34 protein-coding genes, 1 tRNA gene, 3 rRNA genes and 2 pseudogenes (2 of these 40 only partly in view) are annotated in these 45,485 nt (G+C 54.4%); 27 read left to right on the plus strand and 13 right to left on the minus strand.

Annotation, left to right across the window (positions count from 1 at the left end):
- The 3 genes from frdC to V8L73_RS17680 all read left to right on the plus strand — a co-directional run.
- Window positions 1-331: the 3' portion of a fumarate reductase subunit FrdC gene (gene frdC, locus V8L73_RS17670; protein ID WP_036038274.1), read on the plus strand. Its footprint begins 59 nt before the window's first position; 331 of the gene's 390 nt are visible here — the last part of the coding sequence; its start codon lies beyond the left edge, outside the window; the stop codon is at window positions 329-331.
- A gap of 13 nt (window positions 332-344) precedes the next feature.
- Window positions 345-701 carry a fumarate reductase subunit FrdD gene (frdD, locus tag V8L73_RS17675; protein ID WP_166792024.1) on the plus strand — a complete coding sequence of 119 codons (357 nt, stop codon included), beginning with the start codon at window positions 345-347 and terminating at the stop codon, window positions 699-701.
- Between the two features lie 376 nt (window positions 702-1,077).
- On the plus strand, window positions 1,078-1,770 hold the full coding sequence (locus V8L73_RS17680; RefSeq protein ID WP_027275623.1) for an NYN domain-containing protein: 693 nt from the start codon (window positions 1,078-1,080) through the stop codon (window positions 1,768-1,770).
- Window positions 1,771-1,831: 61 nt separating this feature from the next.
- Here the strand turns inward: V8L73_RS17680 and V8L73_RS17685 are convergent, their stop codons facing one another.
- The 3 genes from V8L73_RS17685 to hypF all read right to left on the minus strand — a co-directional run bounded on the left by V8L73_RS17685 (window position 1,832) and on the right by hypF (window position 8,835).
- A complete protein-coding gene (locus tag V8L73_RS17685) occupies window positions 1,832-4,642 on the minus strand; it encodes a S8 family serine peptidase (protein ID WP_347253617.1) in 2,811 nt (936 codons plus the stop codon).
- Window positions 4,643-5,319: 677 nt separating this feature from the next.
- The gene (locus V8L73_RS17690; protein WP_347253618.1) at window positions 5,320-6,483 is read right to left on the minus strand and encodes a hypothetical protein; all 1,164 of its coding nucleotides are present in this window, start codon (window positions 6,481-6,483) and stop codon (window positions 5,320-5,322) included.
- Window positions 6,484-6,555: 72 nt separating this feature from the next.
- Window positions 6,556-8,835 (minus strand): carbamoyltransferase HypF, encoded by a 2,280-nt coding sequence (hypF, locus tag V8L73_RS17695; RefSeq protein ID WP_347253619.1) that lies wholly within the window; start codon window positions 8,833-8,835, stop codon window positions 6,556-6,558.
- Window positions 8,836-9,051: 216 nt separating this feature from the next.
- Between hypF and coaA the strand changes: the two genes are divergently transcribed.
- Both coaA and V8L73_RS17705 read left to right on the plus strand, forming a co-directional pair.
- The gene (gene coaA, locus V8L73_RS17700; protein ID WP_027275619.1) at window positions 9,052-10,005 is read left to right on the plus strand and encodes a type I pantothenate kinase; all 954 of its coding nucleotides are present in this window, start codon (window positions 9,052-9,054) and stop codon (window positions 10,003-10,005) included.
- A 7-nt stretch (window positions 10,006-10,012) separates the two neighbouring features.
- Window positions 10,013-10,615 carry a hypothetical protein gene (locus V8L73_RS17705; protein WP_347253620.1) on the plus strand — a complete coding sequence of 201 codons (603 nt, stop codon included), beginning with the start codon at window positions 10,013-10,015 and terminating at the stop codon, window positions 10,613-10,615.
- A gap of 9 nt (window positions 10,616-10,624) precedes the next feature.
- On the opposite strand, the gene birA is transcribed toward V8L73_RS17705, so the two are convergent.
- The 3 genes from birA to yccX all read right to left on the minus strand — a co-directional run bounded on the left by birA (window position 10,625) and on the right by yccX (window position 12,984).
- Complete coding sequence (birA, locus tag V8L73_RS17710) at window positions 10,625-11,593, minus strand: bifunctional biotin--[acetyl-CoA-carboxylase] ligase/biotin operon repressor BirA (protein WP_347253621.1); 969 nt, start codon at window positions 11,591-11,593, stop codon at window positions 10,625-10,627.
- Window positions 11,590-12,627 carry a UDP-N-acetylmuramate dehydrogenase gene (gene murB, locus V8L73_RS17715; protein WP_027275616.1) on the minus strand — a complete coding sequence of 346 codons (1,038 nt, stop codon included), beginning with the start codon at window positions 12,625-12,627 and terminating at the stop codon, window positions 11,590-11,592. Before murB ends, birA begins: the two co-directional genes overlap by 4 nt.
- 84 nt (window positions 12,628-12,711) lie before the next feature.
- Window positions 12,712-12,984, minus strand: coding sequence for an acylphosphatase (gene yccX, locus V8L73_RS17720; RefSeq protein WP_036024375.1), 273 nt, complete (start codon window positions 12,982-12,984; stop codon window positions 12,712-12,714).
- 117 nt (window positions 12,985-13,101) lie between these two features.
- Between yccX and V8L73_RS17725 the strand changes: the two genes are divergently transcribed.
- The 4 genes and pseudogenes from V8L73_RS17725 to V8L73_RS17740 all read left to right on the plus strand — a co-directional run bounded on the left by V8L73_RS17725 (window position 13,102) and on the right by V8L73_RS17740 (window position 16,370).
- A complete protein-coding gene (locus tag V8L73_RS17725; RefSeq protein WP_261832843.1) occupies window positions 13,102-13,680 on the plus strand; it encodes a hypothetical protein in 579 nt (192 codons plus the stop codon).
- Window positions 13,681-13,750: 70 nt separating this feature from the next.
- Window positions 13,751-14,710, plus strand: a complete 960-nt coding sequence (locus V8L73_RS17730) for an MBL fold metallo-hydrolase (protein ID WP_347253622.1) — start codon at window positions 13,751-13,753, stop codon at window positions 14,708-14,710.
- Between the two features lie 930 nt (window positions 14,711-15,640).
- Window positions 15,641-16,125: pseudogene (locus tag V8L73_RS17735) on the plus strand (hypothetical protein).
- Window positions 16,122-16,370: a helix-turn-helix transcriptional regulator gene (locus V8L73_RS17740; protein ID WP_347253623.1), complete on the plus strand. Its 249-nt coding sequence runs from the start codon at window positions 16,122-16,124 to the stop codon at window positions 16,368-16,370. The pseudogene V8L73_RS17735 and the gene V8L73_RS17740 overlap by 4 nt, the downstream one beginning before the upstream one ends.
- Window positions 16,371-16,951: 581 nt before the next feature.
- Here V8L73_RS17740 and V8L73_RS17745 read toward each other — a convergent pair.
- A complete protein-coding gene (locus V8L73_RS17745; protein ID WP_261832845.1) occupies window positions 16,952-17,503 on the minus strand; it encodes an HD domain-containing protein in 552 nt (183 codons plus the stop codon).
- A gap of 17 nt (window positions 17,504-17,520) precedes the next feature.
- Window positions 17,521-19,266 carry a sigma-54 interaction domain-containing protein gene (locus V8L73_RS17750; protein WP_347253624.1) on the minus strand — a complete coding sequence of 582 codons (1,746 nt, stop codon included), beginning with the start codon at window positions 19,264-19,266 and terminating at the stop codon, window positions 17,521-17,523.
- A 356-nt stretch (window positions 19,267-19,622) separates the two neighbouring features.
- Between V8L73_RS17750 and dpaL the strand changes: the two genes are divergently transcribed.
- The 18 genes from dpaL (at window position 19,623) to fdhF (ending at window position 40,850) form a co-directional block, all read left to right on the plus strand.
- A complete protein-coding gene (gene dpaL, locus V8L73_RS17755; protein WP_261832847.1) occupies window positions 19,623-20,840 on the plus strand; it encodes a diaminopropionate ammonia-lyase in 1,218 nt (405 codons plus the stop codon).
- A 34-nt stretch (window positions 20,841-20,874) separates the two neighbouring features.
- Window positions 20,875-22,059, plus strand: coding sequence for a YgeY family selenium metabolism-linked hydrolase (locus V8L73_RS17760; RefSeq protein ID WP_027275610.1), 1,185 nt, complete (start codon window positions 20,875-20,877; stop codon window positions 22,057-22,059).
- 77 nt (window positions 22,060-22,136) lie between these two features.
- Complete coding sequence (locus tag V8L73_RS17765) at window positions 22,137-23,726, plus strand: D-aminoacylase (RefSeq protein WP_347253625.1); 1,590 nt, start codon at window positions 22,137-22,139, stop codon at window positions 23,724-23,726.
- A gap of 87 nt (window positions 23,727-23,813) precedes the next feature.
- Window positions 23,814-25,109 carry an MFS transporter gene (locus V8L73_RS17770; RefSeq protein ID WP_347253626.1) on the plus strand — a complete coding sequence of 432 codons (1,296 nt, stop codon included), beginning with the start codon at window positions 23,814-23,816 and terminating at the stop codon, window positions 25,107-25,109.
- 879 nt (window positions 25,110-25,988) lie between these two features.
- A complete protein-coding gene (locus V8L73_RS17775) occupies window positions 25,989-26,162 on the plus strand; it encodes a Flp family type IVb pilin (protein ID WP_261832850.1) in 174 nt (57 codons plus the stop codon).
- A gap of 270 nt (window positions 26,163-26,432) precedes the next feature.
- A complete protein-coding gene (locus V8L73_RS17780) occupies window positions 26,433-27,068 on the plus strand; it encodes a 4Fe-4S dicluster domain-containing protein (protein ID WP_347253627.1) in 636 nt (211 codons plus the stop codon).
- Entirely contained in the window at window positions 27,068-29,086 is a 2,019-nt protein-coding gene (hyfB, locus tag V8L73_RS17785; RefSeq protein WP_027275605.1) for a hydrogenase 4 subunit B, read from the plus strand. Before V8L73_RS17780 ends, hyfB begins: the two co-directional genes overlap by 1 nt.
- 10 nt (window positions 29,087-29,096) lie before the next feature.
- Window positions 29,097-30,065 (plus strand): respiratory chain complex I subunit 1 family protein, encoded by a 969-nt coding sequence (locus tag V8L73_RS17790; RefSeq protein ID WP_036024372.1) that lies wholly within the window; start codon window positions 29,097-29,099, stop codon window positions 30,063-30,065.
- 17 nt (window positions 30,066-30,082) lie between these two features.
- A complete protein-coding gene (locus V8L73_RS17795) occupies window positions 30,083-31,522 on the plus strand; it encodes a hydrogenase 4 subunit D (protein ID WP_347254832.1) in 1,440 nt (479 codons plus the stop codon).
- Window positions 31,523-31,533: 11 nt separating this feature from the next.
- On the plus strand, window positions 31,534-32,184 hold the full coding sequence (gene hyfE, locus V8L73_RS17800; protein WP_027275602.1) for a hydrogenase 4 membrane subunit: 651 nt from the start codon (window positions 31,534-31,536) through the stop codon (window positions 32,182-32,184).
- 6 nt (window positions 32,185-32,190) lie between these two features.
- The gene (locus V8L73_RS17805) at window positions 32,191-33,753 is read left to right on the plus strand and encodes a hydrogenase 4 subunit F (RefSeq protein ID WP_347253628.1); all 1,563 of its coding nucleotides are present in this window, start codon (window positions 32,191-32,193) and stop codon (window positions 33,751-33,753) included.
- Window positions 33,754-33,778: 25 nt separating this feature from the next.
- Window positions 33,779-35,491, plus strand: coding sequence for an NADH-quinone oxidoreductase subunit C (locus V8L73_RS17810; protein ID WP_027275601.1), 1,713 nt, complete (start codon window positions 33,779-33,781; stop codon window positions 35,489-35,491).
- Between the two features lie 14 nt (window positions 35,492-35,505).
- A complete protein-coding gene (gene hyfH / locus V8L73_RS17815) occupies window positions 35,506-36,060 on the plus strand; it encodes a hydrogenase 4 subunit H (protein WP_027275600.1) in 555 nt (184 codons plus the stop codon).
- Complete coding sequence (locus V8L73_RS17820; RefSeq protein ID WP_261832854.1) at window positions 36,057-36,839, plus strand: NADH-quinone oxidoreductase subunit B family protein; 783 nt, start codon at window positions 36,057-36,059, stop codon at window positions 36,837-36,839. Before hyfH ends, V8L73_RS17820 begins: the two co-directional genes overlap by 4 nt.
- A gap of 4 nt (window positions 36,840-36,843) precedes the next feature.
- Complete coding sequence (locus tag V8L73_RS17825; protein ID WP_261832855.1) at window positions 36,844-37,257, plus strand: formate hydrogenlyase maturation HycH family protein; 414 nt, start codon at window positions 36,844-36,846, stop codon at window positions 37,255-37,257.
- Window positions 37,254-37,724 carry a hydrogenase maturation peptidase HycI gene (gene hycI / locus V8L73_RS17830; RefSeq protein ID WP_027275597.1) on the plus strand — a complete coding sequence of 157 codons (471 nt, stop codon included), beginning with the start codon at window positions 37,254-37,256 and terminating at the stop codon, window positions 37,722-37,724. The genes V8L73_RS17825 and hycI overlap by 4 nt, the downstream gene beginning before the upstream one ends.
- Before the next feature lie 368 nt (window positions 37,725-38,092).
- Window positions 38,093-38,638, plus strand: coding sequence for a 4Fe-4S dicluster domain-containing protein (locus tag V8L73_RS17835; RefSeq protein ID WP_027275596.1), 546 nt, complete (start codon window positions 38,093-38,095; stop codon window positions 38,636-38,638).
- Window positions 38,639-38,705: 67 nt separating this feature from the next.
- Complete coding sequence (fdhF, locus tag V8L73_RS17840; RefSeq protein WP_081650817.1) at window positions 38,706-40,850, plus strand: formate dehydrogenase subunit alpha; 2,145 nt, start codon at window positions 38,706-38,708, stop codon at window positions 40,848-40,850.
- Window positions 40,851-40,907: 57 nt separating this feature from the next.
- Here fdhF and V8L73_RS17845 read toward each other — a convergent pair.
- From V8L73_RS17845 to V8L73_RS17865, 5 genes and pseudogenes are all read right to left on the minus strand, one after another.
- Window positions 40,908-42,476: pseudogene (locus V8L73_RS17845) on the minus strand (sigma 54-interacting transcriptional regulator); the annotation flags it as partial.
- An 876-nt stretch (window positions 42,477-43,352) separates the two neighbouring features.
- Window positions 43,353-43,468: ribosomal RNA gene (rrf, locus tag V8L73_RS17850) — 5S ribosomal RNA — on the minus strand.
- 30 nt (window positions 43,469-43,498) lie between these two features.
- Window positions 43,499-43,574 (minus strand) — tRNA-Thr (locus V8L73_RS17855).
- A 186-nt stretch (window positions 43,575-43,760) separates the two neighbouring features.
- Window positions 43,761-43,876 (minus strand): 5S ribosomal RNA (gene rrf, locus V8L73_RS17860).
- 110 nt (window positions 43,877-43,986) lie between these two features.
- Window positions 43,987-45,485 (minus strand): 23S ribosomal RNA (locus V8L73_RS17865) (it continues 1,495 nt past the right edge of the window).

A 45,485-nucleotide genomic window follows, 5' to 3' on the forward strand; every position in this document is an offset into this window, starting at 1 on the left:
GGGGTTCTATAAGTTCTATATGTTCCGCGAACTCACTGCCGTGCCGGCGGTGTGGTTCAGCATTGTGGTGCTGATTGGGGTATTCTCCTTAAGAAGCCTGGAAAGCTGGGCCGGTTTTGTCGGCTTTTTACAAAACCCGCTGGTGATGCTGCTAAACATCATCACGCTGGTGATGGGCGTGGTGCACACCAAGACCTGGTTTGACCTGGCGCCGAAGGCGGTGAACATCGTCAAGGGCGATGAGAAGATGAGTCCGAAGCCGATGATTGCCGGCATGTGGGCAGTGACGGCGGTGGTAACCGTGATTATTCTGGCCGTGGCGCTGGTGTAAGGAGGGGAATGAAATGATTGACCAAAACCCTAAGCGTTCTGACGAACCGGTATTCTGGGGCCTGTTTGGCGCGGGCGGCATGTGGAGCGCGATTGTCGCACCCGCGATTATTCTTCTGGTGGCGATTATTCTGCCGCTGGGCTGGGCGCCTGAAGCGCTGAGCTATCCGAGAATACTGGCCTTCTGTCAGAGCTTCATTGGCCGGGTGTTCCTGCTGCTGATGATTATTCTGCCGGTATGGTGCGGGCTGCACCGCATGCACCACATGAGCCACGACCTGAAGCTGCACATCCCTGCGGGCAAGCTGGTGTTTTACGGCATTGCCAGCGTGTTGAGCATTCTGGCGATTGTTGGCGTGTTTATGTTGTAAAAGGCATGCTGTAACAGGCCGTCAGGCTTTATCTGAAGACAAGGCGCTCCGCATTCGGGGCGCTTTTTTATGTTTAAACAACTGGCCCCCAAAATTGTCCCCTTATGAGTGAGAGCTATCCATAACAAAGGGTCATCATCTTATTCCCCGACCAAAGTTAAAAATGCTATCCATCGTCCAATTTTCTTTTGACGAGTTGCCAAAAGAAATGTTTCTGGTATCAATATCGTATAAATAAAGTACTCGCTTTCTTTGACTCCCAAGTCAACTAGCTTTACACTTCATACAAATAGCACCCCATAGAGTACGAGCTCACCAAATAGTGAGCATTCCGAAATATGGGGTTTTTTATTTCAAATAAAATAGGGACATTTTATTGAAGACAGCAATACTGGTAGACGGTAGTTTCTTCATTAAGCGTTATCGAACGCTTTATCCCAATTGGCGAGATAAAAGCGCTAATCAAATCGCCCGTGATTTATACGCTGGCCTATTGGGCGATCTGCGCAAAGCAAACAGGAAACACATTACCCCGGATCTATACCGCATCTTTTTCTATGACTGTCCGCCATTAGAGAAGCGCGCTCAGAATCCAGTGTCAAAACAGGGATTTAATTTCTCTGACACTCCTGAAGCCCATTTTAGGAAAGAATTTCACAATGAACTACGGCAATTTAGAAAGATTGCCCTTCGAATGGGGCGCATAGCAGATGAAGGCCAGTGGGTTATTACACCAGCGAAAACTAAGGAGCTGCTAAATGGCAAGATCCTCATCGAACAGCTCACAGAAAATGACGTCAGGTATGAAACCAGACAAAAGGGCGTCGATATGAAAATAGGCCTAGACATATCATCACTGGCCCATAATAAAAACGTTGAACAAATTATTCTGATTGCAGGAGACAGTGATTTTGTACCAGCAGCCAAACTGGCAAGGCGTGAAGGCATTGACTTCGTGCTCGATCCCATGTGGAACCACATCAATCCAGATCTGCATGAGCATATAGATGGTTTGGTATCTTCATGGCCAAAACCTTCTCTCCAATCCCAAAAACATAAACCCCAGTAGCCCTTTACTTTGACGGCTACTGGGGTAATTGTTGACAGGAAAAATAGCAACAACGCTTCTATCAGAACGTAAACGTAAAGCCCATATTCACAGAGTTCACGTTCTGCGCATCGCTGAAGTACTGTTCATAGAGCAGGTTCAGCATCATTTGGTCGTTTAGCAGCCATTCAAAGCCGCTGCCCACCATCATGGCGTCTCGCGGCAGCTCGGCGCCTTTCAGCGGCATGTACTGATTAACGCCGGTGAAGCTGGCGCTGTAGCGCTCATTGCTCTGAGCCACGGCGCGCTGGTAGTGCGTTTTCGCCGTCAGGTTAACGCGGCCTTTATCCCCCATGTCCCAGCCGTAGCCGGCGCGTATGCCCATACCAGCCTGCAGGCGATCGGTCGTTTGGGACTTGGCCTGTAGGCCAAAGCCGGAGGCGCCGTTCTCTTTAAATCCGTCCTGCTTCAGGTTGATATATTGCGTATCGACAAAGGGCGTTACCTGCCAGTTATCGCCTTTCACCCGATAGCCCACTTCGCTGCCGACGGTAAAGTAATTGCCGCTCTGATCGCTGCTGACGCGCTCAGAGTTCGTACCCAGCAGCAGAGTGCGCTTCTGGCGACCGTCGTAATACCCTGATGCGACGCGCCCGGTCACATAGTAAGCGTCAAACATCTTGCCGCCGTACAGGGAGGCTTCGCCAACGGTGCCGCTATTGTATTCAGAACCGCGGCTCAGGCTGCCGTAGGTATCGCTGCGCGTTAACGATGAGCCGATGAAGGTGTTTTTATCCAGGAAAACGTCATTTCCCATAACCCAACCGTTCATAGAGTAGTTCACGCCGGAGAAACCGCCTCCCGTCATGCTGCTCTGGTAATTGACGTTCTGCGTCCAGCTGCTGCTGACCGGCGCATCCATAAGCTGTGCGATATGGTCGGAAACCTGGCGACTGTTTACGTTTACCGCCTGCAACGTCATAGCGCGGCTAGCGGCAGGCAGCTGCCCGGACAGGCTTTCCAAAGAGGCCTGCGCTATCTGCGGCGTAGGTGACTGCTGCAGGCTGGCGGCTGCCTTCAGGAACTCGCTATCCTTCACGCTGCTTGGTGATGGAGATGCGCTGTTCTGAGCATCCAGAAGGGTAAACGCCTGTTCTACCCTCGCAGCGCCAGAGCTGGCTGCCGCGGTATATTCAATGCCGGAGACGCTGGCGGTGTTTACCCGCTGAACGTTCAGCCATGCCTGATTGCTGTTGTAACCCACCGTCGCATCAAGGAACACGCCGGATGCCTTGGTAAAGGTATTGAAGGTACCCTGGAGGCCGCCCTGAGCGTAGAGCACTTCCTGCTGGGTTTTCGTCACGTAGCCCTGAGGAACGCTCAATACGTGCAGGTTGCCGGCAACGTTCGCCGTTCCCTGTACGTTCAACGTGGAGCCCAACACGATCGCCAGCTGGCCATCAGACGTTTGCGTATAGTTGCTGCTAAACGTGGTTACGCCGTTTCGCAGTACGACGCTGCCCTGATTATAAACATTTCCGCCAACCTGCCGTACGTCCAGCGCGCCAAGTCTCCCAACGTTAACGGCAGAGGCAATGCGCTTTTCAGAAGCCAGCGTACCGCCCAGAACGTTTGTCGTTCCTCTGTAGGTCGCATTTTCCGTCAGAACCAGCGTACCAGAACCGTCTTTAGTCAGACCGCCGTTACCGCTTATCGGGTTACTCCAGGTTGAGGTGTAGCCGTTAAAGCTTACGGAGACGTCGCCCCAGTCAAACTTGGCCGGGCCTTTTACCGCCGCTGCCGCATTCAACAGACCGTAGCCGAAAGTGCTGTCAACGCCGGCGGAACCAATGTCGGTCGCCGTTCCCAACAGCGTCTGGCGAACCAGATCGTTGCTAAAGTAGGGAAATGCCTGCCAAACCAGCGCCGCTGCGCCAGATACCTGAGGCGCGGCAAAAGACGTACCGGAGACGGTGGTCATGTCGCCGTTGGCGGTCGTCACGGATACCGTACCGGGCGCCACCAGACAGTAGTTCATACTGATGCCGCAGGCGTTGGCGTAGGCAGCGAGCTTACCTGGGTTATTGGTGTCTACGGCGCTGACCACCAGCCACCCCTTTTCCAACTGAGCCGAAGGCGCCAGCGTCGGCAGCGTCGCTATTTGAGTAGGATTAGCCTCGCCGTCGTTTCCACTGGCGAATACCACCAGGCCGCCTCGGGTTTTCACAAAATTCTGATAGGCGTTAACGTAATTGTTGGTCGTAGCGGTATCGGAAGCGCTCCACTCAGGCATGCTCCACGAGTTATTGAGAATTTTCGCCCCAGCGTCGGCTACGTCATAGTTGACGCGGGTCAGCGAATATCCCTGAGTCCCGGCTGACGTCGGCGTATCAGAAATGATTCGCGCACTAACGATGGACGCGCCAGGCGCAGTGCCGCCAGAAAAGTCGCCGACGCGCTGACCGGCGATTACCTGAGCTACCATGGTGCCATGGCCGCGAACGTCTCCAACGCTGGTATTGTTCGTTGCAGGATCGACGTAGGTCAACGATTTGATTACGACGCTTTGAAGCGCTACGTTACTGGTTGATACGCCGCTGTCGATGAGGCCAACAATGACGCCCGCGCCGGTAAACCCAGCCTCTCTGGCCGCAGCAGCCTGAGTAATGAAAAGATTTCGGTTATAGGCATTTGGTGTAATCGGCGCTGTGGGCGAAATAATACCGTCCCGGTTTGACACTGACTGGTTTCCCGAACCGACATTACTGGAGTTGTTATTCCCGCCGCCGCCACCACCACCGCCGCCGCCGCCACAGGCGGAAAGCGCCATAATGAGAAGGGAAGAGCCGGTAACATAGAACGTTTGCTTTAATAGTGGTCTTTTTGAGGACATAATAAGCCCTTAGCGACCAACGGAGGGTCGTCTATAAGCAATTAAACAGTCCTTGAATTCCGCAAATAATAGTTGTTATTTCGGCTTTCAAATATAAGTCATCCCTCCCCCAGAAGACCTTCCCGCCGGTTTTTTGGAGGTAATACTTATTGAATAACGATGTTAAGTTGCTTATTGACTAACCCTATCAAACTCCTGGCAACGACACTTTTATTAATTATCCTTAATTAAAGATTAGATGTCTCTTATTGTAACGTCAAATTTCCAAGTGAAAAAAGTAACAAAAAAATAACATTTCTTTCTATTCAAACAGTTACATTTTGAAATAAAAATGCACCAATTTAACATATTGATAAATAAATATTTTTTCAAAAATTCATTCGCACAAGAAGGATATTAAGGTATCTTTTATTTGTAATGAAAACATAAAATTTAACAAAAAATCAAACTCACAAATTATAGAAGACCAAAAAAGCGCTCATTATTTCTATGGTTTTATATTTTTGAACACAAATTACTTTATGGACTTAAACGGCTAAACTCAGGATATAAGAAAAGTTTTATAGAAATAGTTTATTGTCGATCAAAAAACAACCAACAATAATAGTGGCAAAAGAAAATACTTTTCAGATTGTGATGCGTTTCATCCGAACTGAAAATAGTTACAAAAAGGGTAGTTAATCAGAGAATGAAAACCGTCCAGGATGCCGTTTAATTTCTCGATAGGGGATCGTCGCCCACTCGGGATATTCGCAGGAGCGCGCTACACGAGGGAATGAAGGACTAAAGAGAATTCCTTCCGACGTAAAATGCCAATTCACAAATGCCCAATACTCTTGCGTATGATAATCACATTCTTCATTTTTCAACATGGATTTTGGATGTAACTCCGACATCTTCTTGACTAACCAAGGAGCGAGAATGTGAGAACGGTAATCGGAAAAATCGCTGAAAGTAGAATTTGAGCTTCCCTGAGCGTCATAATAAACGGGTTCCCCCTTTCCCAGCCACAGCACGTCTTCTAAAGAGAGCTCGCGGGCCTGCTTCACGTCAAGATTAATCGGAAAATCGCCAAAGTCAGGGTGCGCTCCGCCGCAGTAAAAGTGGGTGAACACCTTGGCGCTGAGCACATTTTCCGAAAAATAGGTTGGGGTTACGGTTTGAGTGAAATCAGCCTGGCCGACGCTGGTTTGCAGTCCGCCGTATAGGCAGCTGTGGTAGTTAACGACCTCTTTCCACAGGCGATCGCGCAAGTGCGCATTGATCTTTTTAAGCGACGCCTGTGGATATCCTGATAAAACGCTAAACAGGCGAATGCCAGACACCGGCTCTCGCCACCACTGCAGCCGATATCCCATAAACGTCTGCTCCCGCTCTTTCATCAAAGATGAAGCAGCGATGCGCTGGTAGTCATAGGGATTTTCACGGCGCAGCGCCTGAAGATAAAGCGTATCGTCTTTATGATCTTCGAGCTGCGGCTGCAGCGTTAAGTTTACCACTAAGCGTTTACCGCCAACGCCGCGCCATTCTCCCTTCAGAGAGCCGTCAGAACCAGGGGATAGCGTCATAGCAGAAGGATTCTTTTCTACCTGTCGATTTTCATACAGCGTGAAGCTGCCGTCCGCGCTTCGAACGCCCGACAGGGCAATATCGTTACGATAACGCTGATAAAAATAGCGGCCGGTGACGTTAGGCTCATCGTCAACGGACAGTTCCACCACCACGGACTGAGCGCCAATGGTGCCGAGGTACACGTCACGGTGCTCACCGTCAGCATAAGCCGGGAAGAAAGAAGATAGCCAAAGGCATGCGGCGAATAACGCCAACGCTAAATTTTTCATAATACATTGTTATTTATAGTTAAAATAAATGTTAGCTCTGCCGTAATCAAACGGTCAGATAAGTATAGACGCTTAACGGCGAGACGCTGCAACAATAGCCTGCCCTAACGCCAAGCCACCGTCGCCCATCGGCAGCCGTTCGGGATAAATAACCCGTAATCCCTCAAGACGCTCAACCAATAGCGTCCGCAGCAGGCGGTTGTGAACAACGCCGCCCGCCAGCGCAACGGTTGAAACGCCGTGCCGCTGCGCGAAGGCTCTGGCCATGTCCGCCATGCCGTTCGCCAGCGCCTGGTGAAAGGCGAATGCGCGGTCGGCCATCGGTGCGCGATAAGCTAACCATTGCCGCCAGAACGTCGCCAGATCCAGCGTTTCCCCACTAAACGACATCGTTACCGGATGGTCCCGGTTACAGCAGCACTGGCGGGCTATTGCCTCCAACCGGCAGGCCGCTTCCCCTTCCCAGCTAATACCGTTCGGCGAGACAGACATCGCGGCCGCGACGGCGTCGAACAGTCGACCGCACGAGGACGCTTGCGGGGAGTTCAGCCCCCGCTCGATAGCTACGGCCAACGGCTGCCAGGGTTGCGCCAATACGACCGATGCCTCCGGATAGCTTTGCCAGTCGGGCACGAAACGCAGCCACTGGGCGAGAAGGTTGCGCCACGGCTCCTGTGACGCCCTGTCGCCGCCCGGCATCGCGACGGCGGGCAAGCCGCCGAGGCGCTGACACTGCCGGTAGTCCACCAGCAGGCACTCGCCGCCCCATAGTTGCCCGCTTTCGCCGTATCCCAGCCCGTCCAGCGCCAGGCCGATCGCTGGCCCATCCTCTTTGCGCCAGCCGTGCTCCGCCATCGTTGCGGCGATGTGGGCGTGATGGTGTAAAACCTCTATCAGCGGCAGGCTTTCTTTTTCTGCTAGCTCACGCCCCAGCCGATGGCTAACGTAGCCCGGGTGGGCGTCAACGGCAATAGCCGAAGGCGTAAAGCGGTAGATATCCTCAAACAGCGTTAAGGCAGAGCGATACTGTTGCTCAATATCGACGTCGTCCAAATCGCCAAGGTGCTGACTCAGCACCGCCGCGTTGCCTCGCAAAAGGCAAAACGCATTTTTTAAGTCCGCCCCCATGGCCAACAGCGGAGGAAGATCGTCAAATCCTGCCGGCAGCTCAATTGCATCAGGCACGTAGCCGCGCGAGCGGCGCAGCATCTCCGCGCGACCATGCTGCCAGCGAACTACCGAGTCGTCAGCGCGCTGCGCGATGTCCCGATTGTGCATTAAAAACAGGTCGGCGATATTTCCCAGATCCGCCAGCGCCTGTTCATTGGACAGCGCCGGGGGCTTGCCGGATGCATTGCCGGACGTCATCACCAGCGGTCTTCCCACTTTTGCCATCAGCAGGTGCTGTAGAGGATTTGCAGGCAACATCAGGCCGACCTCATCCAACCCGGGGCAAACGGCGCGACTTAAGGGCGAACCTAGCGACGTTTCTACCAGCACGATGGGCGCCGGGCCGCTTTGCAATAGCTGACGCAGAGCGGGCTCGTTTTCCCGACTGCAAAAGCTCAGCCAATCCGCCGAAGGCAGCATCACCGCCAGCGGCTTGGTGGGACGGCGCTTGCGCTTGCGTAAAAGGTTAACGGCATCATCGCTGGTCGCGTCGCAGGCCAGATGAAAACCGCCCAGCCCCTTAATCGCCAAAACGCCGCCGTTAAGCAGCAGCTCCGCCGCCTTTTCAATGGCGAGATCGCCGACGATGCCGGTCGGCTGAACGTCGCTTGCTTTGCTCAACCAAACGTACGGCCCGCAGACCGAACAGGCGTTAGGCTGCGCGTGAAAGCGCCTGTCTGCCGGAGACTCATATTCCATACGGCACTGGGGGCAAAGGGGAAAAGAGGCCATCGCGGTAAACGGGCGGTCATAGGGCATTTTGCGAATGATAGTGAAACGCGGCCCGCAGTGGGTGCAGTTGGTAAAAGGATAGCGGAAGCGCCGGTTGTCGCCGTCAAACAGCTCCTTCAGGCAGGCCGGACAGGTGGCCGCATCGGGGATAACCTGCGTATCCATCGGCCCTTCCCCACTGCTGCGGATCGAGAAGTCCGTCGGAGGAACGGGCCAGTCAAACGGCGTTGGCGTCACGCTTTCAATGCGCGCCAGCGGCGGGCAGCGAGCATAGAGCTGCTCCACAAAGCCGGCAGGAACGGCATCGGCCAGCAGGCGAACCAATACGCCTTCAGCGTCGTTGCAGACATCGCCCAGAAAGCACATTTCATGGGCCAATTGCCAAACATAGGGACGAAAGCCAACGCCCTGCACTTTGCCTTTAATCCTCAGTTGAATTCCACCAGGCACTTTGTCGCCCCCCCCTAAAAAACTGCGCGCAATGCGAACTATTTTGCACCCCGAAAGGCGTCGCCACCACTAAAAGATCCAAAGAAATTATGAACAAGGTGCGAAAAAAGCTGCCCTCATCGTCAAGATGTCTATAATAACTCCTTACGTCGGCTGATTTCCCAGTTCGACTCGTCGTGATATACGAGCAATATGGCCCTCAGGATGTAACGGTTTATGAACGACAAACAACAACTATTTGGCTTAAGCCCCTACATGGAATTCAGTCGTGAGCAGTGGGCGACGCTTCGAGACTCTGAACCGCTTACTCTGACCGAAGAGGAAATCATCAGCCTCAAGGGCATCAACGAAGACCTCTCACTGGACGAAGTCTCTGAGATTTATCTGCCTCTTTCTCGCCTGCTGAATTTTTATATCGACAGCAACCTGCAAAACCACGTTGTGTTGGAAAAGTTTCTCGGCGTCCAAAAACAGCGCGTTCCCTATATCATCAGCGTCGCCGGCAGCGTCGCCGTGGGCAAAAGCACCAGTGCGCGCGTGCTTCAGGCGCTGTTAAGCCGTTGGGCGAAAGGGCGGCGCGTAGAGCTGGTGACCACCGACGGCTTTTTGCTGCCAAACCAGACGCTGCGTGACCGTGACTTGATGAAGAAAAAGGGCTTTCCACAGTCCTACGACATAATGAACCTAGTGCGCTTCGTTTCAGAAATCAAATCGGGAAAAGCGCAGGTTGAGGCGCCGGTTTATTCTCACCTTATTTACGACATCATTCCCGGCGAAAAGCAGGTTATCGAACAGCCGGACATTTTGATTATTGAAGGACTAAACGTGCTGCAAAGCGGCATGGACTATCCGCAGTCGCCCCACCGGGTTTTCGTTTCGGACTTCGTCGACTTCTCGATTTACGTCGACGCTGAAGAAGAGCTACTGCGCCAGTGGTACATTAACCGCTTCCTTAAATTCCGTCAGGGCGCATTCTCCAACCCGGACTCCTACTTTCACAGCTACGCCAAGCTGTCGGAAGAACAGGCCATCAGCATTGCCGACGGCATCTGGCGAGAAATCAACGGGCTTAATCTACTGCAAAACATTCTGCCGACCCGTGAACGAGCAAGCCTCATTCTGACCAAGGGCGCGAACCACGCGGTTGAGCAGGTGAGGCTAAGGAAGTAAACTCGCCATGAAAAGCAGGGAAGCCATTGAGCGCTTTGTAGGTAAAAGAGGCTATATAAACCATCCTGAATACCGCGGCTTAATGATTGAGATGAGGTTTGAAGACTTTTCAGCCGATGACGTCGCGTATTTTGACAACCTCTATTTCTCAACAAAAGACATCTTCAGCCGTAAGCAAATTCTGAACGCCTTCGTCCTACGGTGTTTACAATATGATCTAAAAGATTTCTTTCTGTCTGCTTTTAAGAAAGAGCGCTATCTGGATATGCGGCTTACTGCGCTACGAGGCTATGCGGCCTACGCTATAGAGAAAGAGATCGCGCCATTAATGAAGCGTTTTCACGAAATCCTGATAAAAATCCCCGAACACACGCCCTACAACTACCAAGAATACGAAATGCTGCGCTCGCCCTTTGGGTTACCCTATCTGGTTGAACGCTACGGATACAGCTGCTTTAAAGAAACGATGGCGCAGTTGGATAAGCAATACGACGATATGCCTGATGCATGTAAAGGCTTTTTCACCCTGGACGAAAACGGGATGCATATTTCTTTACTTACGCCAGGGGAATGCAGCAAACGACTCGACAAACTTTTCGGCAGAAAATAGCTGTCAGTTCTATCTCCTGTCGTCGGGCCTTAGGGATATCTCACCGCCGATAAATGGCGTAACTTCACCGTTCTGCTCCAGCAGGAGCGCCCCCTGCTTGTCGATACCGCGCGCGATGCCGAAAATCTGGCGCTCTCCCATCAGAAGCTTTACCGGACGATCGATAAAGTTGTCCAGCGCGCGCCAGCGGGAAACAAACGGCGCAAGCCCCTGCTGTTCAAACTGGCCCAATGTATTTCTCAACGCCGTAAGCAGTCGGGCAACTAACAGATTGCGATCGATATTCAGGCCACCTTCCATCAGGTTGGCCCAGCGCTGATTTACCACGCTGCTGTCCGGATCGCGCATGGCAAGGTTGATGCCCGCGCCTATCACTACGTTGGCCGCATCGCCGGTTTTACCGGTCAGCTCAACCAGTATTCCCGCCAGCTTGCGGTCATTTATGTACAGATCGTTTGGCCATTTGACCTTCACTTCTTTAGCACCCAGTTCGCGCAGCACTTCGGCCATAACGATGCCCACCGCCAGGCTAAGCCCCACGGCAGCCGCCGGCCCCTGCTCCAGGCGCCAATACATCGAAAGATAAAGGTTAGAACCAAAGGGTGAGAACCACTGTCTGCCGCGTCGTCCCCGCCCGGCCTGCTGGAACTCGGCCACGCATGCCTCGCCGGAGCGAAGGGAGCCGATTCTGTCCATTAAATACTGGTTGGTAGAATCCACCACTGGCAGCACCGTGACGCCCCCTTCCGGCAGATTTTTGGCAATGGCTTCCGTATCCAAAAGTTGAAGCGGCGCGGCCAGGCTGTAGCCTTTGCCCGTTACGGTGAACACGTCCAGCCCCCAGTCGCGCAGGGTTTGCATATATTTATTAATTGCCGCGCGGCTCATGCCCAGCGCCTGACCAATCTGTTCGCCGGAATGAAATTCGCCGTCGGCAAGAATTTTCACCAGTTGAAGAGGTACTGCGATATTCTTCATGACAGCACCTCCACCGCGTTACGCTCGCCTTCGCGACCGATAAAGCGCACCTCTGGCTCCAGCCAGACGTTAAAGGTCTCGCCAACGCGGTTTCGAACGTAAGCCGCTAATTGCACCACGTCCTGCGGCGCAGCGTCTTGCTGGTTCACTAATACCAGCGCCTGCTGTGAGTGAACCGCCGCGCCGCCAATGGCATATCCTTTTAAATGACAGCGGTCGATAAGCCAACCGGCCGCCAGCTTTTCCTGACCGTCAGCCTGCGGATAGTGCGGCGCATTAGGATAGCGCGCCAAAATAGCGGCGAAGTCCGACGCACTGACCACCGGATTTTTGAAAAAGCTGCCCGCATTCCCTGTTATCGCCGGATCGGGCAGCTTGCTGGTGCGCATGGCGCAAACCGAATCAAACACCTGTGAAGGCGTTACCGTCGCTGGGTCTAGCGCACGCAGGTCGCCGTAGCTCAACACCGGCTGCCAGCGTTTCGGTAGCCGCAGTCCTACGGCGGTGATGGCATATCCATCGCGATAGCGGTGTTTGAACACGCTCTCACGGTAGCCAAACTCACATTCGTTCGCCGCCAGCCGATGCGTTTCACCGCTTTCCAGATTGAGCACGTCAACGTAGTCGCAGACGTCCTTTAACTCTACTCCGTAAGCGCCAATGTTTTGAATCGGCGCGGAACCTGCACAGCCGGGGATCAACGCCAGGTTTTCAAGCCCGCCTATCCCCAGCGAGAGCGTATGACGCACCAGTTCGTGCCAGTTTTCTCCGGCGCCCACGTGCAGCAGCCACGCATCAGAGGATTCCTTAACCTCAATCCCCTTGATGCGGTTGAGAATAATCCAGCCGCCGAAGTCTTCCAGAAACAGCATGTTGCTGCCGCTGCCCAACAGCAGCGTCGCTTTCCCCTCTCGCTTCGCGTCCCGCCAGGCGTTTTGCAAACGCGAAGCGGAATCGGCCTCAATAACGCGCTCGGCGTGGACCGGCAGCCCAAAGGTGTGCAGACGTTGGATAGAAACGAAGGAAGAAGACATAGCGAGTTCCAGATTGTCGTTTATGTAAAGCAGTGCGCCGTATTGGCGCCTAGTCTACCCGATCGGAGGAATTAATGACTAGGCTCAATATCTAATGCTGAAGCTCGCGCAGTCTCGATAAGGGCGCGGCTCTGTCAATACGCGCTCGACCTTGGCCGAACGGGGCCCCACCTTCAGCCACGCCAACAGCTTTTCTACCTGTGCCTGCTCGCCACAGGCCATTACTTCCACCCGCCCATCGTCCATATTGTAGGCATAACCATTCACTCCGAGTGCCTGTGCCTGCCGCTGGGTGAAATAGCGAAAGCCAACGCCCTGCACGACGCCGGACACGTAGGCAACATAGCAGACATTCATACCTTTCCCTCCGTTTAGAATTTCCCCTATAAAGAAGACTAACGTCAATTTGACAATATCGCTATGATGGCGACAGGATCGCCAAATACTCATCTATTTGCCCAAAAGGAGCCCGGCATGTTTAAAAATCTTTTCGGTAAGAAAAAACAAGAACAACATTACGTTACCGTCACCCTAAACGCTCGACTTCAGCCGACGCATCGCGGCGATTTAGAAGATGCGCTTGGGAAAGTTTTAGAACAGTGCGGCATCGGCCACGTTAGCGGCGGCGGCTCGCTTTTAACCGACGAGGGCGAAATCAGCGAATGCGACATCGAGATTGACGCCACCGACGTCAGCGAACGGGCGATAGGCCACATTCTCGGCTTTTTGGAAAAAGCGCTGGCCCCCAAAGGCTCTCGCCTTCGGGTCGACGATCGCACCATTCCCTTCGGGCATCAGGAAGGCCTGGCGCTCTATCTCAACGGCACCGATCTGTCGAATGAAGTTTATCAAAACAGCGACGTTAACGTAGTCTGGAGTGAAGTAGAAAAAGCGCTTGGCGAAGAGGGCTCTATTCACAGCTATTACCAAGGCAACAAAGAGACAGCGCTTTATCTGTACGGCAACAGCTTCGACGTCATGCGGGCGCTAATTCAACCGTTTCTCGACAACTATCCGCTGTGCCAACGCTGCCGGGTTGAGCAAATAGCCTGACGCGCGATGCGTTGGAAAAATCGCACTATAGTTAAATCGTCATGTCGCAAACAACAAGGAACAGCAACCGATGAAGAAATATGCCTCTCGCGCCCTGCTGGCGCTGCTGATGGCTGGCTGCGCGATGGCCGCTCAGGCTTCAGCGCCGGCAAAGCAGGAAACTCAGGTCCCCGGCTACTACCGCATGCCGCTCGGCCAGTTCGAAGTCACCGCATTGTACGACGGTTACGTTAAGCTTGGTACGAACCTGCTTAAGGATATCAATGCTAAAGACGCGAAAACGCTGCTGGACAAAATGTACGTCAACAGCGACAACGGGGTGCAGACCGCCGTTAACGCATTCCTTATCAATACCGGCGAGCACCTGGTGCTGGTGGACTCCGGCGCGGCGAAGTGCTTCGGCCCAACGCTGGGGGCGATTAAATCAAACTTGACGGCATCGGGCTATAAGCCGGAGCAGGTAGACACCGTGCTGCTAACCCACCTTCATGCCGATCACGTCTGCGGCATTACGGATAACGGCGCAATGGCGTTCCCTAACGCCACCGTCTACGTCGCCAAGGCTGATGCCGACTATTGGCTAAGCCCGGAGCAGGCGGCAAAAGCGCCAGAAGCCGCCAAGCCGATGTTCGCCACCATTCAAGCAGCCGTTGCGCCCTATCAGGCTGCGGGGAAATTTAAGGTTTATCAGCCAGGAGACAGCCTGCAAAAAGGCATCTCCGTCATGCCAACCCCGGGGCATACGCCAGGCCACAGCTCGTACCTGTTTACCTCTGGCGAGCAGGGCCTGCTGGTTTGGGGCGACATCGTTCACAGTCATTCGGTGCAGTTTACCCGCCCGGAAGTCTCTATGGAGTTCGACGTCGACAATAAAAAAGCGGTAGAAACCCGCAGGAAGCTGTTCGCCAACATAGCAAAAACCGATCTCTGGATAGCGGGCGCACACCTGCCGTTCCCCGGCATCGGCCACGTTGGCGCGGACGCTCAGGGATATCGCTGGGTGCCGGTGGAGTATAGTCCGTTTAAGTAAGGGTTAATGTAATTTATTAAAGGGGGAATCGGCTTCCCCCTTAAGTGCGTTTCAATCCGTGAATTACTTCAACAAATCAATCAGCCGCAGCAGAGCCAGCAACAGCTCCAGCACGGCGATGAGCACGACCAGCTTATGCGTCAGTGTGTCCATCCGCTCTCCTTCTATGAAGGAGCGTAACCCCAGCATCTTACCCTTACGCCGCCTGTCAACGCTGGTGTACAGTTGCTAAGTCGTATAGTCACGCTCCAGACCGGAGCACTGCCCGCGGCACCACCCGTCCGACAGCCAGGACTTGAAATCGGTTTGATCCAGAGCGTGAAAAACTCAGCGATTCGCATTATAAAGAGTCGAGTCAGACGTTTACAATAAGGGATAAAGAGGGTTAAACTTACGGTGCTAGGTCGTATAGTCACGCATCGCCGCTCAGGACGCCACTCGCAGCCTGGGGGCGAAAAACAGAAGTCCCCGTCTCACCAACGGGGATTTTTGTTTTCTGCGATATGCCTCCAGAAAACGACGGTATAACCTCCGGCATCAAAAAGTTCCCCAGCCGAAACGACCTCAAATCTTACTTCACAACCTGGTCAAATCAGTTACATAAACGCCAACTGTTTTTTGCGAAACATCTTCCAGATTAATGCGTTACCGCGCTTGTTATAGTAGAATCCCTTGGCGTTGTTAACTCGGTATTGTTACCTTTGCGAATGAGGACTCAAAACCTTGTCTAACGCAGCCAAACCAACCCTGTCAGTGTTGGCCTTTTCGTCTCCGCCGTTCATCGAAACGGAGGGGCACTACCCGATTAATGTCGGGAGGGCGACGAATACAATACCCTTCGGGGAAATAAGTCCGCGGTTCGTTAGACCGTTTTGAGCCTCCCGGCACCCTATTGACGGTGCTTTTCTCAAAGAAACTAACGAGGTTAACATGTCTGACTCTTCTCCATTTTTAAGCCCGTCGCCCGACGCGCTGCTCACTTTTCCCCTTAATGCCACAACGGACTTCACCGTACTGGCCGCTTATAGCGAACGCATCGCCGAAGCCCTGATGGAAAGCGACAATCCGCCCCAGCGGCTGGCGCTGTATAAACGCCTAACGACATGCCTTACGCTGCTGCGAGCCACGCTGCACGATCCTATCCCACCTCATCTGATTGAAAGCCTGACCGCCAACACGCTCCCCGTACGCTCCCCGTACGCTCGCCTCGCTTTGAACCGGGCTCCGAATTGCTCTGCGACTACTCGCTGACGCTAACACAGTTGCTTATCGGACAAACTTTGCGGCCTAATATCGAAAAAACGTTAACTGGCTTACTGTACGAACTGGCCAGCTACCTCGCGGCTGAACTGAAATCCCCACGTTGGCTACGCACCGCCGACGGTGTAAAGCTTATTGACGAGGTGACGGCATGACACAGTCAGACTGGCATCCCGCCGACATTATCGCCGCGTTGAAAAAACGCGGCACCTCACTGGCGGAGGTCTCCCGTAACGCCGGGCTGGCGTCCTCCACGCTGGCAAACGCATTAAACCGCCGCTGGCCCAAAGGAGAAAGGCTTATCGCCGACGCGTTGGGCGCCACGCCAGAACGGATTTGGCCCTCGAGGTATCGCAGGAGGCAAAGTTTAATAACGGTAGAAAACGTCTTTCAGGATTGAAGAAAGGGCGTTAGAGGATGAAAGAAGCATTAGCATAATGATTTGAGCCAAATCGTTTATTAAAGGGGGAATTGGCTTCCCCCTTAGGTGCGTTTCAATCCGTGAATTACTTCAGCAGATCAATCAGCCGCAGCAGAGCCAACAGCAGCTCCAGCAAGGCGATGAGCACGACCAGCTTATGCGTCAATGTGTCCATCCGCTCTCCTTCTATGAAGGAGCGTAACCCCAGCATCTTACCCTTACGCCGCCTGTCAACGCTGGTTGTACAAATGCTAGCTTGTACAATCACGCTCCAGATCGGGGCACTACCTGCGGAACCACCCGTCCAGCAGCCAGGGCTTGAAATCGGTTTGATCCAGAGCGAGAAAAAGCCAGCGATTCGCATTATAAAGAGCCGAATCATACAATTGCAATGAGAGGTAAAGGGGGTTAAAATCGCAATGCTAGCTTGTACAGTCACGCATCGCCGCTCAGGGCGCTACTCGCAGCCTGAGGGTGAAAAAATAAGAATCCCCGTCTTACCAACGGGGATTTTTGTTTTCTGCGATATGCCTCGAAAAATGACGGCAAGGCCTTCAGCATCAAAAAGGCCTCCGGCTTCGCTTCCATACTCGAACCACCTCTATGCCCCGCGCTATCGTCTCATTCGCCTGCTGAAACAGCATCGTATTCCCCTGAGTCAACACCGCAACCTGACGGCGTTTTTCTCCTAAGTAGCCTTCGGCAAAGGCAGGGTCAAAGTCGGCCACCGTACGGCAGTTGTCGATAATGTCCGCCAGCTTGATGGTTTTCGCCTGCGGACAGGCGAGCGCGGTGTGCCGGAGATCGATAAGAAAGCGCGCCTCTCTGTCGCCGTCTCTCTCGACGCTGACCTTGGTCACCATCGCCACGTATTGAGCGACCGATTCGCCAAACAAGCGAAAAATATCGTCTATGCAAACGTCTGTATCTTCCACCGTATCGTGCAGCCAGGCGGCAGCCAGCATTTCCGGCGTATGAGGTACCGAGCGCACCAGCTCCGCTACCGCCGCAGGGTGTACGATATAGGGCGCCAGCGTATACTTCCGCCGCTGGTTGGCTTCGGCATGAATGCGAGTGGCAAACTCCCTGGCGCGTTTTTCAAGATCGCTCATCGTCTCTCCCTCCACATTCAGGCCAAATCATAACGCTTAATTTTGCGATAAAGCGTCGCAATACCGATGCCCAAATGTTCCGCCGCCCGCCTTTTCCCTTCTACGCTGTGGCCAAACTGCGTTAAGGCCTGTGCGATAACATCCTTTTCTGCTGACGCGGTAAAGCCCTTTTGTAGCGAGTCAGGCCTGTCCGTTAGCGGCCTTTCCATGACATGAAGCAAATGAGGCGGCAGATGGCTGGCATTAATACCCGACGCATCCCCCTGCATCACATAAATATACTCGATAACATTGCGCAGCTCGCGAATATTACCCGGCCAGTGGTAAGCGTACAGCAGGTTGACGACGTCAGCGGGCAACTTCTGCCGCGGCCTTTGATAGCTTTCGGAAAACTCATCGGCAAAGTACTGCGCCAGCATGGCGATGTCCTCTTTACGTTCACGCAGCGAAGGCAGCGCCAGCGGAACTACGTTCAGGCGATAGTAGAGATCTTGCCGAAACTGACCGTTCTCGACCATGTCGTAAAGGTTTTTGTTAGTAGCGGCGATAATACGCACGTCGATATTGATTACGTTGTTGGAACCTACCCGCGTAATAGCCTTTTCTTGCAGCACCCGCAGCAGCTTGGCCTGAAGGTGCAGCGGCATATCGCCGATTTCATCTAAAAACAGGCTTCCGCCGTGGGCCAGCTCAAACTTCCCTACCCGTCCTTTGGGGTCCGCGCCGCTAAATGCGCCGCGCACGTAGCCGAACAGTTCGCTTTCCAACAGCTGTTCGGGAATGGCTGCGCAGTTGATGGTGACAAACGGCTGAGCCTTGCGCGGGCTGTTTTGGTGAATGGCAAACGCTACCACCTCTTTACCCGCGCCGCTCTCGCCAGTGATAAGCACGCTGGCGTAGCTGTCCGCCACTTTGCCGATAGTATTTCGAAGCTGTTCCATTGGCCGGGAGTGACCTACCAGCCGGGCGCGCCCGTCGGACTCATAGGCGGGAAGCGTCACCTTGCTCATATAGTCACGCGCATCGTGGAAAATCACCATCGTCAGGCTGTCTTTATCGAACGACGACAGGGAAATCTGCTTGCACAGTACATGGTGGCGTTGCCCCTCCAGCGTCAGCCACGCCTCTTCATCGCCGTACAGCACATCGCCGGTCATTTCGATATCAAGCGTACGCCCTACCACTTCCCGGTTAAACAAACGCTCAGCCGACAGGTTAGCGTGCCAGATGCGGTTCTTGCCGTCGATCGCCACTACGCCGCGATCCATAGCGTCAATCAGCCGTCGAAACGCTCCCAACGTCTCCTGCGCCCGTAAACGTTCGAGACACTCGAACACCTTGCTGGAAATCATCTCGGCAATCTGTTCGATAAAGGTTATGAACTTGTCTATCTGGTTAAGCAGCGCCTGACGCTGTTCCATCGAAGAGCAAATAATGCCGATAACGCCAATGACGCGATCGTTAAGAAAAATAGGCGCGTTCAGATCCAGCACTTCGGAGCAATAGAGGTGCTTCTCACAGCTGCGGCAGAGCACGTTTTCACCGGGGTTTTCTATCAATACGGTTTTCTGCACCTGCAAAACGTGGCGGTAGATATAGCCGTTTTTAGCCACGTTCTGGTTGAGCATGTGGCGGTATTTCCCCGTACCTGCAATGCGCATTAGCGACTCATCAATGATTTCAACGTCGGTGCCAGTGATGCCGGAGATAGCATCCGCATAGTTACAGATATCGTCCTGAATGTTATTCAATACTGAAATCACGGCGGTTCCTCCAATGGCATCGCTTGTTTATCAAAAAGTGATAATCATTAAATAAAAAGTCAGTGATTTTATAATTCAATAAATTTATTTAATTGTATTTAAATAATTATTTTTATTTATCCATGCAGATCACACAAATTATCAAAAATGATAATTTATCATCTCAATGATAATCAATTTTCCTTACCCTCCTTATACTTTCTAAAAAAATCACACAAAATACATTAAAAATCAGATAATAACGATTTTTAAGCTTTTTTATAACCAACATGGCACGCCGCTTGCTCCTCTATGGTTATCGACAAATATGCAACTAACACGTTGCATTTGGTTAAAAACAATAACGAGGCTTCTTCATGCAGGACATATTGCAGTGCTTTATCAACCGTACTTCGTTCACTGAACGCCCTACGGCGCCGCTCGCGTCGTTTAGCCATCAGGAGCTGGTAAAAGCGTTGAACTTTCACCGTTCTATGCCGGGCTATGCGCCAACGCCGCTTTATCACTTACCTATGCTTTCTCAAATGCTGGGCATAAAAAGCCTGTGTCTTAAAGATGAATCACAACGCTTTGGATTGAAAGCGTTTAAAGTGCTCGGCGGCGCTTACGCCATGGCCCGGCACATTGCAGACCTGATGGGAAAAGATATCAGCGAGCTGCCCTTTGAGGTCATGACCAGCGACGCTGTGAGAAAAGAGATTAAGGAAGTCACTTTCGCCACAACGACCGACGGCAATCACGGCCGCGGCGTGGCGTGGATGGCTCGCCAGCTAAAGCAAAAGGCCGTCGTCTATATGCCAAAGGGGTCTTCACAGGAAAGGCTGACAGCCATTCGTAATGAAGGCGCGCGGGCGGAAATCGTCGACATGAACTATGACGACGCAGTGCGTATGACTGCGGAACAGGCAAAAGAACACGGCTGGGTCGTCGTTCAGGACACGGCTTGGCCGGGCTACGAGAAGATCCCTCTGTGGATTATGCAAGGCTACGGTTCGCTGATGCTGGAAGCGATGAACCAGCTTCATCAGGTGCCGCCGACGCACGTTTTCGTTCAGGCCGGCGTTGGCTCGTTTGCCGGTATGGTGCAAGGCATGCTGACCGCCGCCTACGGCGAAAGCCGGCCGAAGGTCATCGTGGCGGAAGCGCTGATCGCCGACTGCCTGTATCGTTCCGCTCTTTCGAAGAAAGGCTCGGCCATTCCGGTCGGTGGAGACCTGCAAACCGTTATGGCAGGGCTGGCCTGTGGCGAAGCCAACACCATCGGCTGGGAGCTGCTGCGCGACTACGCAAACGCGTTCGCATCCTGCCCGGACTTCGTCGCCACGCTCGGCATGCGCACGCTGGGCAATCCGCTGCCAGGCGACCCGCACATCGTTTCCGGCGAGTCCGGTGCGGTGACGACCGGCCTGCTCAGCATCCTGATGCGTTCGCCGGAAATGGCACAGCTTCGCGAACAGCTGGGCTTGAATAAAGATTCCCGCGTTCTGGTCATCAGCACGGAAGGCGACACCGACCCGCAGCGCTATCGCGACATCGTGTGGGACGGTGAAATTCCCAGCTTTAAAAAATATTAATTGCCCGTAATTGCGGCTATCACGGAGAAAAAACATGTTATCAGCAAGTCGTTTTGATGAAGTGGTTAAAAACTGCCAGACCCTGATCCACGAAAAGAGCTACTCCGGTCAGGAAGGCGATGTAGTCAAAGCCATCGAAAAAATGATGAAAAGCTATGAATTTGACGACATTCACGTCGATAAATACGGCAACATCGTCGGCGGCATCGTCGGAAACCGTCCGGGCAAGACGCTGGTGTTCGACGGCCATATCGACACCGTACCGGTAGACGAAGAGAAGTGGAGCCGCAACCCTTACGGTGGCGACATTGAGGACGGCAAAATTTACGGCCGCGGTACCACCGACATGAAGGGCGCCGTCGCCGCCATGATTTCCGCCGTCGGTTTCTACGGTCAGGACCACCAGCGCGACTTTGCCGGCAAGATTTACGTCGCCTGCATCGTACACGAAGAGTGCTTTGAGGGCGTTGCCGCTCGCCTGGTGTCCGAACGCTATAAGCCGGACTACGTCATTATCGGCGAAGCTTCCGAGCTGAATCTGAAAATCGGCCAGCGCGGCCGGGCGGAAATCGTAGTGGAAACCTACGGCAAGCCGGCCCACTCCGCTAACCCCCAGGCGGGCATTAACGCGGTGTACAAGATGTCGCAGCTTATCGACAAAATTCGCACCGTCACACCGCCGACGCACCCGGTGCTGGGGCTGGGGATCCTGGAACTGACCGACATTAAATCTTCGCCGTACCCAGGCGCTTCCGTAGTGCCCGACTACTGCCGCGCGACCTATGACCGCCGCCTGCTGGTGGGCGAAACCAAAGAGAGCGTCATCGCTCCGCTGCAAAAGGCGCTCAAAGAGCTGGAAGCTCAGGACCCGCAGTTTAAGGGCAAGGTATCCTACGCTTTTGGTCAGGAGTCCTGTTACACCGGCTCTACCATCGAAGGCGAGCGCTTCTTCCCCGGTTGGGTATTTGAAGAATCCGACGAGTTCGTACAGGCCGCGTTGGCAGGCGTGCGCTCCGTAGGCATTGAGCCAACTATCACGCAGTACTCCTTCTGTACTAACGGCAGCCACTATGCGGGCGAAGCGGGCATCAAAACCATCGGCTTCGGTCCTTCGCGGGAAAATCTGGCCCACACCATCGATGAGTTTATCGAGATTTCCCAGCTGACCGGTTCGGCAAACGGCTACTACGGCATCATCCAGAGCCTGTACGGAAAATAAGAATTATTGTTGAAAAATAGAACATTTACCTAAATAGCAGCGCGTCGGAACTCGGCGCGCCGCGCCGGAGAATAACGATGAAAACCATATTTAAAAACGGAAAAGTTATCGACGGAACCGGCAACGACGCGTTTATCGCCGACGTCGTCGTTAACGAAGGGCGCATCGTCGCCATTGGTCAGGCAACCCCGGGCGTTAACGACCAGGTGATCGATGCTACCGGCAAAATCGTCTGTCCCGGATTTATTGATACCCACACTCACTCAGACCTTTCGGCCATCGTTAACCCCGCGCTGTCGGCCAAAATCCGTCAGGGTATTACCACCGAACTGCTGGGGCAGGACGGCGTCGCCCTCGCGCCGCTGCCGGAGCAGTACATCGCCGCCTGGCGTAAAAACATCGCTGGTTTAGATGGCGATACCGATAAGATCGACTGGAAGTTTAAAAATACCGAAGGCTATCTCAAACTGCTGGAAGAGCACCATCCGGCCACTAACCTCGCCTATCTAGTGCCCCACGGCAACGTTCGTATGGAAGCCATGGGCCTGGACGGCAAGCCCTCCACTCGTGAAGACGTAGCGAAAATGTGCGAAATTCTTGAGCGAGAGCTGAAGGCCGGCGCGTTTGGCCTGTCCACCGGGCTCATCTATATGCCGTGCGCGTTTGGCGATACCGCTGAGATGATCGAGCTGTGCAAGGTCACGGCCAAACACAACGGCATCTTCGTCGTCCACCAGCGCAGCGAAGCGGACGACATCATTACGTCAACTCAAGAACTTATCGACATCGCCAAGGCTTCCGGCGTTTGGCTGCACATCTCTCACATGAAGGTGTGCGGCAAGAAAAACTGGGGGCTTATCGACCAGATGCTAGGCATGTTGGAGCAGGCGCAAAAAGAGGGCATTCGCATCTCTTTCGACCAATATCCCTACGTGGCGGGCAGCACCATGCTCGGCGTTATTCTGCCGCCTTGGGTTCATTCCGGCGGCACCGACAAGCTGCTTAAGCGCCTGGAGTCGCCCGAGCTGCGCGCCAAAATGATTGAAGACATCAAAAACGGCATCCCCGGCTGGGACAACTTTATCGACTTCGCCGGTCTGGACCAAATATTCGTCACCAGCGCTAAAACGGCTAAAAACCAGGACGCCGTGGGCCTCAACCTGGTTCAGCTCGGCGAGCTGCGCGGTAAAGATCCCTACAACGCCACCTTTGACCTGCTGTACGAAGAAGAGAACGCCGTCGGCATGGTCGACTTCTACGGCACCGAAGAACACGTCATCAAGTTCCTTTGCCGTCCGGAACAAAACGTCTGCACCGACGGCCTGATGGGCGCGGGTAAGCCCCACCCCCGCGTTTTCGGCGCTTTCCCTCGCGTACTGGGCAAGTACGTACGAGAAGAGAAGTGCCTGAGCTGGGAAGCGGCCATTCGCAAGATGACCGGCAAGCCGGCGGAAGTCATGGGCCTAAGCGATCGCGGATTACTGAAGGTAGGCTACGCCGCCGACGTCGTGATGCTGGACCCGAACACGGTGGCCGATAAGGGCACCTTTATCGAGCCAAACCAGTATCCGGAAGGCATTGAAGTAGTCATGGTTAACGGGCGTTTGGCGTTAATCCACGGCATAGAAAGCTATGCCTGCAGCGGTAGTGTCATTAGAAAGCAATAAGAACCATAACAAACAATAACAAAGGTCCAGTCCTCGCGGGTACGACGTGCCCGCGACGGGCGCCTCTACCCTAAGGACATCACGATTATGAGTTTACAATCCAACGCCTCGGGCGCGGTCAATGCGGCCAAGCCCAAAACCTGGAAGGCCAGATACACCGTCCTTTCTCTGATTTGGCTCGCCTGGCTGCTCTCCTTTCTCGACCGCATGGTCATGAGCGTCTCTCTCCCCTTCATCGGCAAAGACCTGAATCTGGACACCGCCGAGCAGGGCCTTATCATCAGCGCCTTCTTTATCGGCTACGCGGCCTTCCAGATCCCCGGCGGTTTTCTGGCAGATAAGTTCGGTGCGCGTAAAATTATGGCTATCGGCATCGCGTGGTGGTCAGTATTCACCAGTCTGACCGGCGCCGTGCTGACCTTACCGCTAATGCTAGTAGTTCGCTTCCTGTTCGGCATCGGCGAGGGCTGTTTCCCATCTGCATCGTGGAAAATGATCTCGACCTACTTCCCGTCCAAAGAGCGCGGTCGCGCAACGGCCATTCAGTCTACCGTCAACACCTTAGGCCCAGCCCTGGCGGTAGTGGTTGCCGCAGGCATTATCGGCGCCTTTGGCTGGCACATGGTGTTTATCGTGCTCGGCCTGCCCGGCCTGTTCATTGCGGCGGCGATTTACTTCTTCACTCGCGATAATCCGAAAGATCATCCCAGCATTACGCAGGCCGATCTGGACGAACTGGCGGCCGACGGTACGACCGTAAGTACTTCCGAGCCGCCGATGCCGTTCAGTCAGGTGCTGAAAATGCCGGTTCTATGGCAGATGGCAGCAATCTGGTTCCTGTTTGATATCACCTTTTGGGGCTTCTCCACCTGGCTTCCAAGCTACCTTATCACCGTACGCGAGTTCTCTCTGGCCAAGACCGGCGTCATGGCGGCTATTCCGTTCCTGTTCGGCGCGGCGGGCACGCTTATCGGCGGCTACTGTTCCGATAAGTTCAAGCCTCAACGCAAGATGCTGTACGTAGTGACGGCCGTTATCGCAGCCTCTTTCCTGTACATGACCTTTACCGTTGTCAGCGCCGATATGGCGGTGGTTTATCAGTGTATCTCCGCTCTGTTTATGTTCTTCGCTATGGCGACCTTCTGGGGCATCCTGATGGACACCATTCCGAATAAAATCATGGGCCGCGCGTCCGGTATCGTCAACTTTGGCGGCCAAATGGCGGGCGTAGTCTCTGCTCCTATCATGGGCTGGCTTATCAAGAGCAGCGGCGGCAGCTATAACAGCGCCTTTATCTTTATGATTATCGCGCTTATCGCTTCCGCGGTTGTAACGCTAACCGTAAGCAACGCCCGCGCCAATGGCGCGGCTCAAAAGGCATAAGAGTTAAATTGGTGGATTCAACGGCCCCGGCTTTGGCTGGGGCCGTTGTTTAATAAATATATTAAAGGGGGAAGCGGTACCTCCCCCTTAGGTGCGTTTCAACCCGAGAGCTATCTCAACAGGTCAATCAATCGCAATAGGGCTAACAGCAGCTCTATAACGACGATGATGACAGACAGAATGTCCATTTCACCCGCTTCTCCGTGCTTGCGGAGTACGACGCCGACGCCTTACCCTTACGCCGCCTGTCAGCATCGGTGTTCAACCGTCAGATAGAAAAGCCGCACTCCCGATCGGGGCACTGCCTGCGGCACCACCCGTCCGGCAGCCAGGACTTGTAAACCGAAATAATCCAGAGCACGGCAAATCTGACGCCTCAAATTATAAAACGCCTTTCCTTCCATCCAATGGCGAATATCGTTTATTGCGAGACATCTCCATATAAAATATATAAATAACAGAATCCTAGCTTATTATTGCAATAAAAAACGGAGAACGTTACACTTGCGAAGTCAGATAGAAATGCCGTACTCCATTTTTAAACAGTGGCCTGTTCACTGAGAGTATAAAAGTAGAAAACCTCGCTACCAACGAGGTTTTTTGCTTTTTACACTTCGCCCCAAGAAAACGCGTTTTTCCATTCCGGCTAACGGAATACCGCTCTCCTTTCACGCTATTTAAGACCTATTGAAATCACGTAAGAACTAATGAGGTTTAATATATTATTTCCCTCCTCATCAACGCTGGCTTTTGACAAAAAGAAAGAAAAAACGAGAGCGTCTAAAAGATCCTGCTTTCACAAAGCCTAAACTACTGTGCCATTCATCCAAAACGATAAATCATACCCCTATGTCAGCTAATTCAACGCGTTTCGGTAAAATGATAAAAGACCAACACGGCGTCACCGCGCTGGAGTATTCGCTTATCGGCGCCGCTGTCGCCATGCTTTTGGCCATTGTGTTAGGCGATGGGACTGGCAGCGGAATGCTGTATGAACTCAAAACAACCTTCGAGAAAATCATCGAGGCAATCAGGGCTGCGGTACACCACTAGCGGCCTGACGCCACGTGTCCGAATCTACAGCCATCGAAGCCTCCGCACCATAGCGCCTTACCGTCAGCCACCGCGAATGGCGTCGTCATTTCTGTCGACGCCGACACTCTACTCACTTTTCCATATCGTCACTTATAAAAACCAATCATATAAATCAAACAATTATATTAAAAATCAGTCTGGCATGATTCCTGCTACACCACCATTAACCGTTTAGAGGTACAGCCTTAAACACCGTCGGACGATTGTCTGGACATCGGAGGGATGGTAATGAACCGCTTTGTTATTGCGGATCCAAAACAGTGCATCGGGTGCAACACCTGTATGGCCGCCTGCAGCGAAGTGCATAAGGCCGAAGGCCTGCAGTCTCACCCGCGATTAACCGTGATGCGAGACGCCGGCGCCACCGCGCCCATCTTGTGCCGCCACTGCGAAGATGCGCCCTGTGCGCAGGTTTGTCCGGTGCAGGCCATTACGCACGCCGAAGACGCTATCGAGCTGAACGAAAGCCTGTGCATCGGCTGCAAGCTTTGCGCCATCGCCTGCCCGTTTGGCGCCATCACGCCGCACGGAAGCAGCCCCGTTTACGCACCGGTAAGCTATGAACGCTTTTCTCAAGCCGATGCTCACGCGCGCGAGGCGAGAACTGCCCCGCTCAACGGGAAGCTAAACCCGATGCTGGCCTGGAGGCCAGGCATGCGCGTTGTAGCAGTTAAGTGCGATCTGTGCGGCTTCCTGCCGACCGGCCCCGAATGCGTGCGCGTTTGCCCAACAAAATCGCTGTTTATCATTGACGATGGTGCGCTGGAGCGCGCCAGTGCAGTCAGGCGGGCCGAGGCGATGAACGTTTTCCAGACCGGCGGTTTCACCAACGATGCGCCAGTGGGCCGCGAGGAGAAAAGATAATGACTGGACCGCTTTCATGGCTCTTTTTGTCCCTCGCCGCTTACGTCGTCGGCGCAGTGTTGCCGCTGCTGATTGGCCGCTGTGAACGCCTGACGTTTCGACTGTCGGGCCTCCTTTGCGCGATAGGCGGCGTACTCGGACTCATGTCGGCTATTTCTGCACTCTGTAGCGGAGATGTTTATCTGCTTGCGCTCGACGGACCATTCTCCTTTGCGCGATTCTCCGTACGTCTGGACGGGCTAGCCGCCTTCATGGTGCTGGCGATTTCGCTGCTGGTGGTAGTGACCTCCATTTATTCCCTGTCCTACGTTGAGGAATACGTCGGTAAGGGGGCGAGGTTTATGGGCTTTTTCATGAACCTGTTCGTCGCCTCTATGGTGGCGCTGGTGGTGATGGACAACGCCTTCTACTTTCTGGTGTTCTTCGAGATGATGTCGCTCGCCTCTTACTTCCTGGTGATCACTGAACAGGACGATGAGGCCATCAGCGCCGGCCTGCTTTACTTTCTGATTGCGCACGCTGGCTCGGTGCTCATCATGATCGCCTTTTTCATTCTCTATGCCGAAAGCGGCAGCATGGACTTCGCCGCTTTCCGTCAGTCATCCATTTCCGCGCCGCTGGCGTCCGCCGTGTTCCTGCTGGCGTTCTTCGGCTTCGGCGCCAAAGCGGGGATGATCCCGCTGCACGGCTGGCTGCCCCGCGCTCACCCGGCGGCGCCGTCCCACGCGTCGGCGCTGATGTCCGGCGTGATGGTGAAAATCGGCATCTTCGGCATTATCAAAGTCGGCGTCGACATTCTTGGCGCTTCAGAGGCCTGGTGGGGCGTCGTCGTGCTGGCGTTCGGTTCGGTGTCCGCGGTGCTGGGCGTCACCTACGCGCTGGCTGAACACGATATCAAAAAGCTTCTGGCCTACCACACGGTAGAAAACGTCGGCATTATTTTAATGGGCGTCGGCGTCGGCATGATCGGCATCGCTACCCATCACCCGGTGTTGGCGGTTATCGGCCTGCTCGGCGGTCTCTATCACCTGCTCAACCACGCGGTGTTCAAAGGGCTGCTGTTCCTCGGCGCGGGCGCAGTGATGTACCGTCTACACACCAAAGACATGGAGCGCATGGGCGGGCTTGCCAAACTGATGCCCTACACCGCTCTGGCGTTTTTAATCGGCACCATGTCCATTTCCGCCCTACCGCCGCTTAACGGCTTCGTCAGCGAGTGGTTTACCTATCAGGCGCTGTTTACGCTAAGTCACGACGGCTCGCTGATTATGCGCATCGCCGGCCCCGTTGCTATCGTCATGCTGGCCATTACCGGCGCGCTGGCCGCGCTATGCTTCGTTAAGGTCTACGGCATCAGCTTTGCCGGAGCGCCGCGAAGCCCAAAAGCCGCTCAGGCGAAAGAAGTTCCCTGGCCAATGGTGATAGCTATGGGCCTGCTGGCGCTGGCCTGTCTGGTGCTGGGCATCGGCGCGCCGTTTATTTCCCCCATCATCGCTAACGTTGCTGCCGCGCTCGGCGGGCAGCAGTCAATGGACGTTGCGGCCGGAACGCTGGTCTATCCGGGCGAAGGGGCGCAAACCGTGCTCTCTACGCCGCTGGTGGCGATTTTGTTGATTGGCCTGCTGTTCTTGCCGCTGTTTATTTACGCGCTGTTTGAAGGCAAGCGCCTGCGCCACCGCCACGGCGGCGAGCCTTGGGCGTGCGGCTACGGCTATGAAGAGCAGATGTCGGTTTCCGCCGGCGGCTTTACGCAGCCTCTTCGCACTATGTTTGCGCCGCTCTATCGGCTACGCAAAATCCTTGACCCTGCGCCCGCCATGGCGAAAGGGATGGCGCTGACCGTTCAAGGCGCCGCCAAGGCTGAACCCTGGTGGGAAGAGAAGGTTATTCTGCCCATCGCACGCGGCGTAGTCAGACTAGGAGAGCGCATTCAGTGGCTTCAACACGGCGACTTCCGCCTTTACTGCCTGTACGTGGTGGTAGCCCTCACCGCGTTAATGCTGGCAATAGCGCTATAAGGAGACGAACATGACTACTCTTCACTCCTCCGTTGACGTTCTCTCTTCGCTGTCGCTGCTGCCGCTGGCTTTCATTCAGGCTCTGGCGCTGTTGGCGCTGGCGCCGCTGCTGTCCGGCATCTCCCGCGTCATTAAGGCCAGAATGCAGTCGCGCCGGGGGCCAGGCGTGCTTCAGGAGTATCGAGACCTTGCAAAACTGCTTAAGCGTCAGAACGTTGCGCCCGAGTCGTCCGGCTTCATTTCCCGCCTGATGCCCTTCGTGCTCATCAGCTCAATGCTGGTAGTCGCCATGGCGCTGCCGCTGATTACGCTAGCTTCGCCGTTCGGCGCTGGCGGCGATCTGATTACGGTTATCTACCTGTTTGCCCTTTACCGCTTCTTCTTTGCGCTGGCAGGGCTGGACTCAGGCAGCATTTTCGCCGGCATCGGCGCCAGTCGCGAAGTGACGTTAGGCGTACTGGTTGAGCCGATTTTGGTACTTTCGCTGTTGGTACTGGCGCTTATCGTCGGCTCAACCAACCTCGGCAGTATCAGCACTTCCTTAGCAACCGACCCGCTGCAGTCGCCAAGCGCTACGCTGTTGGCCATCGGCGCCTGCGCCTTCGCCGTCTTTATCGAGATGGGAAAAATCCCGTTCGACGTGGCGGAAGCGGAACAGGAGCTTCAGGAAGGCCCATTGACCGAATACTCCGGCCCTGCGCTGGCGATGGTCAAGCTGGGACTGGCGCTTAAGCAGGTGGTGATTGCATCAATGTTCGTCAGCGTGCTGTTGCCCTTTGGCGGCAGCGAGACGCTCGGCGCAGGCTCGCTGATTGCGGCTACGGCGCTGTTTCTCGTCAAGCTGCTGGTGGTCTTTGTTATAGCGTCGCTGTTTGAAAACAGCCTGGCGCGAGGGCGCTTCCTGCTGACTTCTCGCGGCACCTGGGTCGGTTTCGGCGTAAGCGCGCTGGCATTCGTGTTTTATCTCACCGGTCTGTAAGGAGCTGAACACCGATGATGGAAAATATCGCTCTAGCAACCGTTCTGGTTCCCTTTGTCGGGGCCGTTATTGTGGGGCTCGCGCCCGCAATGCGGGCTCGGACGCTCTGCGGCGTATTCTCAGCCGCCGCTACGCTTCTCTCGCTCGCGCTGGCGCTCAGTTGGCTGAACGGAGGCAGAATCGACGCCGCCTATCCGCTCGTTAGCATAGGCCAAGCCGAACTGTTTGGGCTGGTGGTGGACCGCATCAGCACGCTTATCACCTTCGCCGTCGTATTCCTTGGTTTTTTAGTAAGCGTTTACTCCGCAGCCTACTTAACCAAGGGTAACAAAGAGCATCCCCACGAAGGGCTCCCTCGCTACTACGCGCTGCTGCTGGTATTCATCGGAGCAATGGCCGGGCTGGTGCTTTCTTCTACGCTGGTCGGCCAGCTGCTGTTTTTTGAAATCACCGGCGGCTGCTCCTGGGCGTTGATCGGTTATTACCAAAAGCCAAAGCCGCTGCGCTCCGCCCTGAAGGCGTTGCTTATCACTCACGTCGCCGCCGTCGGGCTTTATCTGGCCGCAGCCTATCTGTTCGCCGAAACGGGCACCTTCTCACTGTCGGCGCTGGCTAACCTCAACGGTGACGCCAAGACGCTGGTGCTGTTTGGCATCATGTTCGCCGCCTGGGGCAAGTCCGCCCAGCTGCCGCTGCACGTCTGGCTGCCGGACGCCATGGAAGCTCCTACTCCTGTGAGCGCTTACTTACACGCGGCATCAATGGTGAAGGTCGGCGTCTATATCTTCGCTCGCGGCCTGATGTCAGCCGGAAACATTCCGGAAATTATCGGCATCGTCGGCATAGTGATGGCGATACTCACGCTCCTCTACGGCTTTATCATGTATCTGCCGCAGACTGACTTAAAGCGGCTGCTGGCCTACTCCACCATTACGCAGCTCTCTTACATTTTTATAGCGCTGTCGCTGTCCGCCTTTGGCTCTCAAATGGCCTTTGACGGCGGTATCGCCTACATCTTCAACCACGCGTTCGCCAAGAGCCTGTTCTTCCTGGTCGCCGGTGCGCTCAGCTACAGCTGCGGTACCCGCATGCTGCCCAGGCTTCGCGGCATTATGCGCCGCATGCCGCTTTTGGGCGTAGGTTTTTGCGTGGCGGCAATGGCGATTACCGGCATTCCGCCGTTTAACGGATTCTTCAGCAAGTTCCCGCTGTTTGCCGCCAGCTTTGAGCTTTCTAACGCTCACGTGTGGATTATGCCGATCATGATTTTGGCGCTGGTGGAATCCGTGGCCAGCTTCGGCTGGTTCCTCTACTGGTTCGGCAAAACCGTGCCGGGAGAACCTTCAGAGGAGGTGGCTAACGCCTCCCCGGTTCCCCCTGCCATGCAGGGAGTGCTTCTCGTGTTGATTGTGATGTCCCTGTGCTCGAGCTTCATCGCAGCCTGGTGGCTAGGATAACGGAGTTGATGATGACCGGAACGCTTATAGTAAACAACCTGGCAGGACTGCTGATCGTCAGCTCACTGCTCGTTATCGGCGCCAAACGTCCGAAAAACGCTGCGCTATTTTATGCGCTGCAGTCGCTTGTCCTGGTGCTGACCTTTATCGCGCTGGCCTGCACCATGAAGGCCGAAGAGCTGTACTGGTGGTCGGGCACCGCGTTTATCACCAAAGTACTGCTGGTGCCGTGGATTATGTATAAGGCGCTGGGCAAGCTGCAGGACCCACAGGCAGATACGCCGGTTATCGGGCTTGGCCTGCTCATCCTTATTGCCGCCGTGATTATCGTGCTGAGCTATCTGGTGGTCGACGCCGTTCGCCTGCCGATGGTAGAAGCGCTCAAGCCTGCGCTCAGCGTATCTTTAAGCCACTTCTTCCTTGGGCTTTTGTGCATCGTCAGCCAACGCAACATCCTCAAGCAGATTTTCGGCTATTGCCTGATGGAAAACGGCGCGCACCTGACGTTGGCGCTAATGGCCTATAAGGCGCCGGAACTGGTGGAAGTCGGCATTGCGACCGACGCCATTTTCGCCGTTATCATCATGTCCTTCATGGCGCGCAGGATTTACCACACGCTGAAAACCCTGGACGTTCGGCAACTGACGGCATTGAAGGGGTAACGGAAAATGACGAATACGCTATGGACTTACGCTCTGCTCTCAACGCCGCTGCTGATTTCACTGCTGTGCTTCGCCTGTCGCTGGCTTGGTAACGCCCGCCAAGCCGTCACCGTGCTGCACTCCATCGGCATTATTGCTACCTGCGGATTTTCTCTGTTGACGGTTTGCGGCGTGCTTCAGTCTGGAGCGCTGCTGGCGCTGCACCAGTGGATCTATATCGACAGCCTCGGCGCGCTGTTTATCGCTATCATCGGCGTGATTGGGCTGCTGGCCGGGCTTTACTCCATCGGCTATATGGGGCATGAAGTCGAGCATGAAGAGGTCAGCGTTACGACGCTTTGTAGCTATTACGGCTTCTTTCACCTGTTTTTGTTCACCATGCTGCTGGCCGCCACCGCCAACAATATCATCATGATGTGGGTCGCTATTGAGGCTACCACGCTAAGCTCGGCGTTTCTGGTCGGGCTCTATGGGCAACGCTCTTCACTGGAGGCGGCCTGGAAATACATCATCATCTGTACGGTCGGCGTCGCCTTCGGGCTTTACGGCACCGTACTGGTTTATGCCAACGCCGCGGGTGTATTGGCAGACCCGAGCCAGGCGATTTTCTGGACGGTCCTGCATCAAAACGCCAATCTGCTCGATCCGACGCTGATGCATCTGGCCTTCGCCTTTGTGCTGATAGGCTTTGGCACCAAGTCCGGCCTGTTTCCGATGCACGCCTGGCTGCCAGACGCCCACAGCGAAGCGCCAAGCCCCACCAGCGCCATGCTGTCGGCCGTGCTGCTCAACTGTGCGATGCTGGTGGTTATCCGCTACTACATTATCGTCAACAAGGCCATCGGCTCCGAATTTCCGCAAATGCTGATGTTGATTTTCGGCCTGCTGTCGGTGGCCGTCGCCGCGCTGTTTATCATCGTTCAGCGCGATATCAAGCGGCTTTTAGCCTACTCCAGCGTGGAAAACATGGGGCTCATCGCCCTTGCCTTCGGTATCGGCGGGCCTCTGGGTACGCTGGCCGCGCTGCTGCACACCGTTAACCACAGTCTGGCAAAAACCCTGCTGTTCTGCTGTTCAGGCAACGTTCTGTTGAAGTACGGCACGCGAGATATGGACGCGGTTAAGGGAATTATGCGCGTAGCCCCGGTAACGGCGGTGCTGTTCGCCGGCGGCGCGCTGGCGCTCGGCGGCATGCCGCCGTTCAACGTGTTCGTTAGCGAGTTCATGCTGGTGACCGCCGGTATTCAGGCCGGCAAAGTCGCCGTTATCGTCGTTTGCCTGCTGCTTTTAACCGTTGTACTGGCCGGGCTGGTGAAAATGGTGGCCTCAACGGTACTGGGGCCAAGCCCTGAAGCGTTGGCCAAAGGCGAGCTGGGAGCAATGACGCTGTTGCCCATCGCCCTGTTAATGGTGCTGATGTTGATAATGGGCCTGCACATTCCGCAGCCGGTGCTTCAACTTTTACACAACGCCGCCGCTATCGTGATGGATAACGGCAGTTTACCGGTCGGCGATTCGCTGACGTTGCCCTGGCAGAGCGTCCAGGCTGCGGTCGTCCACGGTCAATAGTCATGAACGACAGGAGAAACAAAACGTGAATACCCTTAGTGAAACTAAAGTCGGTCATGGCTATGTTGAAGGCGTAAGGCAGAAGTTCCCGTCGGCGGTGCTGGAAGAGAGCTGGCAAACGCACAATCAGGTTACCCTGACGGTAAAAACCAACGCGCTGCCGGAGATCGTCGAATGGCTTTACTACGTACAGGGCGGCTGGCTGTCGGTGCTGTTTGGCAACGACGAGCGGCCGCTTAACGGCAGCTACGCCGTTTACTACGTGCTGTCGATGGAAGCCACTGTGAAAAGCTTTGTCACCGTCAAGGCAATGGTCGACGCCAATACGCTGGAATTTCCTTCCGTTACGCCCCGCGTTCCCGCCTGCGTATGGGGCGAACGCGAGGTACGCGACATGTACGGCCTGCGCCCGGTAGGTCTACCCGACGAGCGCCGCCTGGTACTGCCGGACGACTGGCCGGACGATCTCCACCCACTGCGTAAGGACGCCATGGACTACCGCGAGCGTCCGGATCCGACTACCAACACTGAAACCTATCGCTTTGTGAACGAAGGCGGCGAAAGCCGCGTCGTCCCCATCGGGCCGCTACACATCACCTCTGACGAACCGGGGCATTTTCGCCTGTTCGTCGACGGTGAAGACATCGTCGACGCCGACTATCGCCTGTTCTACGTTCACCGCGGCATGGAAAAGCTGGCGGAAACCCGCATGGGCTATGATGAGGTCACGTTCCTGGCCGATCGCGTATGCGGCATCTGCGGCTTTACCCACAGCGTGGCCTACGCCAACTCGGTTGAGAACGCCCTCGGCATTCACGTCCCCGAGCGCGCCCAAATGATCCGCACCGTTTTGCTGGAGGTAGAACGCTTACACAGCCATCTGCTGAACATCGGCCTCTCCTGCCACTTTGTCGGTTTTGATACCGGCTTCATGCAGTTTTTCCGCGTGCGCGAAAAAGCGATGAAGATGGCGGAAATGCTAACTGGCGCGCGTAAAACCTATGGCTTAAACCTGATAGGCGGCGTACGCAGGGACATCCTGAAAGCCCAGCGGCTAGAAGCGCTTAAAACGCTGCATGAAATGCGCACGGAAGTCACCCAACTGGTCGAGATCCTGCTGGATACGCCTAACATGCAGCAGCGCACGGTCAACGTCGGCGTGCTGGACCGTAAGGTCGCCAGAGACTACAGCCCGGTAGGGCCCGTGGTTCGCGCCAGCGGCTACTTCCGCGACGTGCGTAAGCTCCACCCCTTCGCTGGCTACGCCAACGTGCCTTTTGAAGTTCACGTTAAGGACGGCTGCGACGTTAACTCCCGCGTGATGATCCGCATTCAGGAGTTTTACGAGTCCATCGCCATCATCGAATACGCGCTGGACAACTTGGCAGATGGCCCGCTGCTGGTAGAAGGTTTCCGCTATCAGCCCCACCGCTTTGCGCTGGGCATTACCGAGGCGCCGCGCGGTGAAGACATCCACTGGAGCATGCTGGGCGACAATCAGAAGCTGTATCGCTGGCGCTGCCGCGCCGCGACTTACGCCAACTGGCCGCCTCTGCGCTACATGCTGCGCGGCAACACGGTGTCCGACGCGCCGCTGATTATCGGCAGCCTCGATCCCTGCTATTCGTGTACCGACCGGGTCACCGTGGTCGACGTACGCAAGCGTAAGGCGCAGACCGTGGCCTACAAAGAGATCGAGCGCTATGGCATTGAGCGCAAGAACTCTCCGCTGAAGTAACGCCGAGGTGAATCATGTTTAAACTGCTGAAAACCATACTGAACGTCGGTGATACCACAGTTAAGTATCCCTTTAAGCCCTACGACGTCTGTCAGGATTTCCGAGGCAAGCCGGAGTATAACGCCGAGCAGTGCATTGCCTGTGCGGCTTGTACCATGGCCTGCCCCGCCAACGCGCTGACCATGAGTACCGATACCGCAAGCGGCGAACGCACCTGGTCGCTATTTCTCGGACGCTGTATCTTCTGCGGTCGCTGCGAAGAAGTGTGCCCAACCAGGGCGATCCGGCTGTCGGAAGAGTTTGAGCTGGCGGTGTTCAACAAACAGGATCTGTTTCAGGAGGCGGTATTCCAGGTCGCCTCATGCCGCATTTGCCATAAACCATTCGCGCCGCAAAAGTCTATTGACTACGCGATTTCGCTGCTTATTCAGGCCGGCATGAGCCAAGAAGAGGCGGAAAGCCGTCGTTCCCAGCATGAAACCTGCCCCGAATGCAAACGCAAGCAGAGCGTCGCCCATTCAGACAGCGTCGCGCTGGGCCTGCATCTTAATCAGGAGATGACAAAATGAGCAGTCAACTCGAAACGGTGGTTAACGGTATTTCCAAGCCGCTGTCGGTCGAAGAACAGGTCGCTAAGCTTAAAAAGACGCTGCTTAAAGACATTCAGCGCTCGGCTTACGTTTATCGGGTCGACTGCGGCGGCTGCAACGGCTGTGAGATCGAGATTTTCGGCACCATTACGCCCGTGTTTGATACCGAACGTTTCGGCATCAAGGTCGTGTCGTCTCCGCGCCACGCCGACATCCTATTGTTTACCGGCGCGGTCACGCGCGCCATGCGCGCCCCCGCGCTGCGCGCCTATGAATCGGCTCCCGATCCCAAAATCTGCATTTCTTACGGTGCCTGCGGCTGCGGAGGCGGCATCTTTCACGATCTGTACTGCGTCTGGGGCGGAAGCGACCAAATTGTGCCGATTGACGTTTACATTCCCGGCTGCCCGCCGACGCCAGCGGCTACGATTTACGGCTTCGCCATGGCGCTGGGGCTGTTAGATCAAAAGCTAAAAATGCCTAACCATGTGCAAACGGCAGGCGAACATCCTGCGCTACGTTTCCCAACGCTGCCGGCCTCCGTACGCGTCGAACTTGAGCGGGAAGCTCGCAGAATGGCAGGCTACCGTCAGGGCGGCGACATTGCCGACGAGTTTATGCGGCTACTGACGCAAAACGTTCCGCACTCCGTTGATGAACGTATCGCTGCCTATCTCGACAAACATGACGACCCGCGCCTGCGGGAGATTGTCGGCCGCTTGCATGCTATTTGCGCGCCGCGCCTGAAAGGAGAGTAGAACAATGTCGACCGATAACGTGGTGTTCTACACCCTAAACCAGAAATTTCTCGACAGCGACGACGACGTGCCGGAGCAGAGTCAGCAGGTCATGTACTATTCCTTGGCTATCGGCCACCACGTCGGCGTCATTGACTGCTTAAAAACTTTGATGCACGTTCCGACCGAAGACTACCGAGACTGGGTAGCCCAGCTGCCAGAAGGCGGCGAAGCGCGCAGAAAAATGGAAGGCCTGCTGAGGTTTGGCGAGATTACTATCGACAGCAGCCACGTCCAACTTTTAGCGCAGGCCTGGTCTGCAATAGGCGAGCGCCTGACGAAGATTCAGTCAGAATGGACGCAAACGCTGATGAAAGCGCTACACGCTATCGACAAAGAGCCGGCGATTTATCTGATTGTCAGAAGGCGCAACGCATGACGGTTTCAACCGCTTCCCGCGTTGTGCTTACCGTGGGCAACGCCATGATGGGGGACGACGGTGCCGGGCCGAAGCTTTATGAGATGATGATGAACTCGTCGATCGCAGGCTGGGAAGCCATCGACGGCGGCAGCGCGCCTGAAAATGAATCACACAGGGTCAAAGCGCTTAGGCCAAACACGCTTGTGATTGTAGATGCAGCCGATATGGGGCTGGAGCCGGGAGAGATTCGCCTGATAGACGCAGAAAGCATCGCCGACATGTTTATCATGACAACCCATAACCTGCCGCTGAACTTTCTGATAGACCAGCTAAAAGAGGACATCCCCGAGGTCTTTTTTATCGGTATTCAGCCCGACGTGGTGGCGTTCGCCTTTCCCATGACGCCCGTCGTCTCTGAAGCCGTGGACGCCGTTTACCAAAGCCTGACTCGTTGGCGGGGTGAGCCGGAGTTTGAGTGGCTGTAGGGCTTGAGCATATTCACAAATTGATACTCATCAAATAAACAACTTTGCTGAATTTCAGTGAATATTGCGGCACGTCAACATGGAGGGAATCTATCTGGTGTATCACTGCACGTTGGGAAGTTGCCCCCAAATATGAGACAGCGGCATCGACATATTTGACGAGCCGATGTCGACACGCCGTCTGGTTCACAGAGAAACTACGGCAAAGCAAATAAAATCAGTGAATTATAAAAACAAAAAGCTGGCATAAACCCTGCTTATCTCTTTTAGGGCAGTAGCATGAGATAAGCCTTTTGGAAGGCCAGCCTTTGAACACAGTCTTCCTCTGACCGCGCGGCGGTCGATACGTGAGTAATGGAGATGTATTTATGAACCGGTTCGTTATCGCCGATCCCAAGAACTGTATTGGATGCCGCACTTGCGAAGTCGCCTGTGCCGTCGTCCACAGTGCGGGTAACGATGTGGCAAACCTGTCGGCCAAAAGCTTTTCTCCCCGCATTCGGGTAATCAGAGGCAGCACGGTCAGCACGGCTATTCTTTGCCGCCACTGTGAAGACGCGCCCTGTGCGGAAGTTTGTCCTAACGGCGCCATTGTAAGAAGCAATAGCAGCATTCAGGTGATCCAGGAAAAGTGCATCGGCTGTAAAACCTGCGCGATTGCCTGCCCTTATGGAGCAATGAGTATTGTAACCAGCCAGGTCACCGTACCGAGCGACGGCGCTATTGTCGGTTCTCGCCTTAAGGCGCAGGCGCTCAAATGCGATCTGTGCGAAGGCGTAGCGGAAAGCCCCACCTGCATAAAAGTGTGCCCAACCAACGCGCTGCGTCTGGTAACGCCTGAATCATTAGACGCCTTAATGCGGCAGAAGCAAGAACGAGCCGCACTGGAAGAGGCGGGAGAAATTCATTTTTAGCTATCCGTTCTTGACTATCCGTTTCTGGTGAATGGGTAGACCCATGGACTTGAGGAGCAATGTGAGCATGAAAAAAGTCATTACCGTCTGCCCGTACTGCGCGTCGGGCTGCAAAATCAACCTGTTGGTTGAGGGCGGGAAAGTCGTTGGCGCTGAAGGCGCAAACGGGGTCACCAATCAGGGAGAGCTCTGTTTGAAGGGCTACTACGGCTGGGACTTCCTTAACGACACCAAGATCCTGACCCCTCGCCTGACAAAACCGATGATCCGCCGCCAGCGCGGCGGCGAGCTGGAAGCCGTTTCGTGGGACGAAGCGATAGAGTTCGCCAGTTCCCGTATGAAAAAAATCATCGAAGAACACGGCCCTGACGCCGTGATGACTTCCGGTTCATCTCGCGGCCCAGGCAACGAAGTGAACTACATTATGCAGAAGTTTGCTCGCGCCGCTATTGGTACGAATAACGTAGACTGCTGCGCTCGCGTCTGACACGGCCCCTCGGTTGCAGGTCTGCACCGCTCGGTCGGCAACGGCGCAATGAGTAACTCCATCCCCGAGATGGAAGATACCGATTGTCTGTTTATCTTCGGCTACAACGCCGCGGATTCACACCCTATCGTAGCTCGCCGCATTCTGAAGGCGAAGGCGAAAGGGGCTAAAGTTATCGTCTGCGATCCGCGCTATATTGAGACCGCGCGCATCGCCGACCTTTGGCTGCCGCTAAAAAATGGCAGCAACGTGGCGCTGCTCAACGCTTTTGCCAACGTACTGATTAACGAAGGGCTGTACAACAAAGAGTTCGTCGCTAACCATACCGAAGGCTTCGAGGAGTACTGCAAGGCGGTTGAGAAATACACGCCGGAGTACGTTGAAGAGATTACCGGCCTGTCGGCTAAGCAGATCCGCGAAACGATCCGCATGTACGCCGCTGCGCCTTCCGCCACCATCCTGTGGGGGATGGGCGTAACCCAGTGGGGCCAAGGCGTCGATACCGTTCGCTGCCTGACCAGCCTGGCGCTGCTGACCGGCAACCTGGGGCGGCCAAACGTTGGTGTCGCTCCCGTTCGGGGCCAGAACAACGTTCAGGGCGCCTGCGACATGGGTGCGCTTATCGATACGCTGCCCGGCTATCAGTACGTTAACGATCCGGCCGCCAGGGAGAAATTCGCCAAGGCCTGGGGCGTTGAGTCGATTCCAGAGAAGAAGGGGTATCCTCTCAGCGAGCTTCCCCATAACGCCATCACCGGTAAAGTGAAAGCGTTCTACGTGATGGGGGAAGACCCTTTGCAGACGGAGCCCGATCTGTCCGTCGTCCGTCAGGGCTTTGAGGCGCTGGACTTAGTCATCGTACAGGACATCTTCATGACGCAAACCGCCGAAATGGCGGACGTTATCTTCCCAGCTACGTCCTGGGGCGAACATGAAGGGGTTTACACCAGTGCAGACCGCGGATTCCAACGTTTCTATAAGGCCGTTGAGCCGAAAGGCGACGTAAAAACCGACTGGGAAATCATCTGCCTGATGTCGAGTGCGATCGGCTATCCGATGAAGTACAACAACACCAAAGAGATCTGGGATGAACTTCGCGAGCTGTGCCCGATCTACTACGGCGCCACCTATGAGAAAATGGAAGGCCTCGGCTACGTGCAGTGGCCATGCCCAACCCTTGACCACCCCGGCACTCAGTATCTGTTCGCCGGCAGCAAGTTCAACCGACCTAACGGCAAGGGCGCGCTGTACGCCTGCGAATGGCGTCCGCCGATGGAGCCAACGGATGAAGAATATCCGCTGGCGTTGGCGACGGTGCGCGAAGTAGGCCACTACTCCTGTCGTTCAATGACGGGCAACTGCGCGGCGCTGCAGACCCTGGCCGACGAGCCGGGCTACGTTCAGATGAATACGCAGGATGCGGCTAAACTTGGCGTTAAGGATCAGGAGCTGGTCTGGATCTCATCCCGCCGAGGGAAAGTCATTAGCCGTGCGGCAGTCAGCGATCGCACTAACCAAGGTGCGGTTTACATGACTTACCAGTGGTGGATTGGCGCTTGCAACAGGCTAACGTTGGACGAGCTGGATCCGATATCCAGAACGCCGGAGTTTAAGCATTGTGCGGTGAAGGTTGAAGCCATTTCCGATCAAAACTGGGCGGAAAGTTACGTTCAAAAAGAGTACACGACGCTGAAGGGACGACTGCGCCAAGCAGCCGAAGCCTGACGCATCGGTATTCCATAAGAAAAGGGGCCAAATCGGCCCCTTTCATTTTTATACTCGTTAATCGCTTTCTAAAATATCCTTTACCGAGATCCCTAAGCGCTGCATGCGCGACAGTAGGGTCGTGCGCTTAAGCCCCAGCTTCTCCGCCGCGCCTTTAGGACCGGCAACTATCCCGTTAGTCTCTTTCAGCACGCGAATGATTTCCTGCCTCTCGGTTTCGCTGTCATCGGCCAAACGGACGGGCTTAGGCTGCGGCTTTTGTTTGGCAGGCTCTAAAGCTGGCCTGCCGTTCATCGGCGCTAAATGATACTGCAACTCCTGAGGCCGAAGGTTTAACACAGAGCCTTTGGTTAAAATCACCGCGCGTTCGATAACGTTTTGTAACTCCCGTACGTTGCCTGGCCACGGTAGCTTTGCCAAAAGCTCAATAGTTTCCGCCGGCACGCTTTCAATATGGCGGTTCATTCGTTTGGCAATGCTCTTGGTAAAGAACTTCACCAGCGACGGAATGTCCTCTGGGCGCTCGCGTAGCGGAGGAATAACGATGGGAAATACGTTCAGACGATAATAAAGATCGCTGCGGTAGGCTTTATCGATCACCATCTGGTGGAGATTGCAATTTGTTGCCGCAATCAGCCGCACGTCGACGGGAATAACCCGGCTTCCTCCCAAGCGTTCAATCTCTCTTTCCTGCAGCACGCGCAAAAGCTTGGGTTGTAAATCCAGCGGAATATCACCCACCTCATCTAAAAACAGCGTGCTGCGATCGGCCTGTTCAAAACGACCTACGCGCTGGGCAGTAGCGCCGGTGAACGCGCCCTTTTCATGGCCAAACAGATCGCTTTCCAAAAGCCCAGATGGAATCGCAGCACAGTTTACCTTTACCATCGCTCGCGAACTGCGCTGGCTTAGCTTATGGATCGCGCGAGCGATAAGCTCTTTTCCGGTTCCCGTTTCTCCTAATATCAGCACGGTGCAGTCGCTGTCAGCCACCATCGCTACCTGATCCAATACCGCAGACATCGCCTCGCTTTGCCCAATAATTTCGTCGAACGATTCAAAGTTGCGGATCTCTTCCGACAGATACTGGTTTTCATGAAGCAGATTGTCTTTCAAACGAGAAATTTCTTCGTAGGCCAGCGCATTATCCAACGCTATCGATATACGGGCAGCAATGTGGCTAAGCAGTGCAAGGTTTTGGTCTGAGAATACGCCGTCATCTATGCTGCCTAAGCACAATACTCCCAGCGTTCTTTCATTGAAAACCAGAGGCAACAGGCAAAATGAAGGAAGAGTGGTTTGAGAGAGCGCGGCAATATACTCATCTTGTGCGCTGGCGGTTTTAAACGTGCTGCTGTACAAAAGGCGGGGCTGCGTTTGATTAAGGAGCGACTTGAGCACTGGGCTTGCAAGAGAGCAGTAGTCGTGTCGATGAAGAACTTTTTCTTTGTTCTTAAACTCTGCGCTAAAGCGGCTTAATCGCGCTAAATGCGCGTCGGGGAGATCGAGACTTATATAGCTGATATTGAAAAAATGATGAATTTCGTCAGAAAGTTCGGCGGCCAGCTCGCTTAATTCTCGTTTAGCCAGCACGGTATTGGTGACGTCGACCAGAATACGAAAGTTCTCCAGCTCTTGCCGGAGTGAATTTTCGCCGTCAGAATAAATCGATTGCTCAAGCCGTAATAATGCCATAACTCAATCGCCATAAAGTCAGAAACATAGTGCCCAATCAGCGCTGAGATTTATTATCGTCTATTGGTCTATTGCGGGCTCTCTATCGCTGCGAGAAGCGGGAATGCTCAGTCAGGGCATGCGTAGTACTTATTTAGTGTACGATATTAACCCTTGCATTTGTATGACTTTCCAATATTGAATGGATAAAAGTGAACGCAGATCAAATTTAGTAAAAAAGAGTAATAGCAAGCAACAACGCGTTAGAGACAACAATTCAAAATGATGTTTAAAAGCAGTAAAAATATATTAATAGGAAATATGTTAATTAATTTTAATAACTAAAATTATATAACTTCTACTTTAGAAAATGACTCTCGGTTTTGGCTAACCGGCGATATCAAGTTCATATACTGAAATGCAAAGAGGCCACTCTCTCGAGTGGCCTCTTTTAATTAAAAGTCTGGCAGCTTATGAACCTCTTCAAGGCCCATCCTTCGGGCCTTTGTAACGTTCAAAAGGCGAAGCCTTTTTGTCTATAGCTAGTCTCATCGAGGCCGTTCTCCGGACATTCAAACTTGCTCCCAGCAGGTTTGTGTCCATCAAGTAGCGAACCGCCATTAACAAAAGCAAAAAGGCCACTCTCTCGAGTGGCCTTTTCTAATTAAAAGTCTGGCAGTTTATAAACCTCTTCGAGGTTCACCCTTCGGGCCGTTGCTTCGCAACGTTCAAAAGGCCTTGCCTTTTGTCCTACTCTCCATCGAGTAGCGAACTGCCATCAACAAACGCAAAAAGGCCACTCTTTCGAGTGGCCTCTTCTAATTAAGAGCCTGGCAGTTCCCTACTCTCGCATGGGGAAGCCCCACACTACCATCGGCGCTACGGCGTTTCACTTCTGAGTTCGGCATGGGGTCAGGTGGGACCACCGCGCTATCGCCGCCAGACAAAACTTTCTACGTCTAACGTAATTCAAGTGGTGCTGATACCCAGAGTCGAACTGGGGACCTCACCCTTACCAAGGGTGCGCTCTACCAACTGAGCCATATCAGCGCCGAATTTCCTACAGTGCTCGTATGTATACGCTCACTTCTAATTAAAAGCCTGGCAGTTTATAAACCTCTTCGAGGTTCACCCTTCGGGCCGTTGCTTCGCAACGTTCAAAAGGCTTTGCCTTTTGTCCTACTCTCCATCGAGTAGCGAACTGCCCGAACATCTGCATACTTCTTCAAATTAAAAGCCTGGCAGTTCCCTACTCTCGCATGGGGAAGCCCCACACTACCATCGGCGCTACGGCGTTTCACTTCTGAGTTCGGCATGGGGTCAGGTGGGACCACCGCGCTATCGCCGCCAGGCATATTCTGTTTTACTCCGCCGCTTTCGTATTCGTCATACTTCCGCCACAGAGCTTCAATCCACAAACAAGCTAAATAATTCGTCGTCTCTAAAACGCCTTCGGCGTTGTAAGGTTAAGCCTCACGGTTCATTAGTACTGGTTAGCTCAATACATCGCTGCACTTACACACCCAGCCTATCTACGTCATCGTCTTTAACGTTCCTTTAGGGAGCTCAAAGCTCCAGGGAAGACTCATCTTGGGGCAAGTTTCGCGCTTAGATGCTTTCAGCGCTTATCTTTTCCGCACGTAGCTACCGGGCAATGCAATTGGCATCACAACCCGTACACCAGCGGTGCGTTCACTCCGGTCCTCTCGTACTAGGAGCAACCCCCCTCAATCTTCCAGCGCCCACGGCAGATAGGGACCGAACTGTCTCACGACGTTCTAAACCCAGCTCGCGTACCACTTTAAACGGCGAACAGCCGTACCCTTGGGACCTACTTCAGCCCCAGGATGTGATGAGCCGACATCGAGGTGCCAAACACCGCCGTCGATATGAACTCTTGGGCGGTATCAGCCTGTTATCCCCGGAGTACCTTTTATCCGTTGAGCGATGGCCCTTCCATTCAGAACCACCGGATCACTAAGACCTACTTTCGTACCTGCTCGAGCCGTCACTCTCGCAGTCAAGCTGGCTTATGCCTTTGCACTAACCTCCTGATGTCCGACCAGGATTAGCCAACCTTCGTGCTCCTCCGTTACTCTTTGGGAGGAGACCGCCCCAGTCAAACTACCCACCAGACACTGTCCTCACCCGCGATTCAGCAGGTCGAGTTAGAACATCAAACATTAAAGGGTGGTATTTCAAGGTTGGCTCCATGCAGACTGGCGTCCACACTTCAAAGCCTCCCACCTATCCTACACATCAAGGTTCAATGTTCCGTGTCAAGCTATAGTAAAGGTTCACGGGGTCTTTCCGTCTTGCCGCGGGTACACAGCATCTTCACTGCGAGTTCAATTTCACTGGGTCTCGGGTGGAGACAGCCTGGCCATCATTACGCCATTCGTGCAGGTCGGAACTTACCCGACAAGGAATTTCGCTACCTTAGGACCGTTATAGTTACGGCCGCCGTTTACTGGGGCTTCGATCAAGAGCTTCGCTTGCGCTAACCCCATCAATTAACCTTCCAGCACCGGGCAGGCGTCACACCGTATACGTCCACTTTCGTGTTTGCACAGTGCTGTGTTTTTAATAAACAGTTGCAGCCAGCTGGTATCTTCGACTGGCTTCGGCTCCATGGGCAAGCCACTTCACCTACTGCCAGCGTGCCTTCTCCCGAAGTTACGGCACCATTTTGCCTAGTTCCTTCACCCGAGTTCTCCCAAGCGCCTGAGTATTCTCTACCTGACCACCTGTGTCGGTTTGGGGTACGATTTAATGTTACCTGATGCTTAGAGGCTTTTCCTGGAAGCAGGGCATCAACCACTTCATCTCCGTAGAGACTCGTCATCACGCCTCAGTGTTAATAGCGGTCCGGATTTACCAGGACCACCCACCTACACGCTTAAACCGGGATAACCGTCACCCGGCCGGCCTAGCCTTCTTCGTCCCCCCTTCGCAGTAACA

The sequence above is a fragment of the Leminorella grimontii genome (assembly GCF_039789245.1).
Taxonomy (GTDB): domain Bacteria; phylum Pseudomonadota; class Gammaproteobacteria; order Enterobacterales; family Enterobacteriaceae; genus Leminorella; species Leminorella grimontii.

Coding starts and splice junctions, on each gene's coding strand:
- frdD (WP_166792024.1), top strand. CDS start 345: ATGATTGACCAAAACCCTAAGCGTTCTGACGAACCGGTATTCTGGGGC.
- V8L73_RS17685 (WP_347253617.1), bottom strand. CDS start 4,642: ATGTCCTCAAAAAGACCACTATTAAAGCAAACGTTCTATGTTACCGGC.
- V8L73_RS17690 (WP_347253618.1), bottom strand. CDS start 6,483: ATGAAAAATTTAGCGTTGGCGTTATTCGCCGCATGCCTTTGGCTATCT.
- coaA (WP_027275619.1), top strand. CDS start 9,052: ATGAACGACAAACAACAACTATTTGGCTTAAGCCCCTACATGGAATTC.
- V8L73_RS17705 (WP_347253620.1), top strand. CDS start 10,013: ATGAAAAGCAGGGAAGCCATTGAGCGCTTTGTAGGTAAAAGAGGCTAT.
- birA (WP_347253621.1), bottom strand. CDS start 11,593: ATGAAGAATATCGCAGTACCTCTTCAACTGGTGAAAATTCTTGCCGAC.
- murB (WP_027275616.1), bottom strand. CDS start 12,627: ATGTCTTCTTCCTTCGTTTCTATCCAACGTCTGCACACCTTTGGGCTG.
- yccX (WP_036024375.1), bottom strand. CDS start 12,984: ATGAATGTCTGCTATGTTGCCTACGTGTCCGGCGTCGTGCAGGGCGTT.
- V8L73_RS17725 (WP_261832843.1), top strand. CDS start 13,102: ATGTTTAAAAATCTTTTCGGTAAGAAAAAACAAGAACAACATTACGTT.
- V8L73_RS17730 (WP_347253622.1), top strand. CDS start 13,751: ATGAAGAAATATGCCTCTCGCGCCCTGCTGGCGCTGCTGATGGCTGGC.
- V8L73_RS17740 (WP_347253623.1), top strand. CDS start 16,122: ATGACACAGTCAGACTGGCATCCCGCCGACATTATCGCCGCGTTGAAA.
- V8L73_RS17745 (WP_261832845.1), bottom strand. CDS start 17,503: ATGAGCGATCTTGAAAAACGCGCCAGGGAGTTTGCCACTCGCATTCAT.
- dpaL (WP_261832847.1), top strand. CDS start 19,623: ATGCAGGACATATTGCAGTGCTTTATCAACCGTACTTCGTTCACTGAA.
- V8L73_RS17760 (WP_027275610.1), top strand. CDS start 20,875: ATGTTATCAGCAAGTCGTTTTGATGAAGTGGTTAAAAACTGCCAGACC.
- V8L73_RS17765 (WP_347253625.1), top strand. CDS start 22,137: ATGAAAACCATATTTAAAAACGGAAAAGTTATCGACGGAACCGGCAAC.
- V8L73_RS17770 (WP_347253626.1), top strand. CDS start 23,814: ATGAGTTTACAATCCAACGCCTCGGGCGCGGTCAATGCGGCCAAGCCC.
- V8L73_RS17775 (WP_261832850.1), top strand. CDS start 25,989: ATGATAAAAGACCAACACGGCGTCACCGCGCTGGAGTATTCGCTTATC.
- V8L73_RS17780 (WP_347253627.1), top strand. CDS start 26,433: ATGAACCGCTTTGTTATTGCGGATCCAAAACAGTGCATCGGGTGCAAC.
- hyfB (WP_027275605.1), top strand. CDS start 27,068: ATGACTGGACCGCTTTCATGGCTCTTTTTGTCCCTCGCCGCTTACGTC.
- V8L73_RS17790 (WP_036024372.1), top strand. CDS start 29,097: ATGACTACTCTTCACTCCTCCGTTGACGTTCTCTCTTCGCTGTCGCTG.
- V8L73_RS17795 (WP_347254832.1), top strand. CDS start 30,083: ATGGAAAATATCGCTCTAGCAACCGTTCTGGTTCCCTTTGTCGGGGCC.
- hyfE (WP_027275602.1), top strand. CDS start 31,534: ATGACCGGAACGCTTATAGTAAACAACCTGGCAGGACTGCTGATCGTC.
- V8L73_RS17805 (WP_347253628.1), top strand. CDS start 32,191: ATGACGAATACGCTATGGACTTACGCTCTGCTCTCAACGCCGCTGCTG.
- hyfH (WP_027275600.1), top strand. CDS start 35,506: ATGTTTAAACTGCTGAAAACCATACTGAACGTCGGTGATACCACAGTT.
- V8L73_RS17820 (WP_261832854.1), top strand. CDS start 36,057: ATGAGCAGTCAACTCGAAACGGTGGTTAACGGTATTTCCAAGCCGCTG.
- V8L73_RS17825 (WP_261832855.1), top strand. CDS start 36,844: ATGTCGACCGATAACGTGGTGTTCTACACCCTAAACCAGAAATTTCTC.
- hycI (WP_027275597.1), top strand. CDS start 37,254: ATGACGGTTTCAACCGCTTCCCGCGTTGTGCTTACCGTGGGCAACGCC.
- V8L73_RS17835 (WP_027275596.1), top strand. CDS start 38,093: ATGAACCGGTTCGTTATCGCCGATCCCAAGAACTGTATTGGATGCCGC.